Source organism: Limnohabitans sp., assembly GCF_034680285.1.
In the GTDB taxonomy this organism is placed as follows: domain Bacteria; phylum Pseudomonadota; class Gammaproteobacteria; order Burkholderiales; family Burkholderiaceae_C; genus Limnohabitans_A.
This window is the reverse complement of sequence record NZ_JAXITC010000006.1, coordinates 54,117-109,650: the sequence shown is the minus strand read 5'-3', so window position 1 is coordinate 109,650 and position 55,534 is coordinate 54,117. Positions and strand designations below refer to the sequence as shown.

Here is a 55,534-nt window from a genome sequence, read left to right as displayed (position 1 = left end):
TTGTTTTCGTGTTTTTTATTTTTTTGTATTCATTGTATTTCTTTTGATTTTCACCTGCCAAATCATTGATTGGATAATACCGTTCATAATTATTCTCGCGATAATCGCAAGGAAATTCGTAGGTCAACGTTGTTGTATTTTTTTGATCTAAACCGCTAAAATGTTTCCATTCAGTGACTCGGGTGGGCCCTGTTGCTGTCGTGAAGTTGGTGACAGCCGTCTGATAAAGTTGAACCTCTGGAAGTGTAACTGTTTGAAATTTTATTGATCGATAGGGCAGTTCGCCATAGCAGTATTCATAATACTCATCGATGGCCATGCTGTTGAAGCAGTGTTCATACTCATCCTCCATATTTTTATCAAATTTCTTTGATAATTCGACTTTGATGTTAGGGTGATTAAGAATATTTTTAAATATTTCCGTATAGCCATGCAAGGGCATGGCTTGGAAACTGTCATTTGGAAAGTACAAATCATTCTCGTCATCTCTGATTGGTACCCGTTCCAAAATTTTAGGATTGACTTGCTCTAAAGGCAAACCCCACATTTTTTTTGTGTAGGGTTTGTAAAAAGTATCCAGTATCTTTTCCAATGAATATTGGCTTGACGTATTTTTGTTGACAGGCAGTACGTGAAGCTCTTTGGGGTTGACTTTAGCAAGAACTTTGTGTTTGTACTCTACCCATTCCGTAAATTGACTCAGCCATTCCACTACTTTATGGTTCGAGGTATGAAAGATGTGTGGCCCGTATTGATGAACACGTATGCCATGTTCATTGACGTGGTCATATGCGTTACCTGCAATATGATCTCTTTGGTCAATGATATTGATTTTATGGCCTGCTTCTGCCAGAGTTCGCCCGATGGTAGCGCCTGCAAATCCACACCCAACGATCAATATATTCATGATAAAACCTCTTTCAAGTGCTCGCTTGTTGATGGCTTGGCTAAAGTGACGTTGGCACTGAGAAGTTTATTTTCTTTCCCATTCCAAAGGCGATTGATCGTCCACCATTGTGTTCCGACTGCTTCAATCCACTCGTTGGGTTCCAGCGCGCTGATAGTAATTCCTGCTTCTCGGAGTGTGTCGCCTATAAATTTGTCTTCGTACAGGTGCCCTTGAATTTCATCTGGAAATCTGATTGTTTCACTCGCAAATGCACGGATCGCTTTTGAAGAAAGGAAATAAAATGGTCCGTATGCGAATGCACCTGGATATCGTTTGCCATAGGGGCGACGACTCAACTCCGCGTTCTCACATTTTCCGTAATGCCATGTTCGCTCGAAATTGGCTTTGTTATTTCCAGCGAAACCTGCATAATCAAAATTACTTTTAGTCAGTGATAGCATTAATTTTTGTAGTTGGTCGCTATTATTTATTGGGAGATCTTCATCTACTTTGAAGCAATTTGTATTTGCTCCAAATGTTCTGTAGATATATTCAAAAGTTTTTGTTATTTTTTCAGGCAATGATTCGTAATTGTCATTGGCATCCACAACCAGCAAATCCTCATTCAAGATAGGGGGGTGTAGAGGGGCTTCTCGCTGGCCCACCACGATCAAAATCCTAAAGGTGGATCCCAAAATCTTCTGTAATCTTTTGCGTGTCGCCATGGCGATTTCCACACGGGGGTGGCAGCTGATCAGCAGCACCAGATTCGATGATCCTTGTATGCGCAATGATTTTGCAACGACCTCTATCAGGTTTGGGATTTCGGGGGCGTAAGGTTGCAGAACCGCCATTTTTTTGACAGTGCTCCAACAGTTTGTATTTTCTTTTTCCTTGGCATAGGCACCGAGTAATTCAAACAGAAGCTTGGCGCGTTGATGAACCAAGAGGGTGTGGGGCTGATTCAATGCCTCGTCAGCTTCAAACAGTTGGGTGATGACGTCGATTACTTTGCGCGCTGGGGCTGTACCCAAGCTGCTGCTGGCCAGTTCGCTCACTGCCGCTGCGAAGGCCGCCCTTTGTTCGGTCTTTTCGCCTTGGGCTGCGTAATCTACTAACTTTTGTGGCGTGACTTTGCTGTCGATTTTCACAAGTTATTCCTTAAAAGCGATGGTTTTGTCGCTTGATAACTCGTGTAAAGCAATGTTTGTGCCAGTGGATCAATGAAAAAAGCCAATCAGGAAAACCCTGATTGGCTTGAAATGTTTACAAGCCACCCGGAAGGGCAGCTCGGTTGAACTTATCGCAAGAGCGACAGCACTGACTGCGGCGCCTGGTTCGCCTGGGCAAGCATCGCCGTGGCAGCTTGCTGGATGATCTGACTGCGCGCCAACTCGGTAGTGGCTTGGGCGTAGTCGGTGTCCATGATCCGGCTTCGTGAAGCTTGTGCGTTTTGCGAGATGTTGGTCAAGTTGTCAATCGCATAGGTCAAGCGGTTCATCGTTGCACCATAAGTGGAACGCTCTGCATCAATAGTTTCGATGGCATCGTCCAAGGCACTCAGCGCGAGTGTGGCTCCTGATCGGGTGCTCAAAGAAATAGCACCAGCACTCACGCCCAATGCGGTAGCGTCGATATCAGTCAAAGTGACTGTGAAACGGTCACCCGCGGAACCACCGATGCCTACTTGCAAAGTCACCACACCGCCGGATCCGATACCGGTACCGGAAGCGGCGTTACCAGCTGTGAAGAGTTTCATCCCGTTCCACTCAGTGTTGTCAGCGATACGAGAGATTTCAGCACTCAATGACTCCACTTCTGCGTTCAATGAAGAGCGGTCTGAAGCTTGGTAAGTGTCGTTGGCTGCTTGCACGGCCAGTTCACGCATGCGCTGCAGCATGTTGGTGATTTCTTGTGTCGCGCCTTCAGCGGTTTGCAACAAAGAGATGCCGTCGTTGGCGTTGCGCACAGCTTGGTTCAAACCGCGGATCTGAGCGGTCATTTTGTTGCTGATGGCCAGGCCTGCAGCATCGTCCTGAGCGCTGTTGATGCGCTTGCCGGTCGACAGTTGCTGCATGGCTTTGTCCATGCTGCGGTTGTTCACGGACATTGCATTTTGGGCAATGAGCGACTTCACGTTGGTGTTGATGACGGACATGGTCTTACTCCTTGAAGAGGTTTATTTCAAAAGGTTGGCAGGAACCCGAAGGGAGTAGACCTGCCTGTTTGGTACAAAAATTCGGTTTTGAATCTCTGTTACTTGATGAATCGGTTGCTGTTCAACAAGCTTTAGGGCTTTGTTGAACTTTTTTGATCTGATCAAGACTTTCCGTCTTGCATCAGGCCTTTCACGTTGTCCAGGTTGTGGGCGACGCGCAGGGCCACTTCATTGGGGATCTGGCGAACCACTTCACCTTCTTTGTTCTTTACGGTCAGCACCACTTTGTTGGCCACGTCGTCTACGCTAAAGCTCAGGTCGCGGCTGTTTCGGCGCATTTGTTGGTTCAATTGCTCCGATGCCTCTTGTAAAGAGCGTCGGCTTTCCAGCGGATCTTGCTTGGGTTTTGTTTCCACCGCAGGTTTGGCCGCTTCGACGACTTTGGCGCGAACCTCTTCTACCGGTTTGGCAACCTGTGTGCTGGGGACAGCTGCTGGAGGCAGGCGGCTGGGGGTGATGTCGTTGCTCATGGTTTATTCCTTAAATCAAGGCACCCCCTCTGACAGTACTGACGATTGATCCAGCGTTGAGGCCGGCCAATATGGGGGTATCGTCATCTTGATTCGGCAGTGAGCGGCAAAACTTGAGCGGTTTTGTCAAAAAAGCGGCAACTTCTTGCCGCTTTGTGCCTTGAATCCGAGAGTTTCATATAAAAATATAACTTTTATCAAATTTTGAATCAGGTAGGTGAGTCCGGAAAACGCTGTCTGCCCTGATACACGAAATTCTTTTTTTGTCTAAAAAAATTCTCAATATTGACAACAACGCTTATACTGCTAAGCAGTTTGGGGTATGGAATTTGGCGCTGCCGAAGCCCATGTGTTCATTTTTGTCACGCTCTCATGGCGTTGGCTTTTCTTAGCGGGTACTCATGTTTTCGATCTTCAAGGGAGCCGAGTCGCCAGAAGTTCTCAAAAAGCGCGCCAAGCAAGCTTATGAGAAGGTGGTCGAGTCGTCTGCTGATACTTTTGAGGCGAACCGCATGCGCCGGGGCATGGCCATGCTGTGCTGCGCCCAATTGGACAAAACCTTCATCTCGGGTGCTGAGCGCATGGCGGACTGGCAGCAAATGGCTGCTTTTGCGGTGGCCAAGAACGAAGAGCCGCCTCCGATGCCCAAAGCGGACTGTTACCAAAAAATCCGCTCCGGCAAAACAGACATTTGGTCTTATCTGCCACAAGAGTACGCAGACAGCGCCTTCATGTTCGGTGCCAAGTACCAGCGTACTGAACTGACCGTAGAGCAAGCCATCACCGCCATGCAGCAGGTGGCAGACAACATTTGCTTGTCAGAAATTGGCTTGGGTTTTGAGATTGTGGTGATGAAGTTCCTGCGCCAAGAACTCACCCAAAGTGAGAAAGCTTCCGACGTGGAAGAAGACTTGAGCGGTATGTCCAACGAGTAAAAGTGCGTTGGGCCAATTGGCCTAACTCAGTGCTGAAGGTTCAGCCCAAAAAATCTGCAGGCAGTTGTGTTTTGACGCAATAGGCTTTCAGGCCCAGCTTGTTGTCGATCCAGATGCCGTCAAACAGACCATGCGCTGTGGTCATGACGCCCGGCAGTTTGTGCAACTGTTCTCGCGTGGGGTTGCGCAAACCCAAAACCTCGTCAATCAACATCAATACCGGTAAGGCATCCGAGTCGTCTGGGCTGTACACCACGCCGTACTGCCTGTGACTGAGGGCTGTGGCGCACCTTTGCAGGACATATCCCAGGTCACAGCTGGCAATCACCTGGTCTCGCCAAATGGCGTGGTCTTCGGCCGAGCGGCTTTGCTGCTCAAGACCAATGACCTCATGCACCTGCAAAGCAGGAAGCAGGAGATCAATGTCTTCGACTCGGATGTGAAGGAACTGCGCCATTTTTTCGCCGTGCCCGGTTTATGCGCTCACGGGCAAGTGGTGGGGCGTTTGCAGGTTTTCCGCCAAACGGTACAAAGCTGCAGCGTCCAGAATCAACACCACACGCCCATCGCCCAAGATGCTGGCGCCGCCTACACCTGGCAATGCCGCCAAGCGTGGGTGGATGTCTTTGGTGAAGAGTTCTTGGCGACCCACGAACTCTTGCACCGAGACGCCCAATGTGCGTTGCCCGTCGCTGAGCACCACCACATAGCGGTGTGACTGCTTTTCGGCGGGCGGGTAGCCCAGCACTTCTTCCAGTCGCACGATGGGCAAAAAGTTGCCCCGCAGCAAGATCGCGGTGCGGCCTTTGACGGTTTGGTACTCTTCAGGACTGACCTCGACCAACTCGGCCACATAACGGCCGGGGATGGCCATGGTCTGGTTGGCCGTGTTGACCAACAACACTTCTTGCACGGCCGCAGACAGCGGCATTTGCATGGTGAAGGTGGTGCCACGGCCGACTTCGGAGTCGAGATGGATGGTGCCGCCCAAGCGCATCACGCTGGTGCGCACCACGTCCATGCCCACGCCTCGGCCTGAAGTTTCGGTCACCACATCGGCGGTGCTGAAAGCAGGGCGGAAGATGAAGCCCAGAATGTCTTCTTTGCTCATCTGCAGGCTGTCTTCTTCTTTGACCAAGCCGCGGTCCACGGCTTTGCGTCGCACGCGTTCGGGGTCAATGCCTTTGCCGTCGTCGATCACGCGGATCATGATGCGGCTGCCTTGCTGTTCGGCCTGGATACGGATGACCGCTTCATCAGGTTTGCCCGCTTGGCGACGCTCTTCGGGTTTTTCCACGCCGTGGTCGGCGCTGTTGCGCACCATGTGCAAGAGCGGATCGGCCAAAGATTCGACCATGGCTTTGTCGATCTTGACTTCTTGGCCAATCAATTCCAAACGGATTTGCTTGCCTTGTGCCAAAGCCAAGTCGCGCACCATGCGTGGGAAGCGTTTGAACACCAGCTCCACAGGCACGACGCGCAAGCCCATCACGCTGTCTTGCAAGCGTGACAGAGCGCCTTGGATCAGGGCGTCGGTTTCTTGCAGGCGGCGCAGTTGGTCTTCGAGATTTTCAGCGACTTGCTGAATGTCCGCCAATTGGCTTTGGGGGTCTTTCTGATGACCTTCTTGCCGCAAGCGGATCAAACCTTCACGGGCGCGTTGGTCGCTGATGATGTGCGCCAATTGGCCACGCACCAGCACCATCTCGCCAATTTGGTTCATGAACTGGTCGAGCATTTCGCCAGGGACACGGATCACGTTGGAGGAGGCGTTGCCAGCGGCAGGTGTTGCTGCCCGTGCTGGCGCTGCAGCTGCGGTTTTGGCGACCGCCACTTCGGTGGTGCTTGCTGCAACAGCGGGTGCGGTCGGTGCAACCGCCGCTGAGGGTGCTGCTGCAGGTGCAACAGGTGCCTGAGCAGCAGGCGCTGCCGCTGCGGGAGAGGGTGCAGCAGGGGCTGAGGCAGGCGCTGCTGCGGCTGGTGCTTTGGCCGCAGGTGCGGGCGCTGCGGCCGGAGCGGGAGCAGGTGCAGCAGCAGCAGGCTTGGCTGTCGCGTTGGGTTTGTTGTGGTCTTTGCCCAACTCACCCAGCAGCAAGACATGGCCAGAGCCTTGGTCGATGGTGTTCAGGTCTTGCTCAATGGCAGGACGAGGCGCCTTCGAAATGAACAGCATTTCGTACCAGCTGAGGTTGTCCTCAATCAAGGTCCGGTTGGTGATCACACGGCCTTTTTCATGCACCCATTCCAAGAATGCTGTGGCAATGCTCTCAGACGATTCCAAGTGCGCTTTGATCAAATAGGCCAAGTGGCCGTCCTGGATCATCTCAACCAACTCGCGGGTGTTGTCTGGCGAGAGCAGTTCCGACAGTTCAATCGGGATGTTCATCGACGCAACAAACTGGCGAACGGCGTCGACAGGTGTATCGCCCGCATCGTCGTGCGCCCACAGGTAGTCACGAATGCGTTGGTGCAGTCGCTCGTCGGTGTCTTTCAACGGACCTTGCTTCAAAGGCTGACGACCGCTGGCGCCGAGCAAATCACGGATGAATTGCAAAGCTTCACGGGACAGGGCGATGACTTCGTTGTCCATGCCCATTTGGTTGCGCGCTGCGCGTGCAAAGGCATCAACCAAGAGCAAGGGCACGTCGGTGCGCGACTGGGGGTAGAGCGAAGAGAGGTAGCCGTGGATACGTGAAAAGCGCTGCGACAGTTGGTTGGCAATTTCTTCTTCTTGCTCATTGCCCGCGGCTTCCAGTGTCTGCAGCAACTCCTCCACCTGGGTCAAATGCATCAACAGGTTGTCTTTGAGGGTGCGTGCCAAGACTTTGGCCAAGGATTCACCGCCCAGATCCACGCCCGTGGTTTCACCCAGGGTTTTCAGGTCGTCCAAGAAAGCCACGATCACATCGACCATGCGCTCGCCGTCGGCCTGGGAGATCTCCTCCGAGACGGGCAGGGCTTCCAGAATTTCTTCAATCCGGGTGTCAAGGCCTGCGTAACCCAGGCTGTTGGAGCCTTTGAGCATCCAGCTCAAAGGTTTGCGGATGTCGTTGGCCACAGCCAATACTTGAGCGGCTTCTTGTTTGGTCGCAATCGAATTGGCCAAACGTTCCAGAATCGGCAAGCCATTGCTGATCAGGCGCAAGAACACCACTTGACGGTTGTCCGTCGTGCCGTCAGCCGCTTTGGTGGGTTCGGCACGCGCAGGTGCAGGGGTGTTCGCTGGGCTGGCTGTTGCGCTGGCATCTGCAGGCGCAGAGGGGGCGGCTGGTGCAGCAGTTGCAGTGCTGGCAGGAGGAGCCACTTCCTCCGCGACCGGTTCAGGCGCGGGTGCAGGTGCAGCAGGAATTTCGTTTTGGTCAGGCACAGTCAAGGCTTGGCCCTGACTGACCATTTTGAAGGCGCGCTCAAGTTCGGCCAGCAATGCAGCGGGTTTTTCGCCGTCACTGCGCTCAGCCACTGCTTTTTCGCAAAGAACCTTGATCACGTCGAGCGAGCGCAACAACAGGTCAACCGTGTTTTTATCGAGCGCTGCTGTGCCTTCGCGGACCATGCCGAGCAAGTCTTCGCATCGGTGGGCGACCGATTCCAGTGCGCCCAATTCCATGACACGGCTCAGACCCTTGAGCGAGTGAAAAGCCCGGAAGAGCCCCGACACTTCTTCAGCATTGAGTGACTCTCCGTCAGCCTTGACGAGCAAGGACTCAATGCTTTCAATGTGTTCTTCGGTCTCTACTGCGTACTGCGCCCAGATGGTTTCTAGAAAATCGTCAGACACGGTCCCACACTCCTTTCGAGCTTAGTGTCGAAAAACAGGCAATGCCTTTTACGACAGACCCAGCACTCGGCGTGAGGCGGTGACGATCTCGTGGCCTTTTTTGGCATTGAGGTCGAGACTCATGGCGCCCGATGGTTTGGCAATCACTTCGGCAGCGCCAAATTTGCGGGCTTCGATGGCTTGCGGTGAACCGGCTTGAGCCACCGAAGACACAATGATCACGGGTACTTTGCTCATCAGGCGCAGACGCTTGATGCATTCGATGCCATCCATGTGGGGCATTTCGATGTCGAGCAAGACCAGATCGGGGGCGATCTCTTTGACTTGCTGGAGCGCTTCCAGGCCGTTGGTGGCTTCACCAGCCACTTCCAAATCAGGGTCGGAGGTCACGATGCCACGCAACAGGGCGCGCATCACAAAAGAGTCGTCAACAATGAGTATGCGTTTCTTGGTCATGAGGCAGTCTCTATCAAACAGAGGTTTTGAAAGTGGGAATTGTGCGTGAAACGCACAAGCGAGAAAGGCGTGTACCGATCTCTTTGGGGGAAAGCACGGCCGTGGCCAGGCCAGCATTCAGGGTCGATGTGGGCATACCGTCCACGATGCAACTTTCGGGTTCTTGGACCAAGACATGTGCGTTTTTACGCGCCACCAAGTCTTTGGCACCCAGCATGCCGTCGCTGCCCATGCCGGTCATGACCACCGCCACAACTGGGCAAGAAGTGGCCGCAGCCGATCGGAACAGCACATCGGCGTTGGGGTGGATGCTCGCATTCACATCGGTTTTTTGGTACAGCATCAGCTTACCGGGGAATGGCTCTCGGATGACCACATCGGTGCCGCCTTTGGCAATCACGATCATGCCGGGCTTGAGTTCCATTTGTTCCGTGCTTTCCACCACGTCCAAACCGGTTTCACTGCGCAAGTGCGCCGCAAAACCGCTGGTGAACATGGGGGGCATGTGCTGCGCCACCACCATGGGGCAGCCCAGGCGACCCATGGACTTGAGGACATGCGGCAATGTGGCGGGCCCACCTGTGGAGATGCCCAAGACCACCAAGCCAGCGGTTTGCTGCGATGGCACCGTGCGCAATTGACGAGGAGCCGCAGGGGCATTGTTGCCCACCGACAAAGGCGAACCCGCAAAGTTGCGGATGGTGCTCAGTCGGGATTTCTTTTTGGCCCAGTAGCGCAGTTTTTCAACCAAGTCGGCACCGATTTGCACAATGTCGAGTTGCACAAAAGAGGACTTTTTGGCAATGAAATCGACCGCACCCAATTCCAGTGCACGGATGGTCGTGACTGAGTTGCGTTCGGTCAAACTGCTGAGCATGATGATGGGGCAGGGCGTGGCGGCCATGATTTGGCGGGTGGCCTCAAGGCCATCCATCACAGGCATCTCAACGTCCATGGTGATGACGTCGGGGCGCAGCTCGCGCGCCATCTCAACGCACATTTGCCCGGTCTTGGCTTCACCGACCACTTCGATGTCGCTTTGACTCTCCACCATCTTGCGGATGGCGATGCGCATGAACGCCGAGTCGTCAGAAATGAGCAATCTGATCATACGCGCTTGTCGTTTCTCACGTACCAAGGGCCGCCCTTGCCCAAGCGTGATTCGAAGTATTCCGGCACCAGCATTTGAACCGATGCGCCCAGAACCAACACACCGCCCGTCGACATGGCGCGTGCCAGCATGGTCTGCACGGCTTTCTTGATGGGGTCTTCAAAGTAGATCAGAACGTTGCGGCAGAACACCAAGTCCATGCCCATGACAGGCGGACGGTTGTTCATGAGGTTGAAGCGTTCAAACCGTGTGCATTGGCGAACCCACTCACGGATCTTGAAGTAGTTCACACCCGGCATGGCGTTCGCAGGCGCAATCTTGACGTCCTCGAACATGCTTTTCCACTCGTCTGGCAAATTGCGAAACGAGCCCATGCCCAAGTCACCATAAACAGCCGCTTTGGCCGTGCGCAGCGCTTGGTTGGAGATGTCGGTGCCGAAAGAGAACACGCTCCATCCAGCTTCGGGTACCAGTTTGCCTTCGAAGAGACGGGCATAACCGGCCTTTTGCATGGCGCGCAATGCCGAGAAGGTCAGGTCATAAACCTCTTCACCCGTGGAGCTGGCGGCCGACCAAATTTGGACTTGCTTTTGGGTTTTGCGCAAGTTCAGCAGGTGGGGCATGATCTCGTCAGCCAACATGCTCATCAGATCGGGGTCGCGGCAAAAATAGGTCTCGTGCACGGTCAAGTTTTCGACCAACGACTGCCATTCAGAGTGTTCTGTCGAGCAGTTGTTCATGCTCTCGACCCAGTCTTTCAACGTGGCCATGGGCATGTCTTTGAAAATGCGCACCAACTTGCGCTCGACCAGTGTGCCGGGCTTGATGCCAAAGCGCGTTTCCACGCCTGCCATCAACTCGTTGATCAAGACCAGCAAAGCACGGGATTGGCTAGATTCTTCAGGTCGGGAGAAAGATGCAGGCGAAGGCGCAGGAGCAGGTTTGGAGGCCTGGGTGCCGTAGGTCGGTGCAGGGGACGAGGTCGTAGCCGCACGAGCGGTGTCTACCGCGGTGCGCATTTGACTGATCAAGTCGTTGACTTTTTTATCTTGTGTCACAGGCTGTTCATTTCATTTGGCGTTTGGCAGCCAAGGTCAGTGGCGCCAAAGTGATGAGTGAAATCAGCTCACCGTCAAGCTTGCCAACCTCGTTCAGGTAATCGTTTTGCTGGTTTCTCACCGGGGTGATGTTGGCTTCTTCGATGTCAATGACGCGTTCGATGCGGTCCACAATCAAGGCCCACGGCTCATTGTCCACGCGTACCACCACGTAGGACGATGTTTCCAGCGGCGCCACACCCAGCATCTTGCGCAAATCGATCACAGGGGCAATTTCACCTTTGATCTGAATCACGCCGCTCAGGCTTTGGTCTCCTTCGGGCAGATCCACACTGGCGGTGTACTCTTCCACGCGGTCCACAAGGCCCAAGGGCAGGGCGCAGCGTTCACTTCCCAATCTGAAAGAAAGCATGCGGCGCATGGCGCTGGGGACCAAGTGGTTGTTGTGGAGCATGAAGGTGGTTTGCTGGGTCAAAAAACGCTGGTAATGGGCAACGGCTTGCGGGGAGAGCAGGCCCGTCATTGAGAGCAAACCGGTCATGTGGCCCTCGCGGGAGGCTGCGCCATTCAGGTAGCCCTCCAATTGGGCATCTTGAGAACCCGCCACCGCTTGAACGGCTTCACGCGGATAGCGCTCGATGCCCAAAATGGCCGAGACGCTCACACCCAATTGCAGGCCTTGAACCTTCACCACCAGCACAAATTTCGATTCGGTGGTGTTAGGGCGGTGCAGCAATCCGCCCAAAGATACGATCAGCAGGGCCTGGCCACGCAATTGCATCAAACCTTGAACTTCGGGTGTTGCTCCGGGCAGTTGGGTCAGGGCGCCGATCTCCACGATCTCTTGCACATGGGCCATGTGCAGTGCGTAGGTTTCGCCGCAGTCTTCGACCGTGACCGTGGCCATGTCGTTGTTGGCTTGCTTGGCCGCATCGGTGCGTGCCGTGTCGTGCAGGTCAAAACCAATCAGGCCGCCGCCGCCTTCGGGCACGCCCGTGGGATCCATGTTGCGCATGTCGAGAGATTGCTCGTCCAAGAGCAAAATCATGCGCTCATTGAGCGTGAATTCGCCACACACCAGGTTGCGTTTGTCGGGGTCAACGTAAGGGGTCAGCAGGGATTCGTCCAAGTTGATCTTGTTGTGAACCCGGTCCACCTGCAGCGCGATGTTTTCATGGCCTGTGATGACCACCAACAAGTTGCCGTTGGCGTCGGCTGTGCGCGCAGGCATGCCCAAGCGCAGAGCCAAATCGATTTTCAGCAGCACAGTGCCCGTCACATTGACCAGACCTTCAACCTCAGGCGGTGCATAAGGCAGGGGTGTCACTGCCAAGGATTCCAGCACCTGGCTGACCGCTGACGCACGCAGCGCAAAGCGGTTTTCTTGGATGTCGAAAAGTACCAGTTCCATGTGTTGGGGTCTCGCCGCTTTATGTACTGAACTTGGTGATTTCGGTCCGTGTGGAATCCGCCACCCTGGACAACTCGATCATCGAGGCTGCCAATTCTTCCGACGCCGCCGAGTTGCTGCGGGCAATTTGCTCCAGGTTTTCAACGCTGGAGTTGATCTCTTGGATCATGCGGGTTTGCTCTTCCACAGACGCTGAAATGCGTTGCAGCATGCCATCGGTTTCGGTGGAGGACTTGACGATGCGCTCCATGTCCGAGCTCACCTCTTTCACCGCGATCACCGCTTCTTTGGCTTGCTGGCTGGCTTGCTGAATCAATTGGGTGATTTCTTTGGTGCTGTCGGCGCTGCTGGCGGCCAATTTGCCCACTTCGTCTGCCACCACCGCAAAGCCTTTGCCATGCTCGCCGGCACGGGCGGCTTCAATGGCAGCGTTCAAAGACAAGAGGTTGGTTTTGTTGGCGATCTTTTCGATCACATCGGTGATCTTGTTGATTTTTTCGGAGCTCAAGGCGATGCCGTTGACCACGTCCACCATTTGCACCATTTTGTCTTGCCCGCCCCGCACAATGGTGGTCGACTCTTGGGCTTGACGGCTGGCGTGCTCGGTGTTGGACGCGATGTCGCTCACCGCAGCGGCGGTTTGGCGAATGGCGCTGACCATGTGGCCAATGAATTGTGTTTGGCTTTGTGCACCATCGGCCAATTGGCCAATCGCGGTGCTGGTGTCGTTGGCAGCGCCCGCCACTTGCTGGGCGTTTTCACCAATCTGCCGCATGGAGATAGCCAGAGCCTGCAAAGAGTCGTTGATGTCGTCTTTGAGCTTGCCCAGAGAGCCTTCGCCGTGCGCACGTACGCGCTGGCTGAGATCGCCGTTCGACACCGCGTCCATGACCTTGACCACATCGCTGATGAGCGCATCCAGCACTTCGATGGTCGTGCGGGCGTCGTTCAAGATATTCAAAAACTGACCGGTTTGACCTTGTGTGGTCACGCGCACTTCAAAGTCACCCTGAGCCATGGAGCGCATGCTCTGGCTGAGCATTTGAACCGTGACGTCCATATTTTTCTGGACGGTGGCAATCTGTGCCAGCACCTGAGGGTACAAACCCCTGAGGCCCGCGGGCTGGGGGTGGCGTGAGAAGTCACCCGATCCCATGCGCGTCACCACGGTCATGGATTCGCGAAAGACGGCCTCAATTTGGTCCAGCACATCGTTCATGCGCCAAGCAGCTTCCACCAAACGGCCTTGGCTTGGAATTTGGGTGATTCGGGCTTCCAATTGGCCTTGCGCTGCTTCGGACAAAACATGGTCAATCCGGCCCAGCAATTCGTTTTCACGGCCAACAGCCTTGAAACCCGCCAGCAAAAGTATGGCCGTGAGGGCGCTCAAACCAATCAACACATAGTTGTCGGGTGATTGCCACAACGCGAAGGCGGCTGCAGCCAAGCCCAGAACACCTGCCAACCCCAAAAGGAGTTGTGGGCTGAGTTCAAAGCCCTTGGAGGTCGAGGATGAAGCGCTCATAGCTGACGCCCTTTTCTTGGAGGAGGTTGTGCATTTGGGTCAGTGAAGCCTCGATGGCATCACGCGAGCCTGCGTTTTGTTCGGTCTGAAGCAATTGCTTGTAAAGCGGAATGATCACACTCAGCGCCTTGGGGTTGGGTTTGCGGCGCACCGAGTAGTAACCCACGACCTTGCCCTGTGCATCACGCGAGGGCGTGACGTTGGCCAACACCCAGTAAAAAGAGCCGTCTTTGCAGAGGTTCTTCACGAAGGCAAAAATTTCTTGGCCACTTTCAATGTGTTGCCACAGCAACTTGAAAACACAACGGGGCATGTCGGGGTGACGCACCAGGTTGTGCTGCTTGCCCAAGAATTCTGCTTCGGTGAAACCCGAAAACTCGGCAAACACTTCGTTGCTGTAAGTGATGCGGCCCTTGAGATCGGCCTTGGAGACGATGAAGTCGTCGTCTCGCATGAGCCTTTCTTGCAAAGTAGGTTGTATGTGTTGTCGCGCCATGGCTTTCTCTGGTTTGAGCGGCGATCAGCGGTTTTAAAAACACGCCAATGCTGAGCCGCTGGAGTTGAGTTCAGTTGCGTCCGTTGACAAAAAAGGTTTCGACTTGACCGAGACTTTTGACTTCGATGGAGCCACGGGACTCCAGCTTGAAATCATTTCGGATCAGGTTGGCTGTGTTGACTGAAACGTGGATCCTGCCTGGCTCGCCAGTGGACTCCATTCGACTGGCCACGTTGACAGTGTCGCCCCACAAGTCGTAAGTGAACTTGCGCAGACCAATCACACCGGCCACGATGGGGCCGCTGTGCACGCCAATGCGCATGCGCAAGGCGCCGCCTGTGCGCTCGCGCATTTCCTCAAGGGCTGTGCAAAATTCAATCGCCGCATCGATCACCGCGTGGGCGTGTTCGTCCATGGGGTCGGGTACGCCGCCTGCCAACATGTAGCAGTCGCCGATGGTTTTGATCTTTTCCAGACCGTGTTTTTCGGTGATGAGGTCGAACCGGGAGAACAAGTCGCCCAGTACTTCCACCAGAGCACTCGCCGTCATGGTGCGGGACATGGCCGTGAAGCCCACCATGTCGGCAAACAACACGCTCACATTGGGGAAGGCGTCGGCAATGTGCTCTTCGCCAGATTTCAAACGCTGGGCAATCTTGCGCGGCAAGATGTTCAGCAGCAGCTGTTCTGTTTTGGCCTGCTCGGAAGCCAGAGCTTCGTGTTGCCTTTTCAGCTGACGCATGCGCAAAGCTTCTTGGTCACGCAAACGCTTGCGTTCCACCGAGGTTTTGACCCGGGCGCGCAACAAAACAGGGTTGAAGGGCTTGGACAGGTAGTCTTCTGCGCCCAGTTCGATGCAGCGAACGGCATCTTCCAGGCTGGTGCCACCGGAAATCACGATCACTGGCGGCCAAGCTTGGTGGGGCGTGTCGCGCAAAACAGCTAAAACTTCCATGCCGTTCATCTCGGGCATTTCCATGTCCAGCAGCATCAAGTCGAAACGTTCGCGCACCAGCGTCTCAATCGCCTCGCGCCCATCACTGGCCTCGGTGATGTCGGACAAGCCGATTTCAACCAACGATTTTCGCAAACCCATGCGGATCAAGCGGCTGTCGTCTACCAACAAAACTTTGGCTTTTTGGAAGTCAGACGAAACCTTGGCACCCAGGTCCAGCTCGGCAGTGTTGCCCTGGGCTGAGCCCTGAACAGATTGGCCTGCGCTCGTTGCCATGCTGGGGCTCAATTGGCAGCAAGCAATGCTTTGACCTTGTCAAGCAATTGCACGGCGGTGAATGGCTTGGTGAGGCTGTCGTTGGCCCCGGAGAGGAGGGCAGAATCCAGGCCAAAACGAGCGCTCACGACGCGGCTGCCACCCGAAATGGTCAGGATTGGCACGGCGGGGAAGGACTCGCGCAAGCGAGAAACGAAGTCCACGCCGTCCATATTGGGCATGACGATGTCAGAGATGACCAAGTCGACGTTGTTGACGGCAAACAGCTCGAGCGCTTCCATGCCATCGCGTGCTTCGATGACTGTGAAGTCAGAAAATTCCAGAATTTCGCGCACACCCTCGCGCAAAAGATCTTCGTCATCTACAAGCAAAATCGTGGTCATTCAAATATTCTCCGTATCGCTCACGATTCTATCAATAAAATTGTAAATAATGAGGATCTCTCAATTAAAATGATAACTTCTACCACGTATCAATGAGACATTATTTCTTTAATTTTTGTCTTTTTGGGTACCTTTCTTATTTTGAGGTCAGCTCTCTATGAACCTGTTTCGCGCATGGACCCCCAAAGCTTGGATGAGCTTAATTTTGGCGTGTGTGGTGGGCCTTTTGCTGACCAGCCTGCTGGGGTCGAGTTGGGGGAGTTCGGTTCAGTGGGCCGTGACCGTCGCCTTGTCGGCGGTGGTTTTCCTTTCGGCTTGGTTGTGGTGGCGAATTGACCAAAGTCATTTAGGGGCAACGCCCGCTGAGTTGGCCGAAGTGACGCATTTGCTGGCCAAAGACCAATTGGTTCAGGTGCAAGCCACTTTGGAACAGGGCGGTCAAGGGGTGTTGGGCGACTTGGCCACGGTGGTGGGCAACTTGCAAAAAGCCAAGACGCACCACGACGAGCGGTCCTGGCGTGACCAAGGTTTGGCCTTGATTCACGACACCGTTCGGCATGACCACACGCCCAAAGCGCTGTCGGACAAGGTTTCGCAGACATTGACCCGTTTTTTGGGTTTGAGTTCTTGTGCTGTTTACGTGCTGGAGGCAGACACTGCAAGCCGCCGTTTGCACGCCGAATGTACCTTGCACCGCCAAAGCGCGTCGACTGGGCAGCATTTGGCATTGCCCGAGTCCTTGACCTGTGCTTACGCCAGCTTGCAGGCATTGGCTGCGAGCAAAACCATTTTGCGCAATTCAGAGATTCCCAGCGCCTTGCTCCAGACAGTCAGCCACACCGGTTCGGGTGATGTGGTGTTGGTGCCTTTGGTGATTGAGGACCAAGTGCGTGGCGTGTTGTTGATGACAGCATTCCAGGCGCTACCGTCCCAGTTGGAGGCTCTGATGGAGCCGGTTTCTGCCGCCATTGCGGTGGCGATGCAGTCGGCCAGTGCACGCGATACCTTGCAGGCTTCTTTATCTCGCGCCAATCATTTGACGCGTGAGCTCCAAGACAACCACCAAAAGCTTCAAGACAGCGAGGTGGCCCTGAAAAAGCAAATGTCTTATGTCAATGACATTTTGGGCAATATGCACAGTGGCTTGGTGGTGGTGGACAGAGCGGGACGCATCGAAGATTGCAACCCTGCCTTGCTCAAGCTGACAGGCTTTGACCGCGATTTGTTGATTGGCCAGCCCAGCAGTTTGCTGTTTGAGGAAGATGAAACCCGTCTGTTGTCGATTTTCAAGGGTTACGGTCACATGCTGACCCGCTTGGGTGTCGAAAACGCCGCGGCCTATTGGGAAGTCTTGACTGACAACCTGCTGGGTGCTTTGGTTGTGGACTTGGACGGACAAGTTCTGCGTGCCAACCACCGGATGGCGCAATTGTTGGGCTGTGGCGTCGATCAGCTCAAGGGCATGCCATTTTGGCCCATGCTGAACGATGCACCTGCTGATGAGTTGCAAGATTTGATGGCCCTGGTTTCGAGTGACGACACTTATTACCGCTCGGGTTCTGGTCAGCTGTTGCCCATGCGTTGGCGCGACGGCGCGCCTTTGCACTCGGTGGAGATCAGTTTCATCAACCACCGTCTTTTGGGCGAGCGCATGACCTTGGTCTTGGTCCGAGGAGAGCGCGACTTGCCTTGGGGTGTGGCCAATTCCACCACCTTGCAAAAGCTCACGCCGGGTGATGAAGAAGCCATGATTGCCAAGTTGCGCAACCGCTCGGGCACGCACATTCCGGTGCGCGTCAGTTCATCGTTTTTGGCCGATGCTTCGGGCATGCCTCAGCAGACGGTGATCAACTTGCACGATGTGTCGAGTTTGGTCAACAAGGGTGAAGAAATTCGAGCTCAGCACCAACTGCTCGAAATGAGCATGGACGCGATGCAAGACGGCGTGCTGCGGTTGGACCGTTTGGGTCGTGTCATCAGTGCCAACCCCATGGCGCTCGATTTGTTGGGCAGTGACAAGTCCAGCACGGCTCTTCAACCTGTTCATCAGTTGCTCCCGGGGCAACAAAAGGGGCATGACCTGGCTTATTGGTTGCCCTTGCAGACGTCTTTGCTGCTGCGCCGCTTGGTTCAGGATTTGGCGCAAGACCCTGGGTTGGTCCAGTCGCTGCCGATTCCCTTGCTGTACGCCAACAGAATCGGGCGTTTGAAGTGGGCCACACCGACGGCCTGCGCTTTGTTGGGCTTGACCGTGCCGCCTCAGTCGAGCTCCGAGCCTTTGCTTTTGGCCGAGCAAACCAGCAGAGAGTTGTTGGCCTTGCGCGATCAAACCGAAGTGGAAAACGCGGGCCACGATCCTCTGATCATCGAGGTGGCATGGCGTGCCGGCAATGCCCCCATCATGCGTTTGCCCACCTTGTTGGTCCCGCAGGCAGCTGGTAGCAATGAAGAGATGATGGTGTGGCTGATTCCGGACTTGGATGCCTTGAGCGCCTTCATGATTCGGCGCATGCACAACATCGATTGGATGGTGCTGCACCGCGAGCAAGAAAGCTTGCTGCCTGTGGTTTTGACCGCCTCTCCCTTGGTGGACCCTTACAACCGCCTCACGGGTGCGGTGGTCACCATCAAGGACATGCGCGAAATCAAAGAAAAAGAAGCTGAAAACCTGCGCATGGTGCAAAAGGTGGAGCAGTCTCAGCGGCTCGATGCCCTGGGTCAGCTCGCCGCGGGTGTGGCGCATGACTTCAACAACCTGTTAGGTGTGATTCAAAACCACGCCGAATTGGTGGAGATGAAATTGGGCAGTGAGACCAAAGCGGCCAAAAACCTATCTGCCATTTTGCAAGCCACCACCCGCGCCCGTGACATTGTGCTCAAGCTCAATGCCTTGGGCCGTGAACGCAAGCGCCTGGAAGAGGACGGCAGCGTCCATGACGAGGAAGAGGTCTTGGTACCCTTCGACTTGTTGCCCGTGATCGAGGAAACGCAGGGCTTGTTGCAAGCGACCTTGAAGGGCATTGACATTGTGGTGGATGCACAGGCCCTGACTTCAGGGGTGATCTTGCGGGGCCAAAGCGGTACTTTGCAGCAGGTGATTGTCAACCTGTGTGTCAATGGCAGCCATGCCATTGGTGACCGGCGCGATGGCTTGATTGGCATCAAGCTGGGACGCCCTGACGCCAGCCATGTGTCGATTGCTGTCTCGGACAACGGAGATGGCATTCCTGCCGAAATCATGTCGCGTATTTTTGAGCCCTTCTTCACCACCAAAGAGGTTGGCAAGGGCACGGGCTTGGGTTTGGCGATGGTGCGCAGCATCATCACCCAAATGGGGGGCACCATTGACTGTGTCTCTGCACCAGGCCAAGGCACGACCTTCACCATCAGCTTGCCCTGCACACAGGCTTGATACATTTTTTGATCGAGATCTCACATGTCACATGAACCAGCCACCATTTTGTTGGTGGACGATGAAGAGCTGTTGCGGGCGGGTGTGCAGGAAATGTTGGAGATGTCGGGTTACACGGTCATCACCGCCACCAATGGCCACGAGGCCATGGCTTACTTGAAACAACACGCCATTGATCTGGTCATCACCGATTTGGTGATGCCGAAAATGGATGGGGTCGACTTTGTGGAGCAGCTGCGGCAGATCTGGCCCAATGTGCCGGTGATTGTGGTGTCTGGCAGCACACGCAACATCATGCAGCGGTATGGCATTGAGAGCATTCAGGTGCCGGGGGCTGATGCCAGTCTGTCCAAGCCGTTCAAAGGGGTGGATTTGATGTCTCAGATCAAGGAGTTGCTTGGCACTCGCTCTTGAGCCTTGAAGGTCTGAAGCATCCAAAAAGGCCCTGAAATCAGGGCCTTTTTCATGGAGACTTTGCCGGGGCAGGGCGTTGCCCCCTGCCACCAACACGCCTCAGGTTTCGAAGCGTTCGACTTCCCGGCGCGTGGCGTCGGCGATTTTGGACAACTCCACCACCGTGGCCGCAATCTCTTCGGATGCGGCCGAGTTGCTTTGTGCGATCTGGTCGAGGTTGTTCAGGTTCACATTGATTTGCTCCACCGCTGAGCTTTGCTGCACCAAGGCGGAGGCGATGCGCTGGAGCATTTGGTCTGTGGCCTGGGTTTCGCGTTCGATGCCGGACATGTCTTGGCTCACGTCCATCACGGCCTTCACGGCACTGTGTGCTTCCTCGACGGCTTGCTTGACCAGCATGGCGATCTCTTGCGAGCTCTCCGCACTGTTCAGTGCCAGTTTGCCCACCTCGTCGGCCACCACGGCAAAGCCTTTGCCATGTTCGCCCGCGCGTGCCGCTTCAATGGCCGCGTTGAGGGACAAGAGGTTGGTTTTGTTGGCGATTTTCTCAATCACTTCGGTGATTTTGTTGATCTTCTCAGAGTTGGCAGCGATGTTGTTGACCACCTTGACCATCTCATCCATCTTGACCATGCTGCCGCGCACCAAGGTGAAGGACTGACGCGACTTCTGGCTGGCGACTTCGGTGTTCTCAGACACTTCGGTGACGGAAGAGACAGTTTGCCGAACGGCCATGGACACTTGGCTGATGGCGTCCGTCTGGTGACGCGCCCCGTCCGAGATCTGTCCAATGGCATTCGAGGCTTCACCCGACGCGGCCGCTACTTGACGGGCATTGAGGTGGATGGTGGTCATGGCTTCACGCAAGGCATCCAATGACTGGTTGATGTTGTCCTTGAGTTCGTTCAAGTCACCCAGTGCTTGGGCAGAAACACGGCGTTGCAAGTTCCCTTGCGCCACACCTTGCATGACTTGGCGAATGTCTTGGAAGACGGTTTGCTGGGCAGACATGCTCTGGTTGATGTTTTGCTTGAGGGTGTTGAGTTCCCCTTTGGCTTCGGCGGTCACACGCATCGCAAAATCACCTTGGGCAACACCTTGCATGACTTGGGTGATGTCTTGGAAGACGGCCTGTTGAACGTGGATGCTTTGGTTGATGTTTTCTTTGAGCGCACCCAGGTCGCCACGGGCCTCGACCGTGACACGGCGGTCCAAGTGGCCTTGGGCGACAGCGGTCATCACGCCAATGATGTCTTTCAAGGTCGACTGCAAAGATTTTTGCATGGTCGATACTTTGTGCAACAATGGAAACTCTGAGCCATCGATGGCAGGGCCACGGGCCGAAAAATCACCTTCGCTGATTTGTCCTGACAGCTCAGCGACCAAGGCTGATTCCAAGGCTTCGCGCTTCAAAATGGTGGCCATGAAAATCAACACAGCGGCTTCAAACACCACATAGCCCGCGTGGATGGCAATGACCGTCAGGTGTACTTGCCCGGGCAGCAGGGTGATGCCGCCTGTATTCACAGCCTGCAAGTAACCAAATCCAACGTGGTGCACCGCGATCAAACCCGCTGCGGCCACGATCGGACGCCAATCGCGGTAGTAGAGCAAGAAAGCCAGCAAGGCGAAGATGCCAAAGTGGCTCTCGATCATGCCCTGTGTTTGCTGGATGGTGAGTGCGCAAAAAACCATCAAGGCAAAGGCGATGGCCAAGCGCGAGGCCAGTGAGCCGGGGGCCATGCGGTAAATGGCAGCAGGTACCAGCCAAGCGGGCAGGCCCACCAGAAAGGCCAACTCCAGACTCTCGGTCGCCCAACCCACCCCAAATGACATCGCCAGCAAAAAGATCATCATGCTGAGCATGATCCGGTCGGCTGCAGCGCGTTGGGGCTGGAGTATGTGCTCTGCGAAACCCGAAACCGATTCACCCGTGTTCGAAATCATATTAAGTTACTTTGCAAATGCTGGCCATGAAGGCGGGATCGTTCAACAGGTACCAAGCCAGGGTGCCAAAACTGTAGACCAGCCAGCAACCAAGCAAGAGCCAAACCATGGGTTTGGGTGCACGGGTCAAAAAGGGGAGTTGGTTCAAGAAGTGGGCCTGATGGTGTGAAACCGTGTCAGGATTGTAAGGAAAATCACAAAACCGAGAGTTTGTAGGATTTATCAAACTCAAGATTTTGTGGGTCAGGGCGGGGCTTGGCAGGCAGCCATGATCAAGGGCGGTGGTGTGGAGAGCCCCAACCCAGGGGCTCCCGTGTCCACGGTCAAACGGTGAAGCGGCCTAAATCTTGACGGGTTTGTTCCGCCAGTTTCGACAACTCGATCACGGTGGCGGTGATTTCTTCAGAGGCAGACGCATTGCTGATGGCGATGCGGTCCAAACTGCCCAAGTTGGAGTTGATTTCTTCCACGGCGGCGGACTGTTGTTCCAAGGCCGAGGAGATGCGTTGCAGCATTTGGTCGGTTTCTTGCGAGCCTTGCTCGATCATGGACATGTCGCGGTTGACTTCTTGAACCACTTGCACAGCCTGTGCTGTCTCGGCCACAGCTTGCTGAACCAAACGGGCAATTTCTTGCGAGCTTTCGGCGCTGCTGGCCGCCAGTTTGCCCACTTCTTCGGCCACGACCGAGAAGCCTTTGCCGTGCTCGCCTGCACGGGCGGCTTCGATGGCCGCGTTCAGGGACAGCAGGTTGGTTTTGTTGGCGATTTTTTCGATCACTTCGGTGATCTTGTTGATCTTGTCCGAGTGGACCGAGATGTTGTTCACCACTTGAACCATCTGGGTCATTTTGCCCATGCCGGTTTGCATGATGGCCATGGAGTCACGCGACTTCTGGCTGGCAATGGCGGTGTTGCGCGACACATCGGTGACCGATTCCGCGGTGTGCCGGATGGCCAAGGCGACTTGGCTGATGGCATGGGTTTGATTTTGTGCGCCATCAGAAATTTGACCGATGGCAGTGCTGGTTTGGTTGGCAGCAGCAGCCACTTGGCGGGTGCTGTTGTGGACAGCACCAAGTGCATGACCCAAGGCATCCAAGGAACTGTTGATGTTGCTCTTGAGGCGTTGCAGATCGCCCGAAGCATCGCTGTGCACACGTTGCGTCAGGTCGCCCGCAGCCACCGAGGCCATCACCGAGTCGACGTCGCCGATCATGCTGTGCAGTGATTGCAATGCCGTAGCGGCTTGGGCCAGGCTTTCGCGGAAGTCGCCACGGGTGGTGCTGATGTCGATGTGATGGTCGAACTGCCCATGCAAGAGGGCCTTAGACAGTCCGTTGAAACCACTCATGGTTTGCTGGACACTGTCCAAAGAGTTGTTGATGGCCCGTTTCATTTGGCCCAAGTCACCCTGCAAATCGCCTTCGATGCGCTGGTTCAATTCGCCGTCAGCCAAATGTTGGACCACCCTGTTGACTTGTGCAATGGCGGTTTGCTGGGCTTGCAGCAAGGTGTTAAAGGCGCGTGCGGTGGCACCCACCTCATCGTCTTGGGCCACTTGAATGCGTGTGGTGTAGTCAAAATTTTGCGACACATTTTGTGCAGCTTCTTGCATCTCGCGGAGGGGCTTGACCACCGAGCCCACAATGCGCATGGCCAAGAAAATGCCCAGCAATGTGCCGCCGCAAAGCAAGACGATGCTGATCAGTTGCGAGTGTTCGTATTGCTCACGTGACTGTGTGTACTCTGACTTGGCAACGTCGAGTTGGACTTCGATCAGTTCAGAAAACTTGGTGCTGATGGGGTCGATGACGGGGTACAAAGTGTCAATCGTGAACCGTGCGATGGCCTTGCGGTCTTCGTCTTCCAAGATGCTTTGGAGTTGGTTGAGGCTGCTTTCCGCTTCGGCCAGCATGGGCTCGATGGTGGCGACCAGTTTCTTTTCTTGTTCAACCAGGTAGGTGGCCTTGTAAGCGGTCCAAGTTTTCGTGATGCCTTGCCGTGCATCTTTCAGGTTTTTGCGGGCCTCTTCCCACTCAATGTTGCCGTTGCGCACCTTGTGCGCCATGTCGACGATGTTCACAGCGTAAAGATCGGCAATCACCTTCAGGTCGCGCAAAGGCACCACCCGGTCTTCGTAAACGGTGCGCAAGCCATCGACCGACTGGGACATGCCTTTGAGTCCTGTCAGCCCCACAATGATGGACACCAAAGACAGAAGCCCGACCAAGAGGAAGAGGCGAATGTTGACACTGAAGTGGTTCATGAGCAGATAGAAAACGGTGATGGAACAGACAGCACCACGGAGGTGCCATCGGTGCGCGCGATGATTCGCGTGTGCGCCATCATAACCATGATGGTGCCAAAATTTTTGTTATTGATTCATTTATTGGTATAAATGCTAAAAACTTGCAATGCTTGCTCTAATTTGTTAATTACTTTATATTCATGTAGAATGTTGGCTTTATTATTGAATCCACGATGCTTGGCTTGTGATCGGCCAAGGGGATGCCATGAGCACTAGCAAATTCGTTGCAGCTTCCTTTTCGGTGAATATTGAGCATTTGCACGCTTTGGGTGTTCGAGACCCTTACTCCGAGCAAAGCATGCAGCTCTACCATTCTGGCAAACTCAATGCCAATGAGCGCTTGTACTTTTCCTTGTGGGGTTCTTCAGAACTCAGCACATCCTTGATCCGCGCCAAAACTCGGTTTGCCCGTCAAGGAGAGCCTGTCAGCTCCGCCTACTTCGTGATCAAAGGGGCTGTTTTGGGGGTCAAGGGTGAAGACATCTACCGCTTGGGCCCTGGCAGCGTGATTGGCTTGGCCGAGGGAGTTGGGGGTTTGCCTTACAGCATGGATGCCGTCGCTGTAGACGACGTCCAGGTTCGGGTCTTCCCAATTTATGTGATCTCCAAACTGGTGAAGAACATGCCACCAGGCTTGAAGGGTATTCTCAAGTCCACCGTCATGCGCACCATGCAGCTGACCTCACCACCGCCATTGTTGCCATGAGCAGTACATTCGACGAAATCAAGCTCGAAGAGGGCCAAATTCTCTTCAAAGCGGGTGAACCCGCTGACAAGCTGTACTTTATTCAGTCTGGCACCATTCGGATGGCCGACAAAAATACGGGTGCTGTTTTTGCGACTTTGAAAGAAGGCGACTCATTTGGTGAGCAGGCGATGCTGCAGGGCGGTATTCGTGGTGCCACAGCCCTCGCGGGTGATGGCACGGTCTTGCTGGAAATCACGGCCGAAGGTCTGCGGGGATTGCTCAAAACGGCATCGCCCATTTTGACGGCTGTTTTTGAAGCCATGATGCTGCAGCAGAACATGCAAAACGCTTTGCGCACGAAAGTCTGAAATGGCTGGCTCCCGTCTCATGGCGATGCCCACATTGCAAGACGTGAGCATTTCATTGCGCAACTTGCGGCGCGCTTGGCCCGAGCAATGGCCAGGGTTGCCCTTGGTGTTTGACCGTGCTTGGGCTCAGCTGGGTTTACCGACGCCGCGAAAGGGTACTTCTGCCCACAGCTTGCTCGCCTTTGGTCGACTGGTGGCCGAGCAAGTTGAACAGGATGGGATTCGGCGCCACGCCCAAGGCTTGGAGCCGGCGTACCACAACCGATTGCACATCGCAGATACCTTGGTCTGCATGACCTATTTGCTCAAAACGTCAGCGCTCTTGGACGTGCCCGGGGCACGGAAGCCAGGCGTTGCCGCCATGGCTTTGGCCATCATGACTGGGCATGATTTCTTACACCCCGGCGGCTCGAATGCGCAGCCAGGTGAGTTTGAAGCGCGTGCGGTACAAGATTTACAACCTTGGATGACCGAAGCGGGTTTGACGATGGCGGACCGCCAAACCCTGGAGGATTGCATCATGGCCACCGATCCTGCACGGGTCAAAGGTTGCCACTTGCAAGTCCGGACGCAGGCATTTGATCTCATGCAGCCGAATTGTTTGACGGTTTTGGTTCAAGAGGCCGACATATTGGCCAGCACCTTGCCGCAGACTTCTTTGGGCTTGACGCAGTCTTTGGCGACCGAGTGGGCGCCTAAACAACCGGAAGCGGCCAATCAGCTCATGCTGCCCCAGAATCGCTTGCTCTTCTTGGAGCATGCAGCGCTGTTTTCCAGCCCGGCGGCCACAGCGTTGGGTGTTGATACCGTGAAGCTGCGACAAACCAAACGCATCGAGCGGGAACTCAGCAAACGCGATTGATGGTTGTGAATCGGCTTGCCATGCTTTCGGAAAATCAATTGCCGTAGGCTTTGGACATGCCTTCAAAAGTACCCTTGAGGCCCTCGCGGGTGCTGGTGCTGCTGCCCACGATGCTTTCCATCATGCTGAATTGGCTCATGTAGCGGTTGAGCAGCTTTTCCATCCGTTGCTCCAAAACTTCCAGCTCCTTTTTGTAGGCTTCTATCTTGGTGGTGTTGTTTCTGGTTTTGGCGTCAATAGCGCCTGTGGGGCGCAACATCTTCTCGATTTTGTTGATGGCGTCTCCAGCGATACCACCCGGTGCCGTGCTGTAAATGCTTTGGTTGTTGGTGCCCGCACTGAACATGGTTGACACTTCACTGAAGTTGTCTTGTAGCGCTGTGTCGAGCTTGGCTTCGTCCAAATTGAGTTTGCCATTGCGGTCTAAGCTCAAGCCCACGTTTCTTGCTGCTTTGATGTTGGTGCCCGGTGTGCTGGAAGTGTCGGTGATCATGGCCCGCACTTGTGACCGAACGGATTGGAGCAGAGTTTCGCCAGCCAAAGAGCCCCCGAACTCCTCGACTTCGCTTTCACGGTCGCCCAAAATTTTGAGCGATGCCTCGAAGTCGTTGTAAGCCGTGACCAAGCCTTTGATGTTGTCTTTGATGCTGGCGGTATCGCGATTCAGATCGATGCGGGCGGCCCCTGAGGTGTTGGAAAACAGGTCGATGGTGACGCCATCGATGACATCGGTCACGGTATTGGTGCTTCGGGTGACCAGCAAGCCGTTGATCTCGAATCGTGCATTGGTTGCCGTCTGAAGTTGTTGACTGAAGACGGGCAGTACCCGTGTGGGCTTCACCACATCAACCGTCATATTGGCTGGGGTTAAAAAGTCCTCGTCGGCGGGGCGCCAAACACCATCACCACCTTTGATCAGTGGCAAATTGACGGTGTTGTCTTGCTCGTCTAAGTAGTTGACAGAAACTGCCGTGGCACTTGCGTCTGCCGTGACTTCAAGCGGATTTCCTTCTGCGGAGGGCGTTGTGGCGGTATCTGATGTACCAGCGGTGGTGATCGTGAAACTTTGATCGGCGCCAGGCTGACCCGTCAAAATCAACTGATGACCATTGCCCGAATTGATCAATTGGGCTGTGACGCCGAGCTTTGCGCCATTGATGGCACTGACCATGCCCGCTGGTGTTGGCGTGGTGACTGAAATAGGGGTCACGGTGCCGCCGCTGCTCAAGGAAAGCGAAAAAGCAGCGCCATTGTTCAATGAGGTATCCCTTGCCGCAAAGGTGGTGGTAGCAGTGCGCTGCGCCAATGCCGTTTGCAACACATTGATGCTGTAAGTCCCCGATTCTGCGGTCGAACTTGCCGTGATGGCCAGCGCAGTTGGTTGGGTGTTGCTCGGTTTGATGGAGCTGAAGTCACTCGCATCATTGAGCTTTTCGAAGGCTGTTTTCAGCTCCGAGAGCGCGTATTTCATCGCCCCATAACCGGTGATCCTGGCCTCGGACTGCTTGATCTTGGCGTCGATTCGTTCTTTTTGGGGTGTCTTCTCGGCATCCACCAAGCTTTGCGCCAAGCCTTTGATGTCGATGCCGGATCCGGCACCGAGTGAATTGACAATGTTGCTGCTGGTGGCCATGGGGTAGATTTTTTGAAGTGGGTTACGTTTCAGGTCTTAATGTGTGAATCGGCACCAATTGGCCAAAGCTGAGTTCAGAGCGAAAGCATTACCCTCGGATGTAATCAAAAAGACTCAATCCGGAGATCTTTGAAAAACTGCCCATGGCCGCTTCCAAGGCCATCATTTCCTTGTTCATGCGCGTCACCGCAGCAGCGTAGTCCAAGTCCTCAATTTCAGAGAGAGTGGATTTGAAACGGAGACTGGTCTCGTCCAACACATCCAGTTGAGACTGAACCACCGTTTGGTCAGAACCGTTTTGAACTTGTGAAAGCGTCAAGTTGCTGTGCATTTGCTGGAGGTCAGAGATGCCTTGCCGGATGTCGTCGGTCTTGCTGCCTTCAACTCCTTCGATCATGTGGTCGAGTGCATTGAAAAATCCCACACTTTCGCCGCTGTCTCGTACCACGCGGCTGAACACATCGGTACCTGCGCGGGTGAACTGAACCGTGCGCTCTTCCCCAGCTGGAATGCGGGTTTGGGTTTGATCGCCTTGATACACGACTTGACCGCTGGCGTCTTCTGCAAAGGCCGGTGTGTTGACCCGTGTACCTGAGAAAAGGTAGTTGCCCGTGTCGTCACGGGTGTTGCCTAAGCTGAGCAATTGGTTGCGCAAGGCTTTGAGTTCCACCGCAACCCCCTTGCGATCATCGGGCGCCAAGGTGTCGTTGGCTGCCTGAATGCCCAACTCTTTCATGCGTGTCAGGATGTCGTTGGAGGCGCCCAAGGCTGTTTCTTCAGCTGTATAGCGACGCATGGCCACGTCGAGTGTGCGCATGTGGCTGTCCTGCCGTTGTACTTCGCCCTTGAGGCGCTGAATGGCGGCTGCTTGGTCTGGGGCATCGCTGGGCGAGAGGATTTGTTTGGACTCGGCCATCTGCGCCTGCGTGGTCGCCAAACGGTTCTGGATGTTGCTCATGCGCTCGGTGGCGCGGTCAAACAAAAATGAGGTCGATATTTTCATGGTGCCTCCGGTCAGCGCACTTGCAAGATGGAGTCAAACAAGGCCATGGACACTTGCATGACCTTGGCATTGGCTTGGTAAGCTTGTTGAAAACGCACCAAGGCAGAGGCTTCTTCATCCAAGCTCACGCCCGAGATGCCGTCGCGTGCCTCTTGTGCTTGTTGGTAAACCACATTGAGGGCCTGTTCGGCAATGGCAGCCTGCCGGGCCACACTGCCCACTTGATTCACGCGTTCGATGTACGCCTCTGTCATGGTCAAGCCACCCGGCATGATCGCTTCGTCTTCCAGTGCCACCATGCGCAGCATGGCTTCGTTGTTGCCGATGCCGTCTTTGTTGCCATCGATGTTGAAGACGTCGCCAGCTTTGGGCGCTGTCGAAAACTCCAGGCGCAAACCACGGTAGGTCAAGCTCGGGGTTGAGTTGTTGGGATCAATTTGCAACTGGCGCTCGGCTACCACCGTATCCGTGCGGGTGTCCAAAATCCTATAAGTGCTGTCTGTGGTGAAAGTCACTTTGAGTGGCGAAGCCCGCAAGGTTTGCTTCATGCCGCCTTCGACGCCTGCAAACTGAGCCGTCACCTCTGCGGTGCTGGCACCACCGCTGTTGTCGGTCACAAAAACCAACAGGTCGTCTGTGGTACCGCCTTTGACCGATATGCGGGTGTCAAAGCCAAGTTTGCCCAAGTCGGCTGGGGTACCGTTGGGCCCCATGCCCAATCGAATGTCATTTGTGGTGTCGCCGACCGGACGAGAGAGCACCAGTTTGCCTTCAACTTGGCTTGCTGTGACGCCTGTGCTGGCCGACTCAGCGTTGAGCCAGTCGACAACGGTGTCCAAGTCTGTGGCGCTTGCCAGTGCTGGTAATGTGTGGCCATTGAGGGTGAGGGCGCCCGCTGCAATGCCGCCAACTGAGCCTGAAAATGTGTTGCCAGTCAGCACAGCCGCAGTTTTTTGGGGTGCCAACAATTCGCGGGTGGCGGGGTTGAACTGTTGAACCAGGCCGACATCGGCTTTGGCACCCATGAAGATGTCCATCTCCAAATAGCTTGCTGCGCCAGAGGCGTTGAGGTAGCTGGTGTTGTAGGTGGCGCCAGCTTCTACACCGTTGCTCGGTTTGAGCAACAGTGATTGTTGGTCTGCACTCAATGCCCGTCCCAGAACATGGCGACCGTCACGCGTCAGCACTTGAAACGATTGGTTGGCAGTGGGGTTTTTCAGGGTCAAGGACAAGTCTTGCGTGCCCACGGGTACCAAGCCCAGGCTTGCGAAGGCTTGACCGGCACTGGTGGTGACCGTGACCGAGCCAATTTGCGGGATCTGACCCAGGGCCAACTCACCCAGCAAGGACGTGGGGCCTGCAAAATCGGGTGCTTTGTAGGTGACCCGTGCCTGTGCTGTACCGCCATTCAAAGGGTTGTCGATGACCCGGAATTGACCTGCAGCAGCGACCCGGTTGGCATCTTTGACGATCATTTGCATGCCTGCGGCTTGCAAAGGTTTGTCGGCACTGAAAGCGAACAAATCGCCGCCCAACAGACCCTCAGCGTCCACACCTTCACGGTGAATGGCGTTGATCTCACGGGTCATGACCTCGGCCAGATCGTTCAGCGAGTTGGCAGCCGGGTTGAGCACCTGCTCCCGGAAATTCATGATGCCGCCAATTTTGCCGCTGCTGATGCCCGGCATGGTTTCTGGCGTTCCGTAGGCGTCGATGGCAAATTCGAGTTTGTTTTTGTCGATGCTCGATTGCGAAACACTGATGGCGCGGGTGTTGGACTGCTGCACCAAAATGCCTTGGTCCAACGTATCGCCCACACTCACCAACACAGCACCGTTGGCCTCAAATTTGGTTTTGACAGAAATCAAGCTCGACAGTTCGCGCAGCAAGCGGTCACGTTGGTCGAGCAATTCAGACGGTTGGTTGTCGGCGCTGCTGTGCTTGACCATCTGCTTGTTCAGCAAGCCCAGCTGTTGGGTCAATGAGTTGATCTGTCCCACATCGGTGTCAACCGATTGGCGAGTCTCGTTGTCCAGCAGTTCAAATTGCCCAGCCAGTTGCTGGAAGCGTGACGAGAGACCCTCAGCATCGCGCAAAAACGTGCTTCGCGTGACCACCGATGCAGGGTCACTGGATAAGTCCCTGGCCGACTCGAAGAACAGGTTCATGGCCGTGGTCAGGCCAATGCTCTCGTCACCCATGACGTCGATCAGTCGGTTGACGTAAGACAGCAGGGGTTTTTGGCTTTCCAAATCGCTGTTGCTGTTGCGCAGGTTGGACTCGACAAAGGCATCGTACTGGCGCTGCACGGCATCAAAGCGGGCACCCGTTCCCAGATAGCTGTTGCCCACCTGTCTTGGTTGGTTGGAGCTGAGGGAAACATCTTGCCGTGTATAGCCATCGGTGCTGACGTTGGCGATGTTGTTCGAGACCGTGGCCAAAGCACGCTGGTAAGCGGTGACCCCCGAGCTGCCAATGCTGAGCAAATCACTCATGGTTTAGCTCCCGGTGTCACGCTGTCGAGTTTGAAACCATTGAAGCGTTCGAGTTGGTAGCCTTTGACCACTTCGGGATTCAGCTGCATGGCTTCACGCGAAGGGTTCAGTGACATGGCCTTCGCTTCGGCCTTGGGTGCGTGCAGGCGCAAAGCGTCCTGGGTGCTAAGCTCTTGAGCCCGCAGCATTTGTTTTTCCATCATGTTCGCGACACCCATGCCACCGCGTTTCACCATCTCCAAAGACATTTCTTTGTCCATCAGGTCTTGGTAGGTGTCCATGTTGCCGCCTTCGACCAAGTCGCTTTTCTCGATCGACTCGCGCATGGTCTTCATCATCTGCTGAATGAAGTAAGCCTCAAACTGCTCCGATGTTTTGCGGATGGCTTTCGACGGGTCTTGCGCCGCCTCACCCTTCAGGCGCGTGAGCGCGTTGAAGTCCAGGTAGGTGCTGGAGGTGTTGGTGGACAAGTCGTTCATGGCGGTCTCTTTAGATCACGATCAATTCGGCGCGCAAGCTGCCTGTGCTTTTCAGGGCTTCCAGGATGGCGATCAGGGCAGAAGGGGTCGCGCCCACTTGGTTGACGGCATCCACCACTTGGCGCAAGTCCACACCGGGCTGGAACAGGAACATCGGGTTCTTTGGCTCTGAGACCGAAATGTCAGCGTTTTGTACCGGGGTCGTTTGACCGTTAGAGAAAGCGTTGGGTTGCGACACCTCGTTGGTGGCTGCAATGGCCACTGAAATGGTGCCGTGCGCAACAGCGGCAGCGGTGATGCGGACATTGCGGCTGATCACGACAGTGCCCGTGCGGGAATTGATCACGACGCGAGCCGGTGGCTCTCCGGGGACCACATCCAGGTTTTCAACCATGCTCATGAATGACACACGCTGAGACATGTCACTGGGGGCTTTGACCGCGAAAGACATGCCGTCCAAGGCTTGTGCCGTGCCGCTGCCAAAGCTCTTGTTGATGGCATTGACGATGGCGGTGGTGGTGGTGAAGTCCGACTCGCGCACATTCATGACGACATGGTCAGATTTTTCGAAAGGTGTATCGACCATGCGTTCGACCGTGGCGCCGCCTGGGATGCGTGCAGCGGTTGGAACACCGATGCTGACTTTGGAGCCGGCTGCGCTGGTATCGACACCAGTGGCTGTCAGCGCACCTTGGGCCAAGCCATAGATTTCGCCGTCTACACCACGCAAACTGGTGAGCAACAAACTGCCGCCGCGCAGGCTGCTGGCCTTGCCGATGGCCGATACGTTGATGTCGATTTTTTGGCCAGGCTTGGCAAAGCCGGGCAACTCGGCAGTCACCATCACTGCGGCCACGTTTTTGATGTCGATTTTTCCGCTGGTGGCGCTTTGTTCAAAGTCAGACAGAGGGCCGTCAATGCCCACGCCCAACCGTGCCAACATGGCTTTCATGCTTTGGGCGGTGAAGGACACATCAGCGCCGTCGCCAGTGCCTTGCAAACCCACCACCAAACCGTAGCCAATGAGTTGGTTGGTGCGGCCAGCGGCCACAGAGGCCAAGTCTTTGACCCGGTCAGCCCAGGCAGAACCTGACAAGCCAAGCAAGACGATGAGAGAAAAAAGGGCGGATTTCATGGGATTTTCTTGCGTGGTTTGGCTTTAGAAAGGCCAGAACTTCATCAGGGCGTTGGTGCCCCAGCCTGCCTTGGCGGCGTTGGCCATGTCACCTGTGCCGCGGTAAGCGATCTGTGCGTTGGCCAAACGGCGCGATTGCACCGTGTTGTTGGGAGAGATGTCTTCAGGGCGAATGATGCCGCTGACCTGGATGATTTCTGCGCCTTCGGTCAAGGCCAGTTGTTTTTCACCGCGAACCATCAGGTTGCCGTTGGCCAAGACCTCGGAAACCGTCACGGAGACATCGCCAATCAGGCTGGCTTGCTGGTCGGCTTCACCGCCACCCTCGCTCTTGATGTTGGCCTTGCTCAAGTCGACGCCACCCATGATGCCCTGGAGATTTGTGCCGAGAATTTTGGTGGGCAAACGCATGTTCTGTACCCGCGCGTTCAAACCGTTGGGCGCATTGCCGACAGAAGGAATCACATCGTTGGAGGCTGTGCGCGTGACAGAGCCTTTTTGAGTTCTGCCCGCTTGGGTGGATTCGTTGAGCAACACGGTGATGACGTCTCCCACGTTGTAAGAACGAACACGGCCGAACCAGTTGTCGCTTTGACGGCCGTTGTAAATGGCGCCAGTGGCCAAGCGTGGTTTTTCGATGGCCACAGGCAAGACGGGGGCAAATTGGGGGGTGTGGGCCATGGGGGTGGGGTTGGTGGCGCAGCCACTCAAGCCCAGCGCCAACAATATGACCAATGCAGAAGGGGAGACAAAGATTTTTTTCATCTGTGGCTTACATGTTGTTGTTCAGGAAGCGCAACATGCCGTCTACCGCCGAGATGGCTTTGGAGTTGATTTCGTAGGCCCGCTGGGTCTCGATCATGTTGACCATTTCTTCCACCACATTCACGTTGGAAGCTTCCAAGGCACCTTGCATCAGCTGACCAGCACCACCCACGCCAGGCTGGCTGACTTGTGGAGCGCCACTGGCGGTGGTTTCCTTCATCAGGTTTTGACCCATCGATTGCAGACCTGCCGGGTTGGCAAAGCGCGCGATCTGGATCTGGCCGATCACCTGGCTGCCACCGCCGGCTGCAGCTTCGACAGACACGGTGCCGTCTTGGCCGATGGTGATGCTGGCCACGTTAGGAGGAACTGTGATGGCCGGTTGCAAGGGTGCACCATTGGCCGTCACCAACTGACCTGTTGACGACAACTTGAAACCGCCGTCACGGCTGTAAGCGGTGGTGCCGTCGGACTGGGTAATCTGGAAAAAACCATCGCCTTGAACGGCCAAATCCAGTGCGTTTTTGGTGGAAACCAAACTGCCTTGTGTGTGTGTTTTTTCGGTCGAGACAATGCGCACACCTGTGCCCAACATCAGGCCTGTTGGGGCTTGAGCGTCGGCTCCCACCTGGGCGCCGGGTTGGCGCAGGTTTTGGTAGAGCATGTCTTCGAACGAAGCACGGTCGCGTTTGAAACCCGTCGTGTTGACGTTGGCCAAGTTGTTCGAGATGACCGACATGCGCGTTTGCTGCGCGTCCAGGCCGGTTTTGGCAATCCACATTGATGCATCCATGGGGGGCTCCTGTCAGTGTTTAGGCGGGTTTCATCATGGAAGCACCGGACTCGTCGAGTGCCTTGGTTTCCTTGATGATGCGAATTTGGGTTTCAAAACTGCGAGATTGGTCGATCAGTCGGGTCATGGCTTCAATGGCGCTGACGTTGCTGCCTTCCAGTGCTTGAGGAATCACGCGTGGCTGTGCGTCGCCTAAGGCGAGATCGGTGCCATCCGGCTGGCCATCGACCTTGAACAGACCGTCTTGCCGGCGACCCAATTTGGTGTCGCCAGCATCGCGCAAACGCAATTGATCAATCAACAACATGGGTGCCGTGGCCGGTTGCGCAGGGTCTTTGGCGTAAACCGAGCCATCGGGGTTGATGGAAACCATCAAGCCTGGCGGGATGGCAATCGGCCCACCATTGCCTAGCACCAAGTGGCCTGAACCATTTTCAAGTTGTCCTTGAGGGTTGATTTTTAAGTCTCCGCGGCGCGTGAAGGCCACATCGCCGTTGGGCGCTTGAACAGCCAAAACAGCCTTTTCAGCCATCGCGATGTCCAAAGGACGGCCGGTGGCCATGACGGGGCCGGGCGTGAGGCGGATTTGATCGCGAGCCACAGCTTGTGCCTGGTAACGGGAGTCAAAACCAGCGCCTTCGACCTTGACGGTTTTGAGGGCCACGTCGTAGCTGCTTTTGAAACCTACCGTGGACACATTGGACAAGTCGTTGACCAGCACCTGGCGTGCGACCGCCTGTTCCTTGATGGTGGCGTTGGAAGTGAAAACAAGGCGGTCCATGGTATTTTTCTCAGTGCTTTACGAGCTCAAGCCCGGATGTTGATGATCGCGCTGGTCATCGTGCTGCTGGTCTCAATCGCCTTGGCGTTGGCCTGGAAATTTCGTTGCGCGGTGATCAAGTCCACCAACTCTTGCGTCAAGTCCACGTTGGCGCGTTCAGTGGCACCCGCACGGATTGAACCAAAGCCGGCCGAGCCCGCTTCACCGATCTTGGCGCTGCCAGAAGAGGCGGAGGCCAAATAACTGGCGTCACCCACCTGACGCAAACCCGAGGGGCTGGAGAAGTTGGCCAAAACGATCTTGCCCAAGGACACCTGTGACCCGTTGGAGTAAGTGGCATTGACCAAACCGTCAGGGCCGATGTTCAAGCCCATCAGCTCGCCTTCAGGGGCGCCGTCTTGCGACTGTGACAGCACAGCGAATGCGCTGGAGTATTGGGTGGACTTGGTGAAGTCGATCGACATGGTCAGAGCACCTTTACCACCTTGCAAGAAGGCGGTTTCAAAAGGCATGCCTGTCAATGGGGAAACGGGTTTGCCAGTCAGATCGAAGCTCAACTCGCCACGGTCCAGGTAAACGGGCCACCATTCGGTTTTGCTCGACAAACCGGTTGCGTCTTCGGTTTGTTCACCGTTCTTCACAAATTGCAGAGCACCGTTTTCAGTGAATTGCGCCAGTTTTTTCCAATCGGTCGTGGCTCCAAACTGCATTTCGGTGTTGGCCAAGCCCCAGTCGGCAGAACCCGTGACTTGGATCGCAGAATTGCTGCCGGTGGTGCCGGTGGTGAAGCTCAGCTGTTTGGTTTTGGTGTCGAAAGCCACAGTCACGCCCGACACTTGGCGGCCCGTCTCAGGGTCTGTGATGGTGTTGATCTCGTCTTGCAGCGCTTTGGCAAAACCTTCGATGTTGGTGTAAGTGGTCGGGAAGGGCAGTTCGATCTTTTTGACGGTGCCGTCTACCGAGACAAAGAAGTCTTTGTTGGAGGAGGTGACCTGCACGCTCTTGGCCGTGTTGATGGTCATGACTTCGCCGCGCAGCACAGCGGGCAAACTGGGCTTGCCGCGCAGTGCCTCTGTCGTCGAGGCAACTACCGTCAAGTTGGGAGCCTCTTCGAGCCCCAAAGTGGTGATCGCTGCCGCATCGGCTTCTACAATAGAGATGCTGGAGCCATCGCCGGTTGTGCCGGAAGAGATGGAAAACTTCGCGGTGTCGGGATCAAATTCCACCGTGATGCCGTAGCGAGCGTTCACGATTGCGGGTGTATCTTCAGTTGCTTCCGTGTCTTCCAACGATCCCATCACGTTGTTGATGGCGATTTCAAGGTGGCGAGCCAGCACTTGTGGGTCTTTGTCGGTCTCTTGCAACTCATAAGTGATTTCAGTGGGCTCAGTAGCGCCATCGACTTTGATTTTGAAACTCACTGAGCCTGTTGGGTCTTCTACAAATGAACCTGCTGCGTAGACTTCAGCGGGCAGGGCAGTGCCCACAGCCTTTGCAGGCGACGAAGGGCGAATGTCGGTCAGCTGGTCCAGGGAATACATCTCGGTGGTACCAGAGCTGGGTACCACGCGGGGGTCGCTCTTGGGCAAAACGTCGCCATACTTGTTCACAAAATAGTTGCTGCCCACGTTGTCAGTGGCCTGCTGGAGGGCAGGCTTGACTTCTGTGTCACCCACGAAAAAGTAGGTTTGCCATTTGGAGAACGGGCTGTCCAGTGTGGCGTTTTGGGTTTTGGCGTAGTACACCGTGGCCAAGTAACCGTTGCCGCCGCTGTCATACACCGTCAAAGCGGTGCTTTTGTTGTAGGTGCTGGGGTTGGTGCGGTCAAAGTCGGCTGTGATCACGGCCGAGTCAGCGGGCAGGTTCAATCCCAATTGGATTTTGGTGGTTTCCACCGCCTCGCCAGATGTTTTGGGCGGGATGGTCAGTGCGTTCAAGTTGGTCAAGTCGGCTTTGCCGGACGAGTCCACCGAGGCGGCCATCAGGCGTTGTCCGGTGGAGTTCACCACGTTGTTTTGGTCGTTCAAGGTGAACGAGCCGTTTCGGGTATAGGTGTCCTGCAGACCATCGGGTGTCTTCAGGGGAAAGAAGCCGTCGCCTGTGATGGCCAGATCGAGAGAGTTGCCCGATGTGGAGATATTGCCCTGGCTGAATTCCTGGCTCACTTGCTTGAGCGACACGCCCTGTCCAATGTTGCTGGACGATTTTTGCAAAGGCGAGGTCGAGAAAATGTCGCCAAAGTCGGCCCGCGAGCGCTTGAAGCCCGAGGTGCCCACGTTGGCGATGTTGTTGGAAGTCACCGCCAGTTGGGCGGTGGCTGAGTTCAGCCCGGTGAGAGAGGTGTAGAACGACATGCTGGAAGGCTCCTGTTAATCTGAAATGGGTGTTGCTGGAATGTGAGGCGCTTGGTGCTTAGATGCCCACACGCTTGACGTCACTGAGCAAGATCGTTTTGCCGCCATCGACCTCTACGCTGACGCTGCCATCGGCTGGGTTGGTTGAGATCGATTTGACTGTAGAGAGGGTGTTCACGGGAACGGTGGCTGTTTTGCCGTTGATGACGGCTTGTGCACTCAGTTGGTACAAGCCGGGCGTGGCGGTTTGACCGGCGCTGTTGGTGCCATCCCACTGCACAGACATGCCACCAGGCAGTTGAGGGCCTGCCACGATTTCCTTGACCAAGTTGCCTTTGGCGTCGTGCACATTGATTTGAATACCCGCGGCGCCCTCTGGCAAATTGATGCTGGCGTCGATTTTTCCTCCCTGTGCCAGAGGCGTTAAGGCGTCCGTGATGGCCACTTTTTTGCCAATCAAGGAAGCACTGTTGAGCATGCGCTCACCCGACATGGAAGTCACAAAGGTGTCCAGAGATGTCTGCATGTTGGTCAGGGCTTCCAACTGTGAGAACTGCGCCAGTTGAGCCACGAAAGCCTCGTTTTTAACGGGCTCCAAGGGGTTTTGGTTTTGCAACTGCGCGGTGAACAAGGTCAAGAAATCTTGCTTGCCCATGTCCTCGCTGGTTTTTTTGGCCGCATCTTTCACGTCTTCATATCGCGTGACGTTTTTGAGCAGGCTGGAGGAGCTGACGGTGTCGGTGGTCATGGTGTGCTTTCGGATCAGGCTTTGGCGATGTCCAGCGTGCGCATCATCAGTTGACGCGCCGTGTTGATGACTTCGACGTTGTTTTGGTAGGAGCGTGCTGCGGCCATCATTTCCACCATCTCGGTGACTTCGCTCACGTTAGACTGGTACACATAACCGTCTTTGTCGGCCATGGGGTTCTTGGGGTCAGACACGCGGCGGGGGGGGACGTTGTCTTCGTACATGCGATCAATCTTCACGCCGCCGACGTAGGGGGCACCCGCGTTGGTCATTTGCTCGTCGACCAAGGCCTTGAAGACGGGACGTTTGGCCCGGAAGGCGTCTTTTTCGGACGTGGCCACCGTGCCAGCGTTGGCCAGGTTGGAGGCTGTGGCGTTCATGCGGGTGAGTTGCGCATTGAGCGCGGTGCCGGCAATACCAAAGATGTTGTCCATGCTCATGCTCAGTCTCCTCGCAGGGCTTTACGCACGCTGCTTACCCGGTTTTCCAAAAAGTTCAAAGTGGCCTGGTAATCAGCGGCGGCTTTACCGTACTGGGCCTGCTCCACGCTCATTTCCACGGTGTTGCCGTCAAACGAGGTGTTAAAAGGGGTGCGAAAGCGCATGCCGTCTGCGCCCAGCTCTTCGCCAGCGCCATAGTGACCCGCATTGGTAGCGACCATGGCGGTGTCTTGTTGTTGGGCGGCGCTCATCACGGCCTTGAAATCGATGTCACGGGCCTTGTAGTGCGGGGTGTCGGCGTTGGCAATGTTTTGCGCCAACACTTCGAGGCGGCGGCTTTTGACTTGCAAAGCTTGTTCATGCACGCCAAGTGCTTGGTTCAACAAATTCATCTGGACTCCTGGGCTACGGAAGGTTGTTCGATGTTCAAGGTACGTCGGTCTTTTGACGTTGCCCACTCAAGTTGAGCGGGCTTGTGCCGATACCTGCAAAAGTTGTGCCAAGTTTTTCTGTCACCTTTTGACGGCCTGTTCCATGCGGTGGATGCTGCGGGCACCCCGGGTGCGGCAAGCTTTGGTCGTGGGCGGCAAAGCTTTGCCGGCGTGCTGACGCTCTGGCTGTCGGTCAAAGCTGGTCTTGTTTTTGCTTAACAAGGTCATGCAAACCCAACGTCAAAACTTCCACACCCCCATGAAGCACCTCTTGCAAGCGCTGTGCCGCTTACTTGACTTGTTGATCGCCCGGGGGCTTTTGTTGGGATTGGCTGTGTGGTTGTTGGGCACTTCTTCTTTTGCGGCCAACCCCTCGAAGCCCCAGAGTGCACCCGCATCTGCCGCCGAGGCCATGCAGGCTTCGGTTCAAAAGTGGGTTGCCCAGTCCCGCAAAGTCAAACCAGACCAGGTCACCCTGGCCCCACTGGACAGCCGGGTCAAGGTGCGCGCTTGTGACCAAGCCCTGAACATGGATCTGCCGTTTTCAAATGCCGAAACCGTCCGGGTGCGATGCACCCAACCCGTTTGGCAGCAATTTGTGCGTGTGAGTGTGGCGGGCGGTTCGACCGAGCAGCCGCTCCAAGCCAAGCCAGAGTCAGCCGTCATCGCAGCAGTCCCGACACCTGTCAAGCGGTGGGTCTTGGTGGCCAAAGTGCCCTTGCAGCGGGGCATGATGCTCAATGAGACTCATGTTTCCCGTGAACAGGTCGATACTCCCAACATGCCTGTGAATGTGTTGGAACAAGCATCTGAGGTCATGCATGCCGAAGTCGTTCGGGATGTGCGGCCCGGAACACCATTGCGCAGTCAGGACATTCGGCCCACGGTTTTGGTGAAAAGGGGCCAGATGGTGCTCTTGTCGGTGGGGCAAGCGCAGGGGTTTCAAATCTCCGCGCGGGTCGAAGCCATGCAAGATGGACGGTTTGGCGAACAGATCAAGCTCAAAAACCGTGATTCAGGTCGAGAGTTGAGCGGCCGCGTTCAGGGGCCCAACCAAGTGGTGGGGCTTTGACCCTGGGAAATTAAAAAAATCAATTTTTCTCTCAAGTTCTAGAATCTCATGCCGATTCAGTATTCGAGCAAGGTCTCAGCTCCATGTTCAGAGACCAGAAAAGAGAACCCATATGACCGATCCCATCTCTCATTTCGGCCGCAAGGCCCAAATAGAATCTGCCAACCGCCTGTCGGTTGCCAAGGGTGAACCGCGCGCCCAGGCACCTGCTTCGCAAGAGGCGACACGCGCTGCTGCGCCTGCCACGGACGAATTGCGTTTGAGCAAAGTGGCCCAGCAAGTGATGCAAGAACCCGAATTTGACCGTGCCAAGGTCGAGGCCATCAAGACCGCCATCCAGCAGGGCCAGTACCCTGTGGACTCGCGCCGAATTGCCGAAAACTTTGTGGCGATCGAGAAAATGATCAAAGGTTGACCATCCGATGACCGAAATGACTCGTCCTGACGCCGATTCTTCCTCTTGGGAGGCTGCTTTGCTGGCTGCGCCCGATGCGGTCGCGCGTTTGGCGGAAATTTTGGGTTTGGAGTTTGAGGCCCTGAAAGTGCGGGATCTGACCGCATTCGAGGCCATTCAGGAAGAGAAAAACAGCCTGCTGCAAAACCTGGCGCAGTTGGCCGAATGGGCTGCACCCCAAAACCCAGTGCCTTTGATGTGGCAGCAACTCCAGGACAGCTTGCGCCAGAGCAAGCAAGACCACTTGCGCAACATTCAACTGTTGCAGCGCCAATTGCAGGCGGTCAAAGGCACATTGCAAGCCTTGCAAGGGGAATCTGCAGGGCCCGCTGTGGATTTGTACGACCGCATGGGCCAGATTGCCCGTCGCCCCGGTGCCTGGGGTTACCAGATCGCTTGAATTTGGCTCATGGCTGAAGGCTCCGCGCTTTCAGGTCCGTTTTTTCTCGTCTCCCGGACGCATGCCTTTGAGCCAATAGACCCATGACAAAATGACCGCCACTGCGGTGTACATCTCGGGCGGAATCTCAGCCTCCAAGTCCACTCGGCTGAGCAAGGCCAACAATTGCGGGTCTTGCGCCACATAAACCCCGTGCTTCAAAGCTTCTTCGATGATTTTTTGGGCCAGGTCGTCTTGACCTTTGGCACTGATCACGGGCGTTTTGCGAGCGCCGTACTCCAGTGCGATGGCTTCTTTGAGCGGACTTTTCATGTTTGCACATCCAGCAAACTGCCCATGCCGGGCGGCGCGTAGGGCATGGGGTCTTGCGGCCCTTGACCGTGGATGATCTGCAGCCGGGTCATGTTCAGGCCGGCACTGTCGAGTTCTTGTTCCAGGTTGGTGGCCAGTGCTTTGGCGCGAGCCACGACATCTTCGCGCTCGGCCCACATGACCATGTCGACATCGGTTTGGTCACTGATGCGGGTTTGCAGCCAGACTTCACCCAAATCACGATTGCGGGTATGCAAGTGGATGACCAAGGGGGGCTTGGCTTGGCCTGGTTGTCGTTTTGCACGCACCCAGCGCATGGTCACAGGTTCGGCGTCGGCAAAGGGCAGCATCATGGAAAACACCCACTCACGACCATCGATCCTTTCTTGACCCATCAGTTGGCGCGACTCGATGTCGTCCAAGCTGTCACCGATCAGCCCATCTTTGTCCACGGCCGAGCCGCCGCGCATGAGTTGCCGCAAGACGCTTTTCAAGTCGATGAGGCCTGCCCCCATGCCTTGGGTCAGCAGGTTTTCGGTCATGAAGCCGCTGCGCTGCATGGCTTGTTGCAATTTTTCGGGGGTCAGTTGGGCCATGCTGGGGCGCAATTTGAGCCATTGCTGCAAGGCCTGAAGACCAGGCGCTGAAGCTTGCAGTCCTTGCAGCATGCCTTCCAGCACGCCGGGTCGCAGTAATTGGGCCAGCGCTTGCATGTCGGGTGGCCTGAATCCCAGTTGCTCGGTGCGGCCTGGCAGCGCTGGCGCTGCGCTGGCAGGGGCTGCCGGGGTGGCGGCGGGCGCCGCTTGCAATGGGCGAAGCACAATGCTGCCGTTGGCCAAGACCTGAACCCTGAACAAAGCCGTGTCGCCCGAAGCCAGCCGCAAACCTGCAGGTAAGTCTTTGGGCAGGTCAATGTAGGCCCCGGGTTGGAGGTTTTGCAGGTTCAGCCGCAAGGCCTCGGGTTTGGACTCGAGGGTGCCTTGCACCACTTGGCCATCGCGCAAGCCCAGTTCGGCTGCAGTCCGCTCGATGACGAGCGGGAGCTTGCCTTCCAGGTAAATGGTGGGCGTTTTGGGGGTGAGGTGGGCGGTTTCAGCCCCTGTGATCATGCCGGACTGCCTGTGTCCGGTCTCAAGGAAAGCGCACCCAACGGCGTTTGTCGGGACCTGGGTTGGTTTCCTCAGCGTCCTCTTTGGCTGCTGGTGCTTGGAACAAGGCCGCTGCTTGGGGACTTTGCGCCAAGATGTGCTGGCGCAGGGCCTCGACCGAAGGCAATGCCAGGACCGTGCCAGGGCGAACGGGGTAGGTGGTGCCTTTGGGGAAAATTTTGGGGTTGGCTTTGGCCAGTGCTTGTCGCATGAACTCGTCTTTTAGGGGCATGCCCGGCAGGCCACGCCGCAAGACCGCGTCGATGCTTTCACCCTTTTGGACCGTGATGACTTGGCCAGCAGCGGCATGGGCGGCGGAGTGCGCACCCCCTGCATGTGCTGAGTTGCTGTCAGCGCCATTCAATGGGGTGGACAGGACTTTGAGCGCAGAAGCCGCGGCGGCCGAGGTTTCAGCGGCTTTGGCACTGGGCAGGGCCATGGCGGTGGCGACCACCAGCAGTCCACAGACCACCCAATTCAGGCGTCCTGTCGTTTGCCGAGAGGAGATGTCAATGCGATGGCTCATGTTCGGGATGTCCATGGTGGGTTCAAACGGTCAGATCAGAGTGGCAAGGCCATCCAGTGGCCTTGCGCTGCCAATGTGGGGCCCGCCAATTGTTGCAGTTCGGTGCGATCACGCCCCACGTTGACCACTTGGGCCAGTGCCAAATGCTGCGTGGCGCCTGGCTCGAGCATCTGACTGGGCACATGGCTGGGGTTGATCAGCAAAACACGGTCACCTGCTCGCAAGCCACTTTCCATGCCCGCTTGCAAGGTGAGTTTGTCCGCTTCGGTGCGCCGCACATGGAATTGAACCGGCTCGCAGGCCGAGCGTTTGTCCAGCTGGGCCACCCAAGCTTGCATTTGGTATTGCAGTTGCTCTTTCAGTCGGTGCACCCAGGCACTTGGGTTCTGGCTGGCATCCTGCGGGTTGATGGTGATGACCTGTTCAATTTGCCAACGTGGCTCGATCGGTCCTTGGCTGGCATGCCGTTCGCCAAGCGTGAAGCTCAAGGTCCAGCGCCAATCTTTTTCGTTTTTGTTCAGGTCATGCCAAGCCTGGCGCATCGAAAAGTCTTTGCCCGGGGCGTGGGGTTTGAGCACCAATTCGGCTGTCCAGCCCGTGGGGCTTTCGCTGGGGCCGGTCAAGGCCCGAAGGTAAGCGTTGTCGGGCGGCGTTGACTTGCTTTGAGCACGCCAGCGCTGTGAGGCTTGCATTTGCTGTGTCCATGACTGGTCCACCAAATGCATCACCGACTGGCTGGCAAATTGCTGTGCGCCCGTGAAACCATTGTCCACACGGGTTTGCATCACCAAGGGCAAGCGCCAAGGACGGGGAGGGGCCTTGCATTCGGTGGTTTTGGTCTGGGCTGTGCGCCAGCCCCAAGGCAACACTTCGGCGCTGACTTGAGGCGGCGTGTCTTGCTCGTCTTGCAAATAAGAGAGCACGCGCACACCGCGCACTTCGGATTCCGATTGGAAATGGGCGCTTTCATGCAGGGCACCTTTGTCATCGATCCAGGCGCTGCTGAGCACGCGCGTGGGGCGATCCATGGTGGCCTGCAAAATGGCTTGGCGAATCGCGCCCAGTTGCGCTTCGTGTTGTTTGGCTGTCGGCGAGCGAGCCGCCCGGCTGTCTTTTCGGGCGTTGGCTTGGGCTGCGGCGCCATCGCCCATCGCTGTGCTGGCCACTTGGCTGTTCTGTGCCTGAGCCATCAGTGCCATGGCGCAGCCCAGCGCCAAAGCCAAGCTTCGTCCAAGGTGACTGGTACGCGGGGAGGGTGCTTGCGGGAACATGGTTTTAGCGGCGGCGAGCAGCCAGTTGGTTCAAGTACAAACTGCGCAGGTCACGCACCACATGTTGGTCCAGCGACAACGTGGTCTCGTAGGTATCTTCACCCACGGGGGCAATGCTGACGAGCACAGCGCCATAGATCACACCTTCAACCTTGGCCCGGAAGGTGTCGCTCATGACGGTCATGTCGGCCACAGTGGTGGTGGCGTCGAGTTGCTGGCCATAGACCTGTTCGGTCAGCGAGCGGTAGGCATCCAGCTTCGAAGCGCGGATGGCCAAGAGGCGTTGTTGGGCGGGGTTTTTGTGGTTTTGGACGCTGATGACCGCGTATCCGGTGGCCACCAAGGTTTCACGTTTCTCAACCAGTGGCGTGATCATGGACGAGGTGGTCACCGCATTGGCTTGGTTGGCTGTGAGCGCATTCAATGGCGTGGTGTCGCAGCCTGCCAAGGCAACCAAGCTGAGCAGAGAGATCGCCAGGGATCGGTGAAAAGTCATCTTGAAACTCCAGTGACTGGACGCGGCAACATGCAATGGCCCAGCTGATTTATCTTGATGGAAGTATCGACAGCACATGGGAAGTCTTGAGCGCACTTGAGCGCTTTCTCCTCTGAATGGAGCGGGCTGGTGGCTCAAAATCCAGCAAAAAACCTTCATTTGGGACGATTGGGTTCTTAAGTTACCATTTTTAGGTGGTCAAAGTGTGAATTTTGATTTATAAACACAGATATTGTCATTTGTGTCATTTTCAGCACTGTGCTGAAGTGAACCCTGTGATCGCCCACCCACACCTCTGATGCCACAACATCTTCCGGTCATTCTTGGATGAAACCTCGCAACCAACCCCTCATCATTGGTGACAGTCAGGCCACGCTTTTCCTGCGTGACTTGATCAAAACCCTGTCGGCGTCGGCATCGACCGCGCTGATCACCGGTGAGAGTGGTACAGGCAAAGAATTGGTGGCGCAGTCTCTTCACATGCAAGGCCCGCGCGCATCGGGTCCATTTGTGCCCATCAACTGTGGTGCGATTCCGCGTGATTTGATCGAGAGTGAGCTGTTTGGCCACCGTAAGGGCAGTTTCACTGGCGCGGTGTCGGATCGTTTGGGGCGTTTTGAACTCGCCCATGGGGGCACGCTTTTCCTGGATGAGATTGGTGACTTGCCGATGGACATGCAGGTCAAGCTGCTGAGAGTGCTGCAAGAGCGCTGCATCTTGCCGGTGGGGGCTTCCAAAGAGGTACCTTTGGACGTGCGCGTGGTGGCCGCGACCCACAAAAAACTGGAAGCTGAGGTCGAAGCCGGCCGTTTCCGGGAAGATTTGTATTACCGCATCAACGTTTTGCCCGTGACCACCACGCCATTGCGTGAACGTCCCTCGGATGTGGCGGCCTTGCTGCATTTTTATGCCGACAAGCACGCGTTGCCGCACATCAGGGCTGTGCGTTTTTCGCCAGAGATGATGCAGCTCATGCAGACCTATACCTGGCCGGGTAATGTGCGGGAGTTGTCCAACCTGGTTGACCGTTTTTCTACCCTGTACCCCGCCCAAGTTTTGCATGTTCAAACAGTTCCAGCCTGCATGATGCCGCTGGGTATGGCGGCTTTGCAGGCCGAGTGGTTGGCCAAGCACGGTCAGACAGCTCCTGCAACTTTCCAGCCATCCATGACAGATTCTGTGGCGGTGTCACAAGTGGTTGCGCCCGCTGAGGAAGAGTTGCTCTTTGGATTACCCAAGGGCGCTGAGACACTGGGCACTTCGCCGTTTGACCGCGAAGACGATCCCATGTCGCACTTGTTGTCGAGCCCCTCTGGCTCTTTCAGCATGCCCGTCAAAGCGTTCAGTCCCGCACCTTTGTCTGCATCCAACGATGAAATCAACGAGGTTGAGCAAGCGATTTTGTTGGCACAGGGCATTCAAACCTTGCCGCCTGAAGGCATGTCGCTCAAGCAGCATTTGGTGGAAGTCGAGCGCAGCTTGATCGAGCAAGCTTTGGCACGAACCCAAGGGAATGTGTCTCAAACGGCAAAACTGCTGCAATTGCAACGAACAACCTTGATTGAAAAAATCAACAAGTATGAGCTGCGCAACGTGGCTTGAAGTGAACCCGCTAGCCTCAACGGTCTGACATGTCGTTGGTAAGAGGGGACGCCCTTAACAGCAGGCTCTCAAAATGGTGGTTTGATCACTTGGGCGCAGGTGCCCTTGATGAGTTTGACGGTGCGGCCGTCTGAAATGCTGAGCGATTGCTCAAAACGGCCCGTTTTGCGGTCCACCACAAATTCTTCGCCAGAGATCATGACGCCAAAGCGTTGAAACATGGCGGGTCGGTAAACCTTGACGCGTGTGCCCATCAGCGTGAGGGTGCCGGCTCGGCTTTCTGAAATAGAAATCCTACCTTGGTACCAGCCAGATTTTTGTTCAAAATCGATCTGAGCCATGGCCACACGAGCGGGCTCGTTTTCCTTGATGCCCAAGGCCAATTGACCGTCCAGGTCCAATTCCAACTCGCAGATCAAATCCATCACGCCCTTGCTGCCACCGGGCATGCTTTTGGGGGTGGTCAGCTCCGTTGACACGCTGCTGTTGTCGGCCATGAGGTGCACCAAGCCCCAAATGCCCCCCATCACCAAAAGACCGATGGCGACGCCAATGGCGATATTTTTCAACATGGATGAACCTCTCGCTGGGCGTTGGGGAGTGAAAGCAGTGCAAACATCATGCTTGAGGACTTTACCAGCAGCGCTGAGCCATTGTCATTGATTCAGCACCGTGATGCTGACCCTGCGGTTGCGCGGGTCGGCAGGGTTGCCGGGCACATTCGGGTTGGTGTCAGCCACCCCTTCAATGCGTGAGAACCGGTTGGGGCCTATGCCTTGGCCTTGCATGAACTGGCGGGTGGCATCGGCCCGCTCGGTCGACAAACTCCAGTTGTTGCGCATGCTCTCGGGCGGGAAACCTGTGCTGTCGGTGTGTCCACGGATGGCCAACTTATTGGGCAAAGGCTTGAGTGACTTGGTCACTTCAGACATCAAGGCGGCTGCCTTGGCGCCCATTTCGGCGCCGCCAGAACCGTACATGGCAAAGTCGGCCTTGTCGATCACCTCGATGCGCAAGCCTTCCTTGTCGCGGGTGATGCTGACTTGGTCCTTGATCTTCTCGAACTGTTTGCTCTCGGACAGTTTCTGCTTGATTTCTTTTTCCAACTTGTCGAAGTTTTGCTTGTCCTGCTTTTCGCTCGGCGTGCCCGTGCCGCTTTCCTTGCCGGGATCTTGCTCAGACGGGCCGTCCTTGTTGTTTTCTTCCTTGGAAGAACCAAAGCTCTCGCCAGGTCCGCCTTGAGCTTGTGGCGTCAAGCGCTCGAGCATCGCGGTTTGTTTGGAGGAAAAAGGGAAACCGTCTGGGTCAATGATGGAAGTGCCACCAAACAAGCCGTTGGAGCCCGCCAGTTCGCCCATAGAGATCTGGCTGTGGGATGAAGGACGGAAGTAGTCCGCGACACTTTTCTTCTTGTCTTCGGTGCTGGCACCCAACAACCACATGAGCAAAAAGAAGGCCATCATGGCCGTCATCATGTCGGCCAGTGCGATCTTCCAAGCACCGCCATGGGCGCCCGCATGACCATCGTCGGCAATGATCTTTTTGACAACGATGATGGGCCGCAGGGCCTCTGCTGCAGCTGCGGCTTCGGCCGCCGCGACTTCCTCGGGCGTTCCCGCTGCGGCTTTGTCTGCCTCTGCCATCAAGAGCCTCGCATGCCGTCAAAGACTTCAGAGAAACTCGGTTGGCTGTGGTGTGAAATGCAGGCTCGTGCCGATTCGATGATCAAGGGCTGCGGATAACCCCGCAGGTTGCCCACGATCATTTCGCGAATGACGTCAAAGGCCTGAGCATCTTCGTTGATGATTTGTGTCAAACGACCGGAAAACGGCTCGAACATGCCGTAGGCCAAGAACACGCCCATCAGCGTACCCACCAGGGCGGCACCAATCAGCGCGCCCAGCACAGGAGGGGGTTGGTCAATCGCGCCCATGGTTTTCACCACACCCAACACGCAGGCCACAATACCCAGCGCAGGCAAACCACCCGCGATACCGGCCAGCGCTGCGGGCGCCAGCAAAGCTTCGTGGTGGTGGACCTTGATGGCTTTTTTCATCAAATCGTCCAAAGCATCGGCGTCGAGGTTGCCCTGAGAGATCACCATCAAGCGCAGCGGATCACAAATCATCTGAACAATGGAATGGTCTTTGGCCAGTTTGGGGAATTCGCCAAAAATCGCGCTGGAATCGGGGTTTTCAACGTGCGATTCCAACGCCACCACACCTTCTTTTTTCATGACGGCTTGCAGCTTGCCCACCAAGAGCATCAAGGCCAGGTAATCGGCTTGGTGAAAGCTGGGGCCCTTGATGCATTTGCCAATACCGCCCATGGCTGCTTTGAAAACAGGAAAACTGTTCGCAATCAACGAGGCCCCGATGGCAGAGCCCCCAATGATGATGAATTCGAAAGGCGCAGCCTTGATGATGGGCGCCATTTTGCCGCCCGCGAGAATGTAGCCACCAAACACGGCGCCGAACACCACTGCCAAACCGATAAAGAAAAACATGCTGGCCCTTTTGTTTTAAACCATGCACCAAACACCGATGCACCAACCCAATGCCCACTGAAAAAACAAGTCCATCGCATTGCCGAGCAAGAGGATGGGCAAACCCACATACAGTGCAATCCAAACCCAACCTGAAAAGGTCAAACGGGCTTTGGGAATGTCATGTCCGAGGATGCTTGAAACTTGACGTGAAGACATGGCTTGAAATTCCATTCACACCGGTATAAATCGGTTGCAAATGCGGTATCTTGAGCGAATTTGGAAAATTTGCCTATTATGACGATATGGAAGTGAAATGGGAGCTTTTGCCGCAGGCTGATTGGGAAGAATTTCATTCGACCCAGCACGGCGCATTGCAGCAGTCATGGCTTTACGGTGAAGCTTTGACCGCACTGGGTGTGCGCGTTCACCGCGCGATGGTCTGGGAAGAAGGGCGTCTCTTGGCTGTGGCCCAGTTCATGTGCAAACGCTGGTTGGGTTATTTGTCGGTGGCTTCGTGTACCCGAGGTCCCGTATGGCACCCGCAGGTGCCCGCCGCGCAACGTTCGGCCATTTACAAACAATTGCGACAAAGCTTGCCGGTACCTCGGTTGAAAGTCGTGCTGTTTTCACCTGACCGAAGTGCCGATCAAGTCGACCCGGTTGAAATTCAAGGTCTCTCGCGTGTGATGACCGGTTACGCCACCGTGTTGCTCGATTTGAAGCAAAGTCTGCCGACCTTGAAAGCCGCTTTGGAGGGCAAGTGGCGAAACCGCTTGATCAAGGCCTTGTCGAATGAAAAAATCCGATTTCATGTGCAGCCCAGCTTGAAGCGTTGCGAATGGTTGCTGGGCAAAGAACTGGACCAGCGTGAGGCGAAAAAGTTTCAGGGTTTGCCCACGGACTTTGTTCAAGCCTACATTGCCGCGGCTGCAGACCATCGGCAAGCTTTTGTGGTGGCCTATGCTGAAATGGGCAAAAACACCATTGCGGGCATGCTGTTTTTGATCCATGGCCGAGTGGCCAGTTACCATATGGGATGGGCCGATGAACAAGGTCGGCAACTCAGCGCCCACAACGCCTTGTTGTGGGAGTCGGTGACGCATCTGCAAGGCATGGGCATCGAGGTGCTGGACTTGGGGGGCGTCAACACCCACGATTTGCCGGGCGTTTCGCGTTTCAAATTGGGCACGGGTGGTCAAGCCATCACCTTGGCCGGAACTTATTTTTGAGAAAAGACATGACTTTGCCTTTGTTTTCCATGCGCGCCCGGCGGGTGATTGGCCTGGGCTGTTTGGCCATGTGGGCTGCATGGGTGCCGAGCATCGCTCACGCTTGGACTCGTATCGGTGAATCCGAAGAAGTGACGCTGTATGTCAATCGCAACAGCATTGAAAAAGAAGACACCATTCGCCGTGTCAGGGAAATGCAGGACTTGAAAACCGCTGACGCCGAAGGTGTGCGCTCCAGAAGTTACATCAACGAATACGACTGCAATTACAAAATGCACCGATTGGGGCAAATGACGAGCTACGCTGGCCCCAAAATGACTGGGCAAAAGCTGTTCACCGTGAACGAAATGGGTTACTGGCGCAAAATCCCGCCCTACGGTGTTTTTACGCTGACTTACATCGCACTTTGTATTGAGTAAGTCAGCCTCTCAAGCCTTGTGAGACCTCTTCAAGGCTTGCTGACTGGCGCTGCTGCCGGAGCAGGGGTTGCAGCGGGTGTGCCGGTCTGTTGAGTGGCTTCACCTGGCTTGGCTGCTCCAAATCTCGGAAATTGAACAGCACGCTCGCGTGAGCTGTTGGCATTGTTCTTTTGCACCGTTTCGAGGTAACGCTCTTTTTGGAGTGTGACCAACGCTTCCACATCGCGTTTGAGTCCGTCCACATTGCCGACCGCCGACTTCAATGACTTGACTTCGTTGCCCAAGGATTGAACGGCATTGGCCTGGGTTTGCAATTTGGCATTGATGCCTTGGACCTGGCGAATCACCGAGTCGCTGCTGGCGGCCACTTGTTTGGCGGTTTCACTGGGCACCTTTTGCACCAAGCTCTCCGATTGCTTGAGCGAGGCGTCAATACGGCCTTCAATCTGGCCTTGGGACTTGGTCAAGGCCACCTGTTGCGAAGCCAGTTCTTTCACGCTTTGGTTGACGCCTTCCAGAGACTCCATGCCCGTGTTGAGTTCCACCACACGCTTGCCCACGGCCATCAACATGGCGTCCAGTTGGTTGATGCGGCTGACCAAGCGCACGCCCATGATCAGGAAAAAGATCAGGCTGATTACCATGACGCCGCCCATCACGGCCAACAAGAGGCGTGCTTTTTTATGGCCAGCGTCTGTCACCTCTTTGAATTCTTCGGTGGCCCGTCGCAACTGGCTGCTCACACTGGTGGCCGCTTCGGCGGACTTGGTGGCCAATTCTGCTGAATCGAGCACCACCTGTGCCAAGGATTGGTATTGCTGGTAAGCCCGCTGGTCTACGGTGATGCCCACATGCATGGGCTTTTCAGGTGTCGGGTTGGCCGCAGTAACAGGTTTGGGGGGTGATTCGGGCGGTGCCGAATCGACAGTGGGTTCTGTGGGCGATGTTTCGCGGCCTTCGACTTCAGCGATGTCGACAGGTTCCTCAGAGGGCTTGAAGGTGTTCTCGCTCATTTTTTCTTTCCTCGGACTTGGACGGGGGGACGCAATCTTTGGAGTTGTTCTTCCAAGAGTGAGTTGCGTGTTCTCAGCTGGGCGATGCGGGTCCTGATCGGGCTGCCTTGCTCCCAAAGTTCGGCCACGCTCAACACGGGGGTGGGCGCGGCCTCTGGGGCTGGTTTTTCAGCGGCCGTGTTGTTGGACAGCTTGATGTCGGGGGTGGCACTGGCGTCTTGGATCACCACACCATCGGTCAACTGCGGCTCAACCTTCTGGGCTTCATCAGGCGCACTGGACACAGCTTTTGATTTCACCCGGGAAGGTTTGCGCGTTTGGGTAGGCGCAGGGGATCGTGCCGAAGACCTGGCGGGTGATCGACTTGGGGTCTTGGCAGCCACGGGTTGCGCTGGTTTGTCTGAAGGTGTTTGAACCTTCGAAGCCGCTTTGCGCTTGCTGGTCAGGGGCGATGCGGGCTTCGGGGTGACAGATTTTTTCACCGCAGTCGCTGCGCGTTTGCGAGGAGCAGTCACTTGCGCTTCCAGCGACGCATCGGTGCTGGATGCCGTTGCTTCAGACATCACTTGAGACGAGACTTTTTTCTTGGTCATGGTTTGGCTTTCAGGTCTCAGGTCGGGCTTTTGAGTTGCTCTTGCAAGCCGCGGGTAGGCCGCACCCAACTGCGAGGGATGCCCGGCCGCTTGGAGGCCTCATAGCCCTGACCCACATTGCTGTAGGGGCCAGAGACGATCACAAAGTGCGCCAATTTTTCGCCTGGGCGGTATGCCGCGATGATCTGGGCATCCTTCAAGGGTGGATGGCGCCGTTGGATGTCCAACACCTTCGCATAGCTGCTGGCGGTACCGTGTTGCAACAAGAAGGTGTTGGCGTCGAGCTTGCGCAACCATTCCTGGCCTTTGAGCGTGCCTTCGGGGGTCTCAATGGCCGTTTCAGCGGGTGTGATGGCCATTGCCACTGGCGCAGGGGCTTGGGAGCTTGGGGTCTGCGTTGGAGGTGTCACCGCAGTGGGGCCCTCTTGCACTGCAGGCATTGAAGAGGGCTCAGAGGCTACCCCTGAAGTGGCAGCATTGTTGGTAGCTGGGTTGGAAGGTCCGGCCAACTGGGGACTTGTCAAAGGCGTGGCCACCAACGGTTTGGCCGCCTTCAACCCAAAAGCCTCTGGTTGGATCCAAAGCATCATGAGGGTCGACATGACCAGGGCAAAACTCACACCGAGTGCCAGCTTGTTGTTCTGGCGCAGCCAGGCCACAGCGCCTTTCATGCCTGCACCTGAACCGGTCCACGATTGGAGGGCCAAGACACCATGCTTTTGGAATGTGTGCAGTTGCAGCTGAAGTTTGGAGCTTGAAGTTTTGCTTGTCTCTGTCCTTGTTTCTGGTGCAAAGGTGGCGAGCAACTCTGGTGCATCAAAGATCGAGTCCAGTTGAGGGCGCTGCTGGCGCTGGATGCGTTGGATCAAGGGCTGCACTGCGCTCAAATTCCCGTCGTTGCGGGCCTGCTCCAGAGCGGCTTGCGCTTGCTCTTCGGTCGGGGCTTCGATGTCCCAGCGCAATATTTTTCGGCCAAAGGCCGACAAAGGAGACTTTTGCGCATGGGGCTGACCCGACATCAGCAAAATGGCACGGATGTTGGCGCCAGGGAAATTTTGAATCAGGCGTGCCAACAATTGGATTTCGCTCTCTGGCAGGGTCTGTGCATCATGCACGATCCAGATTTGCGCTTGGTTCACCGTGGCGTTGGCTTTGACGGCCTGGTTGAGTGACTGGCTGGCCAGCACTTCATTGAATCGGCCCAGCAAAGAGTCGGTGTTGGCCGGAAAGTAGACCTCGATGCGGTGTTCTGGCGCTTGCTGACGCACGCGCACCAGCAGCAAATTCATGTAGTGATCGAGCAAGGCCTCAAACGGGCAATAAAGCGCCAGACTCAGGCCCTCGTTGGCCACGGCGTTGGCGCAACCGTCAATCCGCATCCGGTCGGCTGCGCGGAAGACGTAAGAATTCAAAGCAATCGTTTCAGGGTGGATTTGGATGTTCATGCTGTAGCGCCCGCTTTCTCAAGCCGGCTGCCGTCGGGGTTGAACTGCATGTTGGGTGGGACTTTCACACGGGGTTTGGCTTGCGGTGGGTTCATGGGCGATGCCGCTTCCAGGCTGAAGACATAGGCAATGACTTGCGCCACGGCGTGGTACAAGTCTTCGGGCACTTGTTGCTCGACTTCGGTGGTGAAGTAAATGGCGCGGGCCAAGGGGGCGGCTTCAAACAGGTAAACGCCGTGGGCCTTGGCTTCTTCGCGGATGAGTTTGGCCATGTGGTCTGAGCCTTTGGCCACCATGATGGGTGCACCGTCGCCTGTGGGGTCGTATTCGAGCGCCACGGCGAAGTGCTCGGGGTTGGTGATCACCACGTCGGCATCTTTGATGCGGGCCATCATGCGCGAGTTCGCCATCTCTCGTTGACGGCGGCGAATTTGGGCCTTGACCTCCGGGCTACCCTCCATTTGCTTGTATTCGTCCTTGACCTCTTGCTTGGTCATGCGCATTTGCTTCATGAAGGCGTATTTTTGGTAGGGCACATCGATCAACGCGATGACCGCCAAGCTCAGGGCGACCCACAAAGTCGATTTCATGATCATGACCGCCGCCGCCGTCAAGGCTGGCTCCAGACCCATTCGGCCCATTTGAATGAGTGAGTCCATGTTGCTCATCAAGGACCACCAGAGCACGGTCGCGACCAAGGTGAATTTGAGAATGGCTTTGCCCAGCTCGACCAAGGCGTGGGTGCCGAAAATTCGTTTGAGCCCACTCATGAGGCTCAGTTTGGAACTTTTGGGCGCGACCGCCTGAAGCGAGAACAGGTAGCCTCCAGTCACGCCAGACGCCACAATGGCGGCGATGACGGTGAACACCATGATGGGCATCACGGTGATGAAAGAGGACAGCATTTGGTCGCCAAAGACGGCGGGCAAAAGCAAGGGTTTGTCGATGGTGGTGCGGTCAAAAACAAAGCCGTTGGCAAAAATTTGGGCCATGCGGCTGACCAGCCAGCCACCGCTCATCAGCAGCATCATGAGCGAGCCAATGACGATCACGGCTGCGGGCAACTCAGAGGAGCGGGCCACCTGGCCCTGTTCTCTGGCATTGCTGAGTTTCCTGCCCGTCGGGTCTTCTGTCTTGTCGTCACTCGATGCATCAGACATTGGGCACCCCCATCACGTCTCGCACCACGTTGAAGCCTTGCACCCAAAGCCATTCGATGCGGGCACCGATGCTCTCCAAGGACATGATCAAAATCAGAAAGCCCCCGATGATCAGCGCGGGGAAACCCACCGCAAAAATGTTCAAGCTGGGCGCAGCGCGGGTGACCACGCCCAAACCCACGTTGATGAACAGCAGCGACACCATCACGGGCAAGGCCATCAAAACCGCCCCCAAGAACACCATGGAGCTCCACTGCAGGACGCGTCCATAAACATCTTGGTTCAGGATAGAAGTGCCGATCGGCAGGGAGAAAAAAGATTCGGAAATGATCCCCAGCATGATGGCGTGGCCACCGAAACCTACAAAAATCAGGGTTGACATCACGATCATGAGCTGAGAGATGACGGGTACGTTGCCCATGTTGGGATCCATCATGCTGGCCATGGACAGACCCATGGCTGCGGCGATGCTCTGACCGCCGACGACCATGGCAGCCACCACCACTTGCATGATGAGGCCCATGACGGAGCCGATCATGATTTGGTTGAACACCTCGACCAACCCTGGTGCGGTGGAGGGGTCGATCACGGGCCAAGTGTGCAGGGGGTAAACCAGCCAAGCCAACACCAAAGCCATCAAGATGCGAAGACGCAAGTTGAAGGCGTTGATCGAAAAAATGGGGGCGGTGATCATCAGCGCGGAAATGCGCAGCATGGGCCACAGAAAGGTGTAAAACCTTTCAATGACGTCGGCTGCGAGGAAGTTCATGGCGATGCGTTCCTGAAATCAGCTGAAAAGGGTAGGGATGCGCTGAAAGATGCTGCGCGTGAAGTCGATCAGGGTGACCAGTTGCCAGCTGCCAAAGGTCAATAAGCCCAACGCGAGTG

General features: G+C 55.8%; 57 protein-coding genes (2 of these 57 only partly in view). 12 read left to right on the top strand and 45 right to left on the bottom strand.

Annotation, left to right across the window (positions count from 1 at the left end):
• From SWE17_RS07025 to SWE17_RS07010, 4 genes are all read right to left on the bottom strand, one after another.
• Positions 1–907 carry the 5' portion of a UDP-galactopyranose mutase gene (locus tag SWE17_RS07025; RefSeq protein ID WP_322992393.1) on the bottom strand. The gene continues 107 nt to the left of window position 1, outside the view, so 907 of the gene's 1,014 nt are visible here — the first part of the coding sequence; it begins with the start codon at positions 905–907; the stop codon falls past the left edge of the window.
• Positions 904–2,040, bottom strand: coding sequence for a hypothetical protein (locus SWE17_RS07020; protein WP_322992392.1), 1,137 nt, complete (start codon positions 2,038–2,040; stop codon positions 904–906). Before SWE17_RS07020 ends, SWE17_RS07025 begins: the two co-directional genes overlap by 4 nt.
• Before the next feature lie 149 nt (positions 2,041–2,189).
• Positions 2,190–3,047, bottom strand: coding sequence for a flagellin (locus SWE17_RS07015; RefSeq protein ID WP_322992391.1), 858 nt, complete (start codon positions 3,045–3,047; stop codon positions 2,190–2,192).
• Positions 3,048–3,208: 161 nt separating this feature from the next.
• Positions 3,209–3,577: a flagellar protein FlaG gene (locus SWE17_RS07010; protein ID WP_322992390.1), complete on the bottom strand. Its 369-nt coding sequence runs from the start codon at positions 3,575–3,577 to the stop codon at positions 3,209–3,211.
• A gap of 401 nt (positions 3,578–3,978) precedes the next feature.
• Here SWE17_RS07010 and SWE17_RS07005 point away from each other — a divergent pair, with 401 nt between their 5' ends.
• On the top strand, positions 3,979–4,512 hold the full coding sequence (locus SWE17_RS07005) for a hypothetical protein (RefSeq protein WP_322992389.1): 534 nt from the start codon (positions 3,979–3,981) through the stop codon (positions 4,510–4,512).
• 40 nt (positions 4,513–4,552) lie between these two features.
• Here SWE17_RS07005 and SWE17_RS07000 read toward each other — a convergent pair whose 3' ends face one another.
• From SWE17_RS07000 to SWE17_RS06955, 10 genes are all read right to left on the bottom strand, one after another.
• Entirely contained in the window at positions 4,553–4,969 is a 417-nt protein-coding gene (locus SWE17_RS07000) for a chemotaxis protein CheW (protein ID WP_322992388.1), read from the bottom strand.
• An 18-nt stretch (positions 4,970–4,987) separates the two neighbouring features.
• Positions 4,988–8,290: a chemotaxis protein CheA gene (locus SWE17_RS06995; RefSeq protein WP_322992387.1), complete on the bottom strand. Its 3,303-nt coding sequence runs from the start codon at positions 8,288–8,290 to the stop codon at positions 4,988–4,990.
• Positions 8,291–8,338: 48 nt separating this feature from the next.
• The gene (locus SWE17_RS06990; RefSeq protein WP_019431196.1) at positions 8,339–8,746 is read right to left on the bottom strand and encodes a response regulator; all 408 of its coding nucleotides are present in this window, start codon (positions 8,744–8,746) and stop codon (positions 8,339–8,341) included.
• A gap of 13 nt (positions 8,747–8,759) precedes the next feature.
• Positions 8,760–9,857 (bottom strand): chemotaxis-specific protein-glutamate methyltransferase CheB, encoded by a 1,098-nt coding sequence (cheB, locus tag SWE17_RS06985; protein WP_322992386.1) that lies wholly within the window; start codon positions 9,855–9,857, stop codon positions 8,760–8,762.
• The gene (locus SWE17_RS06980; protein ID WP_322992385.1) at positions 9,854–10,915 is read right to left on the bottom strand and encodes a CheR family methyltransferase; all 1,062 of its coding nucleotides are present in this window, start codon (positions 10,913–10,915) and stop codon (positions 9,854–9,856) included. The genes cheB and SWE17_RS06980 overlap by 4 nt, the downstream gene beginning before the upstream one ends.
• A gap of 7 nt (positions 10,916–10,922) precedes the next feature.
• On the bottom strand, positions 10,923–12,326 hold the full coding sequence (locus SWE17_RS06975) for a chemotaxis protein CheW (RefSeq protein WP_322992384.1): 1,404 nt from the start codon (positions 12,324–12,326) through the stop codon (positions 10,923–10,925).
• Positions 12,327–12,345: 19 nt separating this feature from the next.
• Complete coding sequence (locus tag SWE17_RS06970) at positions 12,346–13,851, bottom strand: methyl-accepting chemotaxis protein (protein WP_322992383.1); 1,506 nt, start codon at positions 13,849–13,851, stop codon at positions 12,346–12,348.
• Positions 13,817–14,305, bottom strand: a complete 489-nt coding sequence (locus SWE17_RS06965) for a PAS domain-containing protein (RefSeq protein ID WP_322992382.1) — start codon at positions 14,303–14,305, stop codon at positions 13,817–13,819. The genes SWE17_RS06970 and SWE17_RS06965 overlap by 35 nt, the downstream gene beginning before the upstream one ends.
• A 112-nt stretch (positions 14,306–14,417) precedes the next feature.
• Positions 14,418–15,578: an adenylate/guanylate cyclase domain-containing protein gene (locus SWE17_RS06960; RefSeq protein ID WP_322992381.1), complete on the bottom strand. Its 1,161-nt coding sequence runs from the start codon at positions 15,576–15,578 to the stop codon at positions 14,418–14,420.
• An 8-nt stretch (positions 15,579–15,586) separates the two neighbouring features.
• Positions 15,587–15,961 carry a response regulator transcription factor gene (locus SWE17_RS06955; RefSeq protein ID WP_100118851.1) on the bottom strand — a complete coding sequence of 125 codons (375 nt, stop codon included), beginning with the start codon at positions 15,959–15,961 and terminating at the stop codon, positions 15,587–15,589.
• Positions 15,962–16,118: 157 nt separating this feature from the next.
• On the opposite strand from SWE17_RS06955, the gene SWE17_RS06950 reads away from it, so the two are divergent.
• Positions 16,119–19,373 carry an ATP-binding protein gene (locus tag SWE17_RS06950; RefSeq protein WP_322992380.1) on the top strand — a complete coding sequence of 1,085 codons (3,255 nt, stop codon included), beginning with the start codon at positions 16,119–16,121 and terminating at the stop codon, positions 19,371–19,373.
• Positions 19,374–19,397: 24 nt separating this feature from the next.
• Positions 19,398–19,787, top strand: coding sequence for a response regulator (locus SWE17_RS06945; RefSeq protein WP_322992379.1), 390 nt, complete (start codon positions 19,398–19,400; stop codon positions 19,785–19,787).
• A gap of 99 nt (positions 19,788–19,886) precedes the next feature.
• On the opposite strand, the gene SWE17_RS06940 is transcribed toward SWE17_RS06945, so the two are convergent.
• The 3 genes from SWE17_RS06940 to SWE17_RS06930 form a co-directional block, all read right to left on the bottom strand.
• Positions 19,887–21,734 (bottom strand): methyl-accepting chemotaxis protein, encoded by a 1,848-nt coding sequence (locus tag SWE17_RS06940; protein ID WP_322992378.1) that lies wholly within the window; start codon positions 21,732–21,734, stop codon positions 19,887–19,889.
• Position 21,735: 1 nt separating this feature from the next.
• A complete protein-coding gene (locus SWE17_RS06935) occupies positions 21,736–21,882 on the bottom strand; it encodes a hypothetical protein (RefSeq protein ID WP_322992377.1) in 147 nt (48 codons plus the stop codon).
• A 175-nt stretch (positions 21,883–22,057) separates the two neighbouring features.
• Entirely contained in the window at positions 22,058–24,001 is a 1,944-nt protein-coding gene (locus tag SWE17_RS06930) for a HAMP domain-containing methyl-accepting chemotaxis protein (RefSeq protein WP_322992376.1), read from the bottom strand.
• A 247-nt stretch (positions 24,002–24,248) separates the two neighbouring features.
• On the opposite strand from SWE17_RS06930, the gene SWE17_RS06925 reads away from it, so the two are divergent.
• From SWE17_RS06925 to SWE17_RS06915, 3 genes are read left to right on the top strand one after another with little or no spacing between them, the layout of a single operon-like run.
• Positions 24,249–24,749 (top strand): Crp/Fnr family transcriptional regulator, encoded by a 501-nt coding sequence (locus tag SWE17_RS06925; protein WP_322992375.1) that lies wholly within the window; start codon positions 24,249–24,251, stop codon positions 24,747–24,749.
• Positions 24,746–25,099, top strand: coding sequence for a cyclic nucleotide-binding domain-containing protein (locus SWE17_RS06920; RefSeq protein ID WP_322992374.1), 354 nt, complete (start codon positions 24,746–24,748; stop codon positions 25,097–25,099). Before SWE17_RS06925 ends, SWE17_RS06920 begins: the two co-directional genes overlap by 4 nt.
• 1 nt (position 25,100) lies before the next feature.
• Positions 25,101–25,961 carry a hypothetical protein gene (locus SWE17_RS06915; RefSeq protein WP_322992373.1) on the top strand — a complete coding sequence of 287 codons (861 nt, stop codon included), beginning with the start codon at positions 25,101–25,103 and terminating at the stop codon, positions 25,959–25,961.
• Positions 25,962–25,995: 34 nt separating this feature from the next.
• On the opposite strand, the gene fliD is transcribed toward SWE17_RS06915, so the two are convergent.
• From fliD to SWE17_RS06850, 13 genes are all read right to left on the bottom strand, one after another.
• Positions 25,996–27,594, bottom strand: a complete 1,599-nt coding sequence (gene fliD, locus SWE17_RS06910; protein WP_322992372.1) for a flagellar filament capping protein FliD — start codon at positions 27,592–27,594, stop codon at positions 25,996–25,998.
• A gap of 88 nt (positions 27,595–27,682) precedes the next feature.
• Complete coding sequence (flgL, locus tag SWE17_RS06905; RefSeq protein ID WP_322992371.1) at positions 27,683–28,597, bottom strand: flagellar hook-associated protein FlgL; 915 nt, start codon at positions 28,595–28,597, stop codon at positions 27,683–27,685.
• An 11-nt stretch (positions 28,598–28,608) separates the two neighbouring features.
• Positions 28,609–31,092: a flagellar hook-associated protein FlgK gene (gene flgK / locus SWE17_RS06900; RefSeq protein ID WP_322992370.1), complete on the bottom strand. Its 2,484-nt coding sequence runs from the start codon at positions 31,090–31,092 to the stop codon at positions 28,609–28,611.
• A complete protein-coding gene (locus SWE17_RS06895; RefSeq protein ID WP_322992369.1) occupies positions 31,089–31,571 on the bottom strand; it encodes a rod-binding protein in 483 nt (160 codons plus the stop codon). Before SWE17_RS06895 ends, flgK begins: the two co-directional genes overlap by 4 nt.
• Positions 31,572–31,581: 10 nt before the next feature.
• Positions 31,582–32,706: a flagellar basal body P-ring protein FlgI gene (locus tag SWE17_RS06890; protein WP_322992368.1), complete on the bottom strand. Its 1,125-nt coding sequence runs from the start codon at positions 32,704–32,706 to the stop codon at positions 31,582–31,584.
• A 24-nt stretch (positions 32,707–32,730) separates the two neighbouring features.
• On the bottom strand, positions 32,731–33,471 hold the full coding sequence (locus SWE17_RS06885; protein WP_322992367.1) for a flagellar basal body L-ring protein FlgH: 741 nt from the start codon (positions 33,469–33,471) through the stop codon (positions 32,731–32,733).
• Positions 33,472–33,478: 7 nt separating this feature from the next.
• A complete protein-coding gene (flgG, locus tag SWE17_RS06880; protein WP_322992366.1) occupies positions 33,479–34,264 on the bottom strand; it encodes a flagellar basal-body rod protein FlgG in 786 nt (261 codons plus the stop codon).
• 19 nt (positions 34,265–34,283) lie between these two features.
• The gene (locus tag SWE17_RS06875) at positions 34,284–35,045 is read right to left on the bottom strand and encodes a flagellar hook-basal body complex protein (RefSeq protein WP_322992365.1); all 762 of its coding nucleotides are present in this window, start codon (positions 35,043–35,045) and stop codon (positions 34,284–34,286) included.
• 26 nt (positions 35,046–35,071) lie between these two features.
• Positions 35,072–37,399 carry a flagellar hook-basal body complex protein gene (locus SWE17_RS06870; protein ID WP_322992364.1) on the bottom strand — a complete coding sequence of 776 codons (2,328 nt, stop codon included), beginning with the start codon at positions 37,397–37,399 and terminating at the stop codon, positions 35,072–35,074.
• 58 nt (positions 37,400–37,457) lie between these two features.
• Positions 37,458–38,147 carry a flagellar hook assembly protein FlgD gene (locus SWE17_RS06865; RefSeq protein WP_322992363.1) on the bottom strand — a complete coding sequence of 230 codons (690 nt, stop codon included), beginning with the start codon at positions 38,145–38,147 and terminating at the stop codon, positions 37,458–37,460.
• A gap of 14 nt (positions 38,148–38,161) precedes the next feature.
• Entirely contained in the window at positions 38,162–38,587 is a 426-nt protein-coding gene (gene flgC / locus SWE17_RS06860; protein WP_322992362.1) for a flagellar basal body rod protein FlgC, read from the bottom strand.
• 2 nt (positions 38,588–38,589) lie between these two features.
• Positions 38,590–38,979 carry a flagellar basal body rod protein FlgB gene (gene flgB, locus SWE17_RS06855; RefSeq protein WP_322992361.1) on the bottom strand — a complete coding sequence of 130 codons (390 nt, stop codon included), beginning with the start codon at positions 38,977–38,979 and terminating at the stop codon, positions 38,590–38,592.
• Positions 38,980–39,099: 120 nt separating this feature from the next.
• Complete coding sequence (locus SWE17_RS06850; RefSeq protein WP_322992360.1) at positions 39,100–39,246, bottom strand: hypothetical protein; 147 nt, start codon at positions 39,244–39,246, stop codon at positions 39,100–39,102.
• Between SWE17_RS06850 and flgA the strand changes: the two genes are divergently transcribed.
• The 3 genes from flgA (at position 39,245) to SWE17_RS06835 (ending at position 40,944) form a co-directional block, all read left to right on the top strand.
• Entirely contained in the window at positions 39,245–40,090 is an 846-nt protein-coding gene (flgA, locus tag SWE17_RS06845) for a flagellar basal body P-ring formation chaperone FlgA (RefSeq protein ID WP_322992359.1), read from the top strand. The genes SWE17_RS06850 and flgA overlap by 2 nt on opposite strands.
• Before the next feature lie 112 nt (positions 40,091–40,202).
• On the top strand, positions 40,203–40,505 hold the full coding sequence (gene flgM / locus SWE17_RS06840) for a flagellar biosynthesis anti-sigma factor FlgM (RefSeq protein ID WP_322992358.1): 303 nt from the start codon (positions 40,203–40,205) through the stop codon (positions 40,503–40,505).
• Positions 40,506–40,521: 16 nt separating this feature from the next.
• Entirely contained in the window at positions 40,522–40,944 is a 423-nt protein-coding gene (locus tag SWE17_RS06835; protein ID WP_322992357.1) for a flagellar protein FlgN, read from the top strand.
• Positions 40,945–40,974: 30 nt separating this feature from the next.
• Here SWE17_RS06835 and SWE17_RS06830 read toward each other — a convergent pair whose 3' ends face one another.
• The 5 genes from SWE17_RS06830 to SWE17_RS06810 all read right to left on the bottom strand — a co-directional run bounded on the left by SWE17_RS06830 (position 40,975) and on the right by SWE17_RS06810 (position 44,697).
• The gene (locus SWE17_RS06830; RefSeq protein ID WP_100118872.1) at positions 40,975–41,256 is read right to left on the bottom strand and encodes an EscU/YscU/HrcU family type III secretion system export apparatus switch protein; all 282 of its coding nucleotides are present in this window, start codon (positions 41,254–41,256) and stop codon (positions 40,975–40,977) included.
• On the bottom strand, positions 41,253–42,365 hold the full coding sequence (locus SWE17_RS06825; RefSeq protein WP_322992356.1) for a flagellar hook-length control protein FliK: 1,113 nt from the start codon (positions 42,363–42,365) through the stop codon (positions 41,253–41,255). Before SWE17_RS06825 ends, SWE17_RS06830 begins: the two co-directional genes overlap by 4 nt.
• A 22-nt stretch (positions 42,366–42,387) precedes the next feature.
• Complete coding sequence (locus SWE17_RS06820; RefSeq protein WP_322992355.1) at positions 42,388–42,930, bottom strand: hypothetical protein; 543 nt, start codon at positions 42,928–42,930, stop codon at positions 42,388–42,390.
• Positions 42,931–42,965: 35 nt separating this feature from the next.
• Complete coding sequence (locus tag SWE17_RS06815) at positions 42,966–44,129, bottom strand: hypothetical protein (RefSeq protein ID WP_322992354.1); 1,164 nt, start codon at positions 44,127–44,129, stop codon at positions 42,966–42,968.
• Between the two features lie 76 nt (positions 44,130–44,205).
• Complete coding sequence (locus tag SWE17_RS06810) at positions 44,206–44,697, bottom strand: LPP20 family lipoprotein (protein WP_322992353.1); 492 nt, start codon at positions 44,695–44,697, stop codon at positions 44,206–44,208.
• A 327-nt stretch (positions 44,698–45,024) separates the two neighbouring features.
• Between SWE17_RS06810 and SWE17_RS06805 the strand changes: the two genes are divergently transcribed.
• The gene (locus tag SWE17_RS06805) at positions 45,025–46,299 is read left to right on the top strand and encodes a sigma-54 dependent transcriptional regulator (RefSeq protein WP_322992352.1); all 1,275 of its coding nucleotides are present in this window, start codon (positions 45,025–45,027) and stop codon (positions 46,297–46,299) included.
• A gap of 68 nt (positions 46,300–46,367) precedes the next feature.
• On the opposite strand, the gene SWE17_RS06800 is transcribed toward SWE17_RS06805, so the two are convergent.
• From SWE17_RS06800 to SWE17_RS06785, 4 genes are all read right to left on the bottom strand, one after another.
• A complete protein-coding gene (locus SWE17_RS06800) occupies positions 46,368–46,871 on the bottom strand; it encodes a hypothetical protein (protein ID WP_322992351.1) in 504 nt (167 codons plus the stop codon).
• A gap of 84 nt (positions 46,872–46,955) precedes the next feature.
• On the bottom strand, positions 46,956–47,942 hold the full coding sequence (locus tag SWE17_RS06795; RefSeq protein ID WP_322992350.1) for a flagellar motor protein MotB: 987 nt from the start codon (positions 47,940–47,942) through the stop codon (positions 46,956–46,958).
• The gene (gene motA, locus SWE17_RS06790) at positions 47,942–48,805 is read right to left on the bottom strand and encodes a flagellar motor stator protein MotA (RefSeq protein ID WP_100118880.1); all 864 of its coding nucleotides are present in this window, start codon (positions 48,803–48,805) and stop codon (positions 47,942–47,944) included. Before motA ends, SWE17_RS06795 begins: the two co-directional genes overlap by 1 nt.
• 15 nt (positions 48,806–48,820) lie before the next feature.
• A complete protein-coding gene (locus SWE17_RS06785) occupies positions 48,821–49,003 on the bottom strand; it encodes a hypothetical protein (protein WP_322992349.1) in 183 nt (60 codons plus the stop codon).
• An 86-nt stretch (positions 49,004–49,089) separates the two neighbouring features.
• Between SWE17_RS06785 and SWE17_RS06780 the strand changes: the two genes are divergently transcribed.
• Together SWE17_RS06780 and SWE17_RS06775 are read left to right on the top strand one after the other, a co-directional pair.
• The gene (locus tag SWE17_RS06780; protein WP_322992348.1) at positions 49,090–50,016 is read left to right on the top strand and encodes a GNAT family N-acetyltransferase; all 927 of its coding nucleotides are present in this window, start codon (positions 49,090–49,092) and stop codon (positions 50,014–50,016) included.
• A gap of 8 nt (positions 50,017–50,024) precedes the next feature.
• Positions 50,025–50,435: a surface-adhesin E family protein gene (locus SWE17_RS06775; protein WP_322992347.1), complete on the top strand. Its 411-nt coding sequence runs from the start codon at positions 50,025–50,027 to the stop codon at positions 50,433–50,435.
• A gap of 29 nt (positions 50,436–50,464) precedes the next feature.
• Here the strand turns inward: SWE17_RS06775 and SWE17_RS06770 are convergent, their stop codons facing one another.
• The 6 genes in view from SWE17_RS06770 to fliQ are tightly spaced (at most 18 nt apart) and all read right to left on the bottom strand, a layout consistent with a single transcriptional unit that may run on beyond the window.
• Complete coding sequence (locus SWE17_RS06770; RefSeq protein WP_322992346.1) at positions 50,465–51,448, bottom strand: hypothetical protein; 984 nt, start codon at positions 51,446–51,448, stop codon at positions 50,465–50,467.
• Positions 51,445–52,041 carry a hypothetical protein gene (locus tag SWE17_RS06765; RefSeq protein WP_322992345.1) on the bottom strand — a complete coding sequence of 199 codons (597 nt, stop codon included), beginning with the start codon at positions 52,039–52,041 and terminating at the stop codon, positions 51,445–51,447. Before SWE17_RS06765 ends, SWE17_RS06770 begins: the two co-directional genes overlap by 4 nt.
• 17 nt (positions 52,042–52,058) lie before the next feature.
• Positions 52,059–53,486, bottom strand: a complete 1,428-nt coding sequence (locus tag SWE17_RS06760) for a hypothetical protein (RefSeq protein WP_322992344.1) — start codon at positions 53,484–53,486, stop codon at positions 52,059–52,061.
• Positions 53,483–54,646 carry a flagellar biosynthesis protein FlhB gene (gene flhB / locus SWE17_RS06755; protein ID WP_322992343.1) on the bottom strand — a complete coding sequence of 388 codons (1,164 nt, stop codon included), beginning with the start codon at positions 54,644–54,646 and terminating at the stop codon, positions 53,483–53,485. The genes SWE17_RS06760 and flhB overlap by 4 nt, the downstream gene beginning before the upstream one ends.
• The gene (gene fliR / locus SWE17_RS06750) at positions 54,639–55,415 is read right to left on the bottom strand and encodes a flagellar biosynthetic protein FliR (RefSeq protein ID WP_322992342.1); all 777 of its coding nucleotides are present in this window, start codon (positions 55,413–55,415) and stop codon (positions 54,639–54,641) included. The genes flhB and fliR overlap by 8 nt, the downstream gene beginning before the upstream one ends.
• Positions 55,416–55,433: 18 nt before the next feature.
• Positions 55,434–55,534, bottom strand: partial view of a flagellar biosynthesis protein FliQ gene (gene fliQ, locus SWE17_RS06745; RefSeq protein WP_322992341.1) — the final stretch only. The gene runs 169 nt beyond the window's last position; the window shows 101 of its 270 coding nt (coding positions 170–270); the start codon falls outside the window, past its right edge — the gene reads right to left on this strand; its stop codon occupies positions 55,434–55,436.

Bases quoted from the DNA above. Each gene is read 5' to 3' on its own strand.
- SWE17_RS07015 (WP_322992391.1), bottom strand. From the start codon at position 3,047: ATGTCCGTCATCAACACCAACGTGAAGTCGCTCATTGCCCAAAATGCA.
- SWE17_RS07010 (WP_322992390.1), bottom strand. From the start codon at position 3,577: ATGAGCAACGACATCACCCCCAGCCGCCTGCCTCCAGCAGCTGTCCCC.
- SWE17_RS07005 (WP_322992389.1), top strand. From the start codon at position 3,979: ATGTTTTCGATCTTCAAGGGAGCCGAGTCGCCAGAAGTTCTCAAAAAG.
- SWE17_RS07000 (WP_322992388.1), bottom strand. From the start codon at position 4,969: ATGGCGCAGTTCCTTCACATCCGAGTCGAAGACATTGATCTCCTGCTT.
- SWE17_RS06990 (WP_019431196.1), bottom strand. From the start codon at position 8,746: ATGACCAAGAAACGCATACTCATTGTTGACGACTCTTTTGTGATGCGC.
- cheB (WP_322992386.1), bottom strand. From the start codon at position 9,857: ATGATCAGATTGCTCATTTCTGACGACTCGGCGTTCATGCGCATCGCC.
- SWE17_RS06975 (WP_322992384.1), bottom strand. From the start codon at position 12,326: ATGGAACTGGTACTTTTCGACATCCAAGAAAACCGCTTTGCGCTGCGT.
- SWE17_RS06970 (WP_322992383.1), bottom strand. From the start codon at position 13,851: ATGAGCGCTTCATCCTCGACCTCCAAGGGCTTTGAACTCAGCCCACAA.
- SWE17_RS06965 (WP_322992382.1), bottom strand. From the start codon at position 14,305: ATGCGAGACGACGACTTCATCGTCTCCAAGGCCGATCTCAAGGGCCGC.
- SWE17_RS06960 (WP_322992381.1), bottom strand. From the start codon at position 15,578: ATGGCAACGAGCGCAGGCCAATCTGTTCAGGGCTCAGCCCAGGGCAAC.
- SWE17_RS06955 (WP_100118851.1), bottom strand. From the start codon at position 15,961: ATGACCACGATTTTGCTTGTAGATGACGAAGATCTTTTGCGCGAGGGT.
- SWE17_RS06950 (WP_322992380.1), top strand. From the start codon at position 16,119: ATGAACCTGTTTCGCGCATGGACCCCCAAAGCTTGGATGAGCTTAATT.
- SWE17_RS06945 (WP_322992379.1), top strand. From the start codon at position 19,398: ATGTCACATGAACCAGCCACCATTTTGTTGGTGGACGATGAAGAGCTG.
- SWE17_RS06940 (WP_322992378.1), bottom strand. From the start codon at position 21,734: ATGATTTCGAACACGGGTGAATCGGTTTCGGGTTTCGCAGAGCACATA.
- SWE17_RS06930 (WP_322992376.1), bottom strand. From the start codon at position 24,001: ATGAACCACTTCAGTGTCAACATTCGCCTCTTCCTCTTGGTCGGGCTT.
- SWE17_RS06925 (WP_322992375.1), top strand. From the start codon at position 24,249: ATGAGCACTAGCAAATTCGTTGCAGCTTCCTTTTCGGTGAATATTGAG.
- SWE17_RS06920 (WP_322992374.1), top strand. From the start codon at position 24,746: ATGAGCAGTACATTCGACGAAATCAAGCTCGAAGAGGGCCAAATTCTC.
- SWE17_RS06915 (WP_322992373.1), top strand. From the start codon at position 25,101: ATGGCTGGCTCCCGTCTCATGGCGATGCCCACATTGCAAGACGTGAGC.
- fliD (WP_322992372.1), bottom strand. From the start codon at position 27,594: ATGGCCACCAGCAGCAACATTGTCAATTCACTCGGTGCCGGATCCGGC.
- flgL (WP_322992371.1), bottom strand. From the start codon at position 28,597: ATGAAAATATCGACCTCATTTTTGTTTGACCGCGCCACCGAGCGCATG.
- flgK (WP_322992370.1), bottom strand. From the start codon at position 31,092: ATGAGTGATTTGCTCAGCATTGGCAGCTCGGGGGTCACCGCTTACCAG.
- SWE17_RS06895 (WP_322992369.1), bottom strand. From the start codon at position 31,571: ATGAACGACTTGTCCACCAACACCTCCAGCACCTACCTGGACTTCAAC.
- SWE17_RS06890 (WP_322992368.1), bottom strand. From the start codon at position 32,706: ATGAAATCCGCCCTTTTTTCTCTCATCGTCTTGCTTGGCTTGTCAGGT.
- SWE17_RS06885 (WP_322992367.1), bottom strand. From the start codon at position 33,471: ATGAAAAAAATCTTTGTCTCCCCTTCTGCATTGGTCATATTGTTGGCG.
- flgG (WP_322992366.1), bottom strand. From the start codon at position 34,264: ATGGATGCATCAATGTGGATTGCCAAAACCGGCCTGGACGCGCAGCAA.
- SWE17_RS06875 (WP_322992365.1), bottom strand. From the start codon at position 35,045: ATGGACCGCCTTGTTTTCACTTCCAACGCCACCATCAAGGAACAGGCG.
- SWE17_RS06870 (WP_322992364.1), bottom strand. From the start codon at position 37,399: ATGTCGTTCTACACCTCTCTCACCGGGCTGAACTCAGCCACCGCCCAA.
- SWE17_RS06865 (WP_322992363.1), bottom strand. From the start codon at position 38,147: ATGACCACCGACACCGTCAGCTCCTCCAGCCTGCTCAAAAACGTCACG.
- flgC (WP_322992362.1), bottom strand. From the start codon at position 38,587: ATGAGCATGGACAACATCTTTGGTATTGCCGGCACCGCGCTCAATGCG.
- flgB (WP_322992361.1), bottom strand. From the start codon at position 38,979: ATGAATTTGTTGAACCAAGCACTTGGCGTGCATGAACAAGCTTTGCAA.
- flgA (WP_322992359.1), top strand. From the start codon at position 39,245: ATGCAAACCCAACGTCAAAACTTCCACACCCCCATGAAGCACCTCTTG.
- SWE17_RS06850 (WP_322992360.1), bottom strand. From the start codon at position 39,246: ATGACCTTGTTAAGCAAAAACAAGACCAGCTTTGACCGACAGCCAGAG.
- flgM (WP_322992358.1), top strand. From the start codon at position 40,203: ATGACCGATCCCATCTCTCATTTCGGCCGCAAGGCCCAAATAGAATCT.
- SWE17_RS06835 (WP_322992357.1), top strand. From the start codon at position 40,522: ATGACTCGTCCTGACGCCGATTCTTCCTCTTGGGAGGCTGCTTTGCTG.
- SWE17_RS06830 (WP_100118872.1), bottom strand. From the start codon at position 41,256: ATGAAAAGTCCGCTCAAAGAAGCCATCGCACTGGAGTACGGCGCTCGC.
- SWE17_RS06825 (WP_322992356.1), bottom strand. From the start codon at position 42,365: ATGATCACAGGGGCTGAAACCGCCCACCTCACCCCCAAAACGCCCACC.
- SWE17_RS06820 (WP_322992355.1), bottom strand. From the start codon at position 42,930: ATGAGCCATCGCATTGACATCTCCTCTCGGCAAACGACAGGACGCCTG.
- SWE17_RS06815 (WP_322992354.1), bottom strand. From the start codon at position 44,129: ATGGCACTGATGGCTCAGGCACAGAACAGCCAAGTGGCCAGCACAGCG.
- SWE17_RS06810 (WP_322992353.1), bottom strand. From the start codon at position 44,697: ATGACTTTTCACCGATCCCTGGCGATCTCTCTGCTCAGCTTGGTTGCC.
- SWE17_RS06805 (WP_322992352.1), top strand. From the start codon at position 45,025: ATGAAACCTCGCAACCAACCCCTCATCATTGGTGACAGTCAGGCCACG.
- SWE17_RS06800 (WP_322992351.1), bottom strand. From the start codon at position 46,871: ATGTTGAAAAATATCGCCATTGGCGTCGCCATCGGTCTTTTGGTGATG.
- SWE17_RS06795 (WP_322992350.1), bottom strand. From the start codon at position 47,942: ATGGCAGAGGCAGACAAAGCCGCAGCGGGAACGCCCGAGGAAGTCGCG.
- motA (WP_100118880.1), bottom strand. From the start codon at position 48,805: ATGTTTTTCTTTATCGGTTTGGCAGTGGTGTTCGGCGCCGTGTTTGGT.
- SWE17_RS06785 (WP_322992349.1), bottom strand. From the start codon at position 49,003: ATGTCTTCACGTCAAGTTTCAAGCATCCTCGGACATGACATTCCCAAA.
- SWE17_RS06780 (WP_322992348.1), top strand. From the start codon at position 49,090: ATGGAAGTGAAATGGGAGCTTTTGCCGCAGGCTGATTGGGAAGAATTT.
- SWE17_RS06775 (WP_322992347.1), top strand. From the start codon at position 50,025: ATGACTTTGCCTTTGTTTTCCATGCGCGCCCGGCGGGTGATTGGCCTG.
- SWE17_RS06770 (WP_322992346.1), bottom strand. From the start codon at position 51,448: ATGAGCGAGAACACCTTCAAGCCCTCTGAGGAACCTGTCGACATCGCT.
- SWE17_RS06765 (WP_322992345.1), bottom strand. From the start codon at position 52,041: ATGACCAAGAAAAAAGTCTCGTCTCAAGTGATGTCTGAAGCAACGGCA.
- SWE17_RS06760 (WP_322992344.1), bottom strand. From the start codon at position 53,486: ATGAACATCCAAATCCACCCTGAAACGATTGCTTTGAATTCTTACGTC.
- flhB (WP_322992343.1), bottom strand. From the start codon at position 54,646: ATGTCTGATGCATCGAGTGACGACAAGACAGAAGACCCGACGGGCAGG.
- fliR (WP_322992342.1), bottom strand. From the start codon at position 55,415: ATGAACTTCCTCGCAGCCGACGTCATTGAAAGGTTTTACACCTTTCTG.